Source organism: Streptomyces sp. NPDC104309, from assembly GCF_055584025.1.
Genome location: NZ_JBVJMV010000018.1, coordinates 54,896 through 108,732 on the forward strand (window position 1 = coordinate 54,896; position 53,837 = coordinate 108,732).

The window sequence follows — 53,837 nt, forward strand, 5'->3', positions numbered from 1 at the left end:
AGTTGATGCCGATGATCTCGCCGTTCATATTGATGAGCGCGCCACCGGAGTTACCGGGGTTGAGCGAGGCGTCGGTCTGGATGGCCTTGTACGTGGTGGTGGAGTTGCCGGTGTCGCCGTTGAACTGCTGACCGCCGAACTCGAACGGCCACTGTCCGCCACCGGGCAGTCCGCCCTGGCCCTGGTCCTGGCCGCTGCCGTCCTCCTTGGCGACCGTGACATCGCGGTTCAGGGCGGAGACGATGCCGCTGGTGACGGTGCCGGTGAGGCCCTCCGGTGAGCCGATGGCCACGACCTGGTCGCCGACCGCGACGGCAGAGGAGTCGCCCAGTGTGGCCGTCTTCAGCCCGCTCGCGCCCTGGAGCTTGATGAGCGCGAGGTCCTTGGCGGAGTCGGTGCCGACGACCTTCGCGCGGTACGTCTTGCCCGTGCTGAGCGTCACCTTGACCGACGAGGCGCCGGAGATGACGTGGTTGTTGGTGACGACCTCGCCGTCGGACGTGATGACGACACCGGATCCGGTGGACTCGCCCGCGGTCGAGGTCGCGTTGATCTCGACGATCATCGGCGAGACGGCCTGCGCGACACCGGCGACGGTGCCCTTGCTGCTCTGCGAGACGGTGGTGCCGGGGACGACACCGCTGCCCGTGCCGTTCGCGTCGTTGCCGGTGAGCTGACTGATGACGGTGGCGGTGCCGCCGCCGACGACCGCCGCCGCGATCGCCACGGCCGCCAGGAGCGCGACCGGCCGCTTGGCCCGCCGCCGGGGCGCGGCCGGCTCGGGCGCGGGCTGCGGGAGGGCGGATCCGTAGCCGCCGTCCCCGCCGCCGTGCCCGTCGGCGCCGCCCCAGCCGGGCCACACCGTGGTGCCGGGGCCCGTCGCGATCGGCTGCGCGGGCTGGTGGGACGGCGGCGGTGGGTAGGACGCGTCACCGTTGCCGTACGAGGGGTACATCGGGTACTCGCCGCTCGGGCGCTGGCTCTCTGTCATGTCCAAAAGCGTGTCCGGCGAAGATGAGAGAAGCCTGAGCACGCCCTGAGAAGCCCGGCAGAACCTCGTATGCCCGATATAAGTTATGGCCGCTGCCCATGCCGAGCAGTGCGGTGGGCGTCCGCTGCTCCCCGCGGCGGGTTGCAGTCGCGGCGCCGGAGGATTGCGGTGATCCTGTCAGGGGAGCGTGGCCGGCTTCGCACGGGCCCTGTGCGTCGTTGACCGCGCTGTACAGGAAGGCGACGGCCATGACAGCGATGTCGGACAAGGCACGGCCGGGGTACAGGGGGACCGGCGGTGAAACGGTCAGCGGTGCGTCCAAGTTCGCCGGGGCCGCGCTGATGCTCAGCGGGCCGCTCAGCATTCTCATGGGCGCCTCCGGCATCGCACAGGACACGCTGTTCTCGTCCTCGTCCCATTACGCCTACGGGTTCGGCCTGACCGCTTGGGGCGTGATTCACCTCGTGGTCGGGGTGGCGCTCGTCATCGCCGGCCTGGGCGTCCTGACAAACAAGAGCTGGGGCCGCGGGGCCGGCGCGACAGTGGCAGGGATCAGCCTGATCACCCAGTTCATGTTCGTTCCGTACTACCCGGCGTGGGCCATCCCCATGATGACGCTCGACCTCATCATCGTGTTCGCGCTGACGAGGTTCCATATGGGAACCGGCGACGGTCGGTGAACCCGGGCGCGGCCATTGCCGGTGGTAGTCATGGCCACTTGGGCACGGATCCGTCCGGGCCCCCGCACCACCGGCCTCGTCACTGACCGGCCGCAGGCTCCCCGCAGCCGCACGACCGTCGCACCACCAGCGCCGACGGGAACTGCTTCAGCCGCTCCCGACGCGACCCCGACACCCGCAACGAGTCGTCGAGCACCAGGTCCACGGCCGCCCGTGCCATCGCCGGGCGGTCCGAGAAGACCGTCGTCAGCGGCGGATCGGTCAGCCCGGCTTCCTTCACGTCGTCGAAGCCCGCCACCGCGAGATCCCCGGGCACATCGATCCGCAGCTCGCGCGCGGCCCGCAGCACCCCGATGGCCTGGTCGTCCGTCGAGCAGAAGATCGCCGGCGGCCTGTCCGGACCCGCGAGCAGCTTCAGCGCCACCTGATAGGCGTCGTAACGGTTGTACGGGGCCTGGAAGAGCCGGCCCTCCGTCGAGCGCCCCGACTCGTGCATCGCGCGGCGCCAGCCCTCGACGTGGTCGGCGACCGGGTCACCGACCGCCGGGGTCGACTCCACGCCGCCGAGGCACGCCACGTACGCGTTGCCGTGCTCCAGCAGATGACGGGTGGCGAGCTGGGCGCCGCCGATGTCGTCCGTGACGACCGCGACGTCGTCGATCGCCTCGGGCCGCTCGTGCAGCAGCACGACCCGCGCGTCCCACGCCTCGATCTCGGCCGCCGCCCGCTCGCTGGGGCCCTGGCTGACCAGGATCAGCCCGGAGACCCGCATGCCGAGGAAGGCCCGCAGATAGTGGACCTCGCGCTCGTCGCGGTAGTCGGAGTTGCCGACGAGCACCATCTTTCCGCGCTCGGCGGCGGCCTGTTCGACCGCGTGCGCCATCTCCGCGAAGAACGGCTGCCGGGCGTCCGGCACGATCATCCCTATGAGGTCGGTCCGCCGCGAGGCCATCGCCTGGGCAACCCGGTCCGGCCGGTACCCCAGCTCCTTGATCGCGGCGAGTACCCGCTCGCGCGTGGCCGGGGCGACCGGCCTGGGTCCGTTGTTGATGACGTAGCTGACGACCGCGGTCGACGTACCCGCCAGTCTCGCCACATCGTCCCGCGTCACCTTGGCCACGCGCGGCAGTCTACGCGGATGGACCAAGCGGGTGACAGGTGGATCCGGCCGGGTTCGCGGGGTCCGGTACGCGCGTCCGCGGCCTCGTCGATCACGCCCTCTCCATGGCGTCGAGGGCGTGGGCCCCCGGGCGTTGCCCCGATCCAGGGCGTGGCGGTGGCACGCACCGGACCCCGCTCCGTGATCCGGCCCGGCTCGCCTGTGACCCGCTACCTGCTCGCGGGCCGGACCGGGACTTCTTCCGCGGCCCCGGCCGTCCCGGGCCGCTCCGGGCGGGTCACGGGTCCGGCGGCAGCCTCCGCCGCCGCCCGGTCCTTGGCCTTCTCGGCGGCGCGCTCCACCTTCTCCGGTGCGACGAAGCGGTAGCCGACGTTGCGGACCGTGCCGATCAGCGACTCGTGCTCGGGGCCGAGCTTGGCGCGCAGTCGCCGCACATGGACGTCGACCGTCCGCGTGCCGCCGAAGTAGTCGTAGCCCCAGACCTCCTGGAGCAACTGGGCGCGGGTGAAGACCCGGCCCGGGTGCTGCGCCAGATATTTGAGCAGTTCGAATTCCTTGAAGGTCAGGTCGAGGACCCGGCCCTTCAGCTTCGCGCTGTACGTCGCCTCGTCGACCGAGAGATCGCCGCTGCGGATCTCCATCGGGGAGTCGTCGGAGCCGATCTGCTGCCGGCCGGTGGCCAGTCGCAGCCGGGCCTCGACCTCGGCCGGTCCCGCCGTGTCCAGCAGTACGTCGTCGATGCCCCAGTCGGCGGTGACGGCCGCGAGACCGCCTTCCGTCACGACGAGGATCAGCGGACAGCCCGGTCCGGTGGACCGCAGCAGCTGGCACAGCGACCGCACCTGCGGCAGATCGCGGCGGCCGTCGATCAGGATGACATCGGCACCGGGGGTGTCGACGAGAGCGGGGCCTTCGGCCGGCGCCACCCGCACGCTGTGCAGCAGGAGACCGAGGGCGGGAAGCACCTCCGTCGACGGTTGAAGGGCATTCGTCAGGAGCAGCAGTGAACTCATCGCCGCCCACCTGCCTGGGTCGTCGGTCGATGATCGTGCACGGTTCGCTCGCCCATTACGTCGGTCCTCCTCGTTCCCTGCGAGAGGGGCACTCCCGGGCTCGGGCCCGGGGGAGTATGCGGCACTTCTTCGTACGTTTCGTGCTGGCTTTCGCACGGGTTGCCGCACGACGGCTGTCATACGGTTTCTACGGCTGCGGCCCCGCGCCCCGGGACCGCTGAGCTTGTGGAAACTTCTCCGTAACAACGCCTGGAAAGCGCAAAAGGACCCGGGGGCTGCTTTGCCCGGATCCTCTTCCCAGCAGAATAGCCCACATGAGTTCTGTGTCCGAGGGGCGATTTCGGAGTTCCTCTGTTCCCTTGATCACGCCCGGTCCTCTGCGCACCGCGTTGCGGACCGATGACGGGATCCGTATCGAGGCGGTGTACGAGCCGTGTACGGCAGGTGCCGGGGCCGCTGCGGGAACATCCTTCGACGGTACTGCGATCGTGGTCGCGCACGGGTTCACCGGTTCGGTGGACCGGCCCGCCGTGCGACGGGCCGCCGGGGTGTTCGCCCGGCGTGCGGCCGTGGTCACGTTCTCCTTCCGCGGCCACGGCGGCTCCGGCGGCCGGTCGACGGTGGGCGACCGCGAGGTGCTGGATCTGGCGGCGGCGGTGCGGTGGGCGCGGGCACTCGGACACCGGCGGGTCGTGACCGTCGGGTTCTCGATGGGCGGCTCCGTGGTGCTGCGGCACGGGGCGCTGTACGCGGGACGAGCGACGGAGGACGCGGAAGCCCATGGCGTTGTGGAGCGCGAGGGGCACGTCGGAGCACCCACCCAGGCGCACGCGCACGCGGACGCGGACGCGGTGGTGGCTGTGAGCGCCCCCGCCCGCTGGTACTACCGGGGTACGGCCCCGATGCGCCGGCTGCACTGGATGGTCACCCGGCCCGTCGGCCGGCTCGTCGGCCGCTACGGGTTCCGCACCCGGATCGACCGCGACGACTGGGATCCGGTACCGCTCCCGCCGGTCGAGGCGGCCGGGCTGATCGCCCCGGCCCCGCTGCTGATCGTGCACGGCGACCAGGACCCGTACTTCCCGCTGGACCACCCGCGGATGCTGGCCGAGGCGGCGGGCGACGGCGCCGAGCTGTGGCTGGAACACGGCATGGGCCATGCCGAGAACGCGGCGGACGAGAGCCTGCTCACCCGCATCGGTGACTGGGCGGCGGCACCGTGATTCATGATGGACAGCTGATGCGAGACGAGAGGAGTGCCGCCATGCCCGCGGGAACGATCCGCTACTGGGCCGCCGCCAAGGCCGCCGCCGGGACAGCGGAGGAGCCGTACACAGCCGCGACCCTCGCCGAGGCGCTCGACGCGGTGCGCGAGCGGCACCCCGGTGAGCTCACCCGAGTGCTGCAAAGGTGCTCGTTCCTCATCGACGGTGCCCCCGTCGGGACCCGAGGTCATGAGACCGTACGCCTTGCCGAGGGCGGCACGGTCGAGGTGCTCCCGCCGTTCGCAGGAGGGTGAACCGCAGAACATGAGCAGCAACGATCATCAGTATCCGTACGGAAACGATCACCAGCATCCGTACGGACAGGACCCGGGCCAGGGGTACGGGCCCGGGTACGACCGGCCGAACGGCCAGGATCCGCAGCCCGCGCAGCCCTACGGACAGCAGCATCCCGCGCAGCCCCAGCAGCCCTACGGACAGCAGCAGCCCGCGCAGCCGTACGGGCAGCAGACCTACGACCAGCAGTCGTACGGGCAGCAGTCGTACGGCGACCCGACCCACGGCGCGCAGTCGTACGGCGACCAGTCCTATGGGGACCAGTCCTATGGCGACCCGGCCCACGGACGACAGCCGTACGAGGGCGAGACGTACGGCGCGCAGTCGTACGGGCAGCAGGCCCAGGCCCCGTACGGAGCCCCGCAGCAGGCGCACGGCGCTCACGACCCGCGTCAGGCGCCCGGGACTCCCGGGATGAACCCCGGGCCCGCGTGGCCCGAGGGGCAGACGGGGGAATCCGTCGCGCCCGCGGCCCACGGCACGCACGACCCCGGGGTCGCGCAGACCTGGGAGGGGCAGACCTGGGACACCCAGTACCAGCCGACCATCCAGCCCGCGCAGCCTGTCCAGCAGCCCGTGCCGGCCGGTGCCGAGACCGACGGTCCAACGCGTCCGCAGCAGGCGCAGCAGGCGCAGCACGCGCAGCCGCCCGGCGCCTCCGGCTCCTACCCGCTGCCTCCGGAGGTCCCGCTCGCGACCGGGGCCGCCGAGCCGGTCCGGGCGGCCGTCCCGGCGGACGCGCCCCCGGCCGCCAGCGCCTCCGCGCTCGAAGCCACCGGTTACAGCGCGCCCACCACGCTGGGCAACAGCCGCATCACCGACGCCCAGCGCGCCCGCGCCGAGGGCCGCTCGCCGATCATCGCGCCGGGCATGCAGAGCGCCGCGATCACCGCGGGGCTCGGGCTGCTGCTCGCCCTCGGTGCCGCGATCGGGGCGTACGCCCTGGTCGTGCCGCTGGTGCTGCTCCAGGCCGTGACCGCGGCCGGCTGGTTCCGGCTCAACGGCATGTGGCCGGCCCGGCAGGGCATCGCGCTCGCGTTCGCCGGCGGCCTCGTCGCCGACATCGCGCTGCTCGCCGCGGGCCGGGAGAACGGACCGGCCGCCATCCTCGGCACCCTCGGCGTCTGGGTGCTGCTCACCGTGGTCCTCCAACTGCGCAGCCACGCGAGCGCCGACGAACGGATGCAGGGGCTGATGGCCACCGTCGCGTCGGCCGCCCTCTCGGTCCTGGCCGCCGGACATCTCGCGGCGGTCCCGGACACGGTGACGGTGGGCGGGGTGGCCGTCGCGGTCGCCGTGCTCGTCCGCGCCCTGCCGCTGCCCGGACCGGCCTCGGTCGTGGTGGCGCTGCTCGCTGCCGCGGGTGCCGGTGCCGTGGCGGGGACGTTCACCGATCTCGGCGCGAAGGGCGCGCTGCTCGGCCTCGCGGCCGGTGGTTGCGCGCTGATCGGGCTGCGGGTGGCGAGCTACGACTACCCGTCCCGGTTCGTCCACATGACGGCCGGTGTGGCGCTGCCGCTCACCGCCGCTGCCCCCGCCGTCTATCTGATCGGCCGCGCGATCTCGTAGCGCCGACCGGTACCGCCCCCCTCGGGAACCGGAGGGGGGCGTCTGCTCGTCGATCACCCCGGGCGTGCTGTGCGTCCGTAGCGGACGCACGGGCGCCAGGGGTCCGGCCGGATGCAGGGTGGGGGAAGAGCGGGCATGCGTGCACTGCGGATACTGCTGGTCTTAGTGGTGGTTCTGGGCGGGATCTTCGTCGCCGTCGACCGGGCGGCGGTGTACTTCGCCGAGTCGGAGGTCGAGGGGCGGGTCCAGGTCACCGGCGCCACGATCGGCACGACGGACGTCTCCATCAAGGGATTTCCGTTCCTGACGCAGGTCGCCGGATCACAGCTCGACGAGGTCGACGTCGAGATCACCGGCATCGAGACCGACGCCGACGGCCGCAGGATCCGGATCAGTAGGATGAACGCCGCGCTGCACGAGGTGAAGCTCGCCGACGACTACTCCAGCGCCACCGCCGCCCGCGCCACCGGCACCGCCGTCATCTCGTACGAGGACCTGACCAAGGCCGTCGGCGACGGCGTCGCGGTCGAGTACGGCGGCGACGGCAAGGTGAAGGTCACCGGCACGGTCGACATCCTCGGCCGCCCGCTGTCGCGCAGTGTGCTCTCCACCGTCACCCTGGTCGACGGCCACACCCTCAAGGTGCACGCGGACAAGGTGCCGGGTGAGGGCATCCCCGGGCTGGAGGGCCTGGTGCGCGAGAAGGCCGACTTCGAACGGGAGGTCGGCGGTCTGCCCAGCGGACTGAAGCTGCAGAGGATCCAGCCGACCGCCGACGGCCTGGAGATCTCGGTGACAGGCACGGACGTACGGCTCGCCGGATGAGTCCGGCGCACAGGCCCCGCCGATGAGCCCCACAGGACAGCGGCGGCCGGGGCGGGGCCGGGCTTCAGCGCCCCGGTGCACCACATAGTGAGACGGTCGCGTCCGATCCGCAGATGACCGACGTGCGCCGAGGGTGCGGGAACGGTGCCCCGGACGCCAGGCCCGCGCTCGTGTCTCGCATTACGGACGATCGTGTCTCGCGATACGGTACAGCGGTGACATGCCCGCCCGTACCTCCCTACGATCGGTGCCATGCAGTGCTCAATCGGCGGTCTCCCACAGCGGGGCCGGGCGGATCTCACGAAGCGGCGGGCAGTGGACCTGTGTCGCGTCGCCGCCATGCTCTGTCGCACTGTCTGAGCGGGAGCCTTCGGCACCCCGCGTTCCCCGGCCCTTCGACCGATGTCGGGGCCCCATCCCCCTCGCCTGTGCACGTGTGCCGCACCCTGCGCTCCCGCACATCCGCATCACGCACCGTCTCGCACCATCTCGCCGCAGACCGCCCCGGAGGAGAACAGAATGAGCCGCAGTGACGTCCTGGTAGACGCCGACTGGGTCGAGGCCCACATCGACGACCCGAAGGTCGCTCTCGTCGAGGTCGACGAGGACACCTCGGCGTACGAGAAGAACCACATCAGGAACGCGATCCGGATCGACTGGACCAAGGACCTCCAGGACCCGGTCCGCCGTGACTTCATCGACCAGGCCGGCTTCGAGAAGCTGCTGTCCGGGAAGGGCATCGGCAACGACACCACGGTCGTCCTGTACGGCGGCAACAACAACTGGTTCGCGTCCTACGCGTTCTGGTACTTCAAGCTCTACGGTCACCAGGACGTCCGCCTGCTCGACGGCGGCCGCAAGAAGTGGGAGCTCGACTCCCGCGACCTGGTCGACGGCGACCAGATCCCCTCCCGCCCGGCCACCGCGTACAAGGCCCAGCCGCAGGACGAGTCGATCCGCGCCTACCGCGACGAGGTCGTGAAGGCCATCGGCATCCAGAACCTGGTCGACGTGCGGTCGCCCGACGAGTTCAGCGGCAAGCTGCTCGCCCCGGCGCACCTCCCGCAGGAGCAGTCCCAGCGCCCCGGCCACGTGCCGAGCGCCCGCAACATCCCGTGGTCGAAGAACGCCAACGACGACGGCACCTTCAAGTCGGACGACGAGCTCAAGGCGCTCTACGAGGCCGAGCAGGTCGACCTGGCGAAGGACACCATCGCGTACTGCCGTATCGGCGAGCGCTCCGCGCTCACCTGGTTCGTGCTGCACGAGCTGCTCGGTCAGGAGAACGTCAAGAACTACGACGGTTCGTGGACCGAGTACGGCTCCCTCGTGGGTGTGCCGATCGAGCTCGGCGCCAACAAGTAACTCCGCACGACCCGGACCAGCACGACCCTCGACCCAGAAGGACAGAACACCATGTGTGGAGCAAAGGCCGGCGGCCCCGACGCTTCGGGCATCAAGCCCGGTGAGACCACCATCCAGGGCAGCGTGACCCGCGACGGCGAGCCCGTCACCGGCTACGTGCGCCTGCTGGACTCGACCGGCGAGTTCACCGCGGAGGTCCCGACCTCGGCGACCGGACAGTTCCGCTTCTACGCGGCCGAGGGCACGTGGACGCTGCGCGCCCTCGTCCCGGGCGGCAGCGCCGACCGCACGGTCGTGGCGCAGACCGGTGGCCTCTCCGAGGTCGCCATCGCCGTCTGAGGGCCGTCCCGTACTGCGGGACAGCCGTCAGCACCGAACGCGGGATGCCAGTCCGCCCGGCCAGGGCGGTGCTCCCGTGTCGCCTTACCGGCCGAAGGGCCGTACCCCGGGGGTTGGACGCCTTCTGATGCGGGGTGCGGCCCTTCGTGCCGTTCGCGTGAGCGGCGAACGGGCCTACGCTTGAGGTATGTACGCCCGACGCCGTCGTGGCTATTTCCTGATGATGGGCGGCTGCATCGTCCTCTTCGTGTCGGCCTGGTCCTTTGTCCGCCTGTGGTCGATGCCCGCCGCGATAGCGATGTGTGTCGTCGCCATGATCATCCCGCCGGTCGCGGCGATGGTCGCCAACCGGCGGGGCCCGGAGGACCGCTGGTGGGACGATCCGTCCGGCGACCCGAAGTCCGACGAGTGGTGGGACGAGCTCGACGGCAAGAAGCGGCACTGAACGGCGCCGAAGGCCGCAGGCGCGTCAGTAGACGAGGGCCTGGACGCCGTCGGCCATGATCTCGCTGACGAAGACCTGAGCCCCCGCGATCCGTACGCCCTCCAGGACGTCCTGCTCGGTGATGTCGCGACGGGCCGCGCACTGCGTGCAGAGGGTGATCTGCCCGCCCGCCTGGATCGACTCGATCAGATCCGGCAGCGGGGCGGCGTGCGGCAGTTCGAACTCGGCGGCCCGCCCCGGCAGCGCGAACCACGAGGACTCCCCGGTCAGCCAGAGCGAGACCTCCACACCACTGGCGACGGCGACCGCGGCCACCGTGAACGCCTGGGAGCAGCGCTCGGCTGCGTCCGCACCGGCAGTCACCTTGATCACGAGCTTCTTCGGCATATGCCGAACTGTAATCGTCGGGCGGGCAACCTCATCCCCTCGGTGGCAGTCAGGTGGGTGCGCGGATAACGGAATCCGCGCCTCAGGTCTCGTGGGGGGACCCCTTTTGGAACCGAAAGACACCATTCCTGACGGGCAGGCCGTGCCCGCGCCCGAGCTCGTGCCCATACCCGAGCCCGCGCCCATACCCGAGTCGGCGCCTGCCGCGAGGCGCCCGCGTGGGCGCACGGCCCTGCTGATCGCCACCGCCGCGCTGCTCGGTATCTCCGGGGGCACCGCCGTGGGCTACGGCGTGCAGGCCGGGCGCGCCCCGACCCCGCTGCCCGCCCTGTCGCAGCCCGGTCTGGCGTACCCGGCGAAGGCGCTGCCCGCGGGCGAGGTCCCGGACCCGCTCCCCGCGTCCCGGGACCGTCGGGTCAGGACGGACGGCGACCTGCGCAAACTGCTGGCCGACAGGCCCGCGGGCTGGAGCGAGGACGGGCTGGTGCCGGGCCTCCGCGACGGCTGGCTGGCCGTGGACGCGTACGCGCGCACCTTCGACGAGCCGGGCCCCATGTACCAGTACTTCCTGGAGTCCGATCTGCGCCGGGTCGCGGGCGCCGCCTGGAAGCGCGGGGGGTACCGCACCGCCAAGACATATCTCGTGCAGTTCCGCTCGGGTGCCGATCAGGGGGCCGCCGACTTCGCCGACGGCCAGCGTTCGTACATGCCCGGTACCGAGATCGGCGCGGGCAACGAGGGCGATCCGATCAAGGGCAGCGGCAATGGCCGCTACTACGTCTACGAGCCCGAGCGCAAACCGGGCTACCTGGCGTCCTACCAGGCCAGGGCCGTCGTGTACCGCGGCGACATCATGGCCGACATCTACCTCTTCGACACCGTCCCGATCAGCAAGAAGGACATCCGGACGCTGGCCGAGCGACAGCTGGAGCGCCTGTGAACGACGTGACCACGCCGCAGACCACGCCCGACGAGAACGCCGCCCCGCCTTCCCCGGCCACGCCCGACGAGAACGCCGCCCCGCCTTCCCCGGCCACGCCCGACGAGAACGCCGCCCCGCCTTCCCCGACCACGCCCGACGAGAACGCCGCCCCGCCTTCCCTGACCACACCCGGCCGGGCACGCCGGGCGATCCTCACGGCGCTCCCCGTCGTGCTGGTGATCGCCGCGGTCGGCGGAGCGGCCGCGTACGCCAGGAGCACGGTGGACAACGCGGACCGGAGCGTCGGGACCCGCCTCTGGCAGACACCCGCGCACGAGCCGGGCAAGGACCCGGCCGGTGACGTGGCCCGGGGCCGGGCCTCCACCGGACTCAGCAAGCTGCTGCTGCCGGTCCCGAGCGGCTACCGGCTCGGTCCCGACATGGGGGAGCTGGGCAACGACGGCGAGCAGAGCGGCAAGAAGGCGACCGCCGCGGTGAAGAAGAGCGCCCGCGGTCTCGCGGGCAGGGAGCGCCGGGACTACGAGAGGCGGATCGACAAGCTCCATATCGAGGGCACCGGTGTCCGTTCCTACGTGTCGGACGGCAACGACCTGCTGGTGGACACCCAGATCATGCGGATGAAGGACAAGAAGGCGGTCCGGAACCTCTACGACGTCAGAACGGGTCTCTTCGAGGCCATCGGCATCTTCCGCCACGGGCCGAAGATCCAGGGACACACGAGGAACGCCAAGTGCTTCCTCCCGCGCAAGGACAGCGGGGCCGGCGAGAACTCCCTCGTGTCCATGGAGTGCGTGGCGTACGACGGCGAGCTGAGCATCAGTGTCTCGGCGTCCGGCACCGTGCCCTTCGACCGGGGGGCCGTCGCCGAACTGCTGAAGGACCAGCTCAACCACATCACGTCTCCGGGGGAGTACGTATGACCGAGCAGACGGCGGAGACGCCTGCCGCGCCCACCGGGGAAGCGCCCGCCGAGGCGGTCCCCGCACCGCAGGCGTCCGAGCCGCCGCTGTCGCCGCCGCCGGCACCCGGCCCGCCCCGGCGCGTGCTGCGGACCGTCGCCCGGTGGGCCGCCGCCGTACTGGTCCTCGGGGGTCTCGGCGCCGGTACGGCCTTCGGTATCACCTCGATGGAGCGCACCGACGTACCCGGTCTGGCCACCGAGAGCGACGGCCGCTGGGACTATCCCGAGCTGAGCCTGCCCGCGCTCCCGGCCGGTTCGCCCCGCCCGTACAGCGACGGCAATGTCGCCGAGATCCACCACGCCGACCTGCGGCGTCTGCTGCTGCCCGCCCCGGCCGGAGCAACTGTGGACAAGAAGCTCGACGGCGGCTGGGTGAGCACGGAGCAGTACCTCTCCGAGTATGTGAAGGGCAAGCGCGCCGACATCACACGGACGTTGAAGGACTTCGCGCCGCGACACGTCGCCGCCCGCGGCTGGACCATGCCGGACGGCACGTCGACCCGGATCTATCTCGTCCGGTTCAACTCGACGGCCTTCGCCCAGGGCTTCCTGGACGCGCTTGTCCAGGACACCACCAGCGGGGTGCCGCTGGTCGGCACGTCCGAGGCGTCCGAGCCGGACTTCGATGAAGGCTGGAACGGCGCCGGCAAGGTGCGGGGCACCGGCTCGTACGTGTTCGCCGAGCAGAAGCCGTACGGCGCGGCGCAGGTCCGCCTGGGATACCTGGTCGCCGGCGACACGTTCGCCCTCGTCGTCCAGTCCCGGGGGGGCAGGGAGGGCACGGACAGTGTTCCGTTCCACCAGACGCTGATCCTGCAGAACCAGTTGTTGGGCTGACCTGTCCCTCGGTAAACCCCGAACCGGCGGGCCGGGCCCCAACCCATTAGGCTGGGGCCCGGCCCCGTACTGCTGCCATACCGCTCGTTCCAAGGAGTTCCCGTGCTTGAGGCATTCTTCTCCGCCCTGCTGGTCCTGGTCTGCGTCGGCGTTCTCGCCTTCGCCGGTGTGACCGTGAAGAAGCTGTACCAGGGTCAGCGCTGAACCTCCCCGCCCTCGCCTCTGTCCGCACGGCTGCCCCCGTCAGGACAACGTGACACCGACACTCCGATGTGTCACGTCCGAAGTCGCCCCCACCTCACAGATCGTCTGAGCCGCTCATGATCGAGATTCCGTCCGACCTCCACCCGGACCTCGTCCCGCTGGCCTTCCTCCTCGGCAACTGGGCGGGCGCGGGTGTCTCCGACTTCCCCGGCGCCGAGCAGTGCAACTTCGGCCAGGAAGTCTCCTTCAGCCACGACGGCCGGGACTTCCTGGAGTACGTCTCGCACACCTGGGTGCTCGACTCCGAGGGCAAGAAGGTCAAGCCGCTGGAGTCCGAGTCCGGCTACTGGCGCATCGACAAGGACCGCAAGGTCGAGGTCGTCATGGTCCGCGACCAGGGCGTCATCGAGATCTGGTACGGCGAGCTGGCCGACCAGAAGCCGCAGATCGACCTGGTCACCGACGCGGTGGCCCGGACCGCGGCCTCCGGCCCGTACAACGGTGGCAAGCGTCTCTACGGCTATGTGAAGAGCGATCTGATGTGGGTCGGCGAGAAGGCCACCCCCGAGGTGGAGCTGCGCCCGTACATGTCGGCGCACCTGAAGAAGGTCGTCACCCCGGAAGAGGTCGAGGCGATGGCGAAGAGCCTCGGCGACCTCCCGGACGACGGCATCGCCTTCTTCAAGTAGTCCGCGGTCCGGCCGGGCGCCTTCCGGCCGTCGCCCGCGCCCCGGCCACGCGCGTTGCGGTCGTTCGTTCCGTCGGCCCGCGTCCCCGTGATGCGCGGCGTGCGGTCCACGGATTCCTTTCGCACACAGCTGCGGGCAGGTGCTCACCCCGACCTACACTGAGCGTGTGGTGAGCACCGACTGGAAGACCGACCTCCGACAGCGCGGCTATCGGCTGACGCCGCAGCGGCAGCTTGTCCTGGAAGCCGTCGACACGCTGGAACACGCGACGCCCGACGACATCCTCGCCGAGGTACGCAGGACCGCGTCCGGCGTGAACATCTCCACCGTCTACCGGACGCTCGAACTCCTGGAGGAGCTGGAGCTGGTCAGCCATGCCCATCTGGGGCACGGCGCGCCGACGTACCACCTGGCCGACCGCCACCACCACATCCATCTGGTCTGCCGGGACTGCACGAACGTCATCGAGGCCGATGTCGAAGTCGTCGCCGAGTTCACCGCGAAGCTCCAGGCCGACTTCGGTTTCGAGACGGACATGAAGCACTTCGCGATCTTCGGCCGCTGCGCCGACTGCACGGCGAAGGCGGCGTCGGCGGGCGCGGCCCGGACGGCCGAAGCGGCCCATCCCGAGCCGTAAATCGCGTCGTACGCTGGTCGCATGAAGAGCCCCCTGCTGTCCCTGCCCGGTGCCGTACCCGCCGAAGGCCACGACGAAGGCGTCGCCGCGCACTACGGCGACCTGTTCCGCGAGCAGCGCGCCCTCGCCGACGGCTCCGGCCTCGTCGACCTCTCGCACCGTGCCGTCGTCACCGTCACCGGCAGTGACCGGCTGGCCTGGCTGCATCTCCTGCTCACCCAGCACGTCAGCGAACTCGCCCCGGGACAGGCCACCGAGGCCCTGATCCTCAGCGCGAACGGGCACATCGAACACGCCCTCTACCTCGTCGACGACGGCGAGACCGTGTGGATGCACGCCGAACCGGGCACACAGGGCGACCTCGTCGCCTATCTGGAGTCCATGAAGTTCTTCTACCGGGTCGAAGTCGCCGACCGCAGCGAGGACTTCGCCGTGGTGTATCTGCCGGCCGGCTCCATCGCGGAGGCCCCGGACGGCGTGACGGTACGGGAGACGGCGTACGGCCGGGATCTGTTCCTGCCCCGTGCCGACCTGGAGAAGTACGCGGCCGCACACGGCCCCCTGGCCGGCATCCTCGCGTACGAGGCACTGCGCGTCGAGGCGCACCGCCCGCGCCTGGGCTTCGAGACCGATCACCGCACCATCCCGCACGAGCTGGGCTGGATCGGCACCGCCGTCCACCTCCAGAAGGGCTGCTACCGAGGCCAGGAGACCGTGGCCCGGGTGCAGAACCTGGGCAAGCCGCCGCGACGGCTGGTCTTCCTGCACCTGGACGGCAGCGAGGTCGTCCTGCCCGGACACGGCACACCGGTGCGGCTCGCCGCGGACGGCGCCGAGGGCAGGCAGCTGGGCTTCATCACCACCTCGGCCCGCCATCACGAACTGGGCCCGATCGCGCTGGCCCTGGTCAAGCGGAACGTCGCGGTGGACGCGGAACTGCTCGCGGGGGACACGGCGGCCGCCCAGGAGACGGTCGTGGAGCCGTAGCCCCTCCCGCTCTTCGGCGCAGATTCCCTACGCGCGACCGTCCGCGTCGTCCACGCCGACTGCGCGACCTGTCTGCGTCCGGACCGGGACCCGGCTCAGATCTCGACGACGACGGTGAACGGGCCGTGGTTCGTGAGCGAGACCCGCATGTCCGCCCCGAACCGGCCCGTCTCCACCCGTGCTCCCAGTGCCCGCAGCTGCGCCACCACCTCGTCGACCAGCGGTTCGGCGAGCTCGCCGGGCGCGGCGGCGTTCCAGGTGGGCCTGCGCCCCTTCCGGGCGTCCCCGTAGAGAGTGAACTGCGAAATCACCAGAAGTGGTGCATTCACATCGGAGCAGGACTTCTCGCCCTCCAGGATGCGGACCGACCAGAGCTTGCGGGCGAGCTGGGCCGCCTTCTCCGCGGTGTCCCCGTGGGTGACTCCCACCAGCACACACAGCCCTTCGCCGATGATTTCGCCGACCACCTCGGGTCCGCCCGACGCGCCCGCGCCGTCGGTCACCGTGACGCTCGCACCGTCCACTCTCTGTACCACTGCACGCATACAGACCAACCTATCTTGGGCTGAACGGGTACAGAGCATCCACACAGGCCCCACTGGAGTGGCACCATGCTGGGAAGGCGGTGTGCCGACGCACCGGTCGAGGGGATGGACACAAGCATGAGTACCCATGGAACCGGGCAGTCCCCCGGCGCCGTGCCGGCCACGCGTACCGGCACCAGTACCAGTACCAGCACCATGCGCCCACCTGTACAGCGAACCGGTCACGGTCCCGTGGACGGCCCGTCCACGGGACCGCAGCCGGAGCTGGGCGGCCTGCGACTGCCGGAGCTGCGCACACTGCGCCGCGACTCGCAGCGCGACGAGGCCGACCTCAGCTATGTGCGGCGGCTGGTCCAGGGGCGGATCGACATCCTGCGGGCCGAGCTGGCCCGGCGGCTGGATCCGGAGACACCGGTGGTGGACCGGCTCTCGGAGATCCTCGCCGACACCCCGTCCCAGCACCGCTCCTCCGCCCGGCACGTCACGCTCACCACGCCGCGCAGCGACGAGTACCGCCGGCTGGCGGCCGAGACGCTGGCCGAGGTCGAACTCTCCGACCTCGACGCCCGTACGGACGAGGAGCTGCACGCTGCGATGGGGCGCCTGGTCCGCTACGAGCAGCAGGTCTCCCGGCGCCGTCACCAGCTGCAACGCACCGCGGACGATTGCAGTGCCGAGATCGCCCGCAGGTACCGTGATGGTGAAGCACAAGTAGACGACCTGCTCGCCTGAAGCGACCCTTCCGGGAGCGGGTTCCGCCCGTTCCCGGAAGGCCACCATGACCTTTAGCGCCGTCGCCGCTGCCCCCTCCGCCATATCCCCTGAGTCGCTCCCCGTGCTGGCCGAGGTCGTACGGTCCGGTTTCGTGGAGGGCCGTCACCGGGGTTCCCTGGTCGTGCTGGCAGCCGACGGCAGCGTGGAGCGGGCGCTCGGCGACCCGACGGCGCCGGTCTTCCCGCGTTCCTCCAACAAGCCGATGCAGGCCGCGGCCGTGCTGCGGGCCGGGCTCGATCTGTCCGGGGAGCGGCTGGCGCTGGCCGCCGCGAGCCACTCGGGCGAGGGCTTCCACCTCGAACTCGTGAGCGCGATGCTCGCCGAGCACGGACTGACCCCCGGCGATCTGCAGACCCCGCCCGATCTGCCGCTGGACCCGGCGGAGGCGGAGACGTATCTCGCCGAGGGCCACGTCCGGGAGCGGATCACCATGAACTGCTCCGGCAAGCACGCGGCCATGCTCGCCGCGTGCGCGGTGAACGGCTGGGACCGGGTGTCCTACCTCGACCCGTCGCACCCGCTCCAGCGGCTGGTGCACCAGGTGGTGGAGGAGGCGGCCGGCGAGCCCGTCACGGCGGTCGGTACGGACGGGTGCGGGGCGCCGCTGATGGCGATCAGCCTGGTGGGCCTGGCGCGGGCCTTCCGCTCGTTCGTGACGGCGGATCCCGGGACGGCGGAGCGCCGGGTCGGGGACGCGATGCGGGCCCACCCCGAGTACGTGGCCGGAACGCGCCGCCCCGACACCTGGCTGATGCGGGAGGTGCCGGGCGCGCTCTCCAAGATGGGCGCCGAGGCGGTACAGGCGGTGGCCCTGGCGGACGGCCGGGCGCTGGCCTTCAAGATCGACGACGGTGCGACGCGGGCACTGGGCCCGGTGCTGGCCCGGTCGCTGCGTCTGCTCGGCATCGACGCCCCGGTGGTCTCCCGGATCGGGTACGCGCCGCTGCTGGGCGGCGGTGGCGAGGTCGGCGAGATCCGGGCCGCGTTCTGACCGGAATCCGAGGCGGCGGAAAACCGGGCGACAAGCCGTGGACCGGGTGCCTAGCGTGAGGCACATGTGCCCTGAGGTCCGTACGATCACCGAATCCGAGTTTCCCGGCTGGCTGCGCGCCAAGCACACCGGGTTCCTGCAACCGCCGGTAGTGACGGATCAGGAGGCCGCCGGTCGCCTCCGGCACACCGACCTGACCCGTACGCAGGGCGCGTTCGACGGCGGGCGATGCGTGGCCACGTTCCGTTCGTTCGCGCAGGAACTCACCGTCGTCGGCGGTGCCTCGGTGCCGGCCGACGCGATCTCCAACGTGACGGTGTCGCCCACGCACCGACGCCGGGGGCTGCTCAGCCGGATGATGGCCGCGGACCTGGCGGCGGCGAAGGAACGCGGCGACGTGGTCGCCACCCTGATCGCCGCCGAATACCCCATCTACGGGCGCTACGGCTTCGGCCCGGCGACGTGGACGACCGAGTGGGAGATCGACGTACCGAGGGCGGGCCTCGACCCGCGCTGGTCGGGTCCCTCCGCGTCGGACGGCGGCCGGATCGACCTGGTGACCGGTGCGGACGTACGCAAGCTGGGCCCGTCCCTCCACGACCGGCTGCGCGCCCGGCAGCACGGCGCGATCAACCGCGACACCCGCTGGTGGGAGGTGAACACCGGCGAGGACCTGAGCGGGCCCGGGACCTGGACGGAACCCTTCTACGGGCTCTACAGCAACGCGGACGGAGAGGCCGACGGCCTGATCGTCTACCGCGCCGACGACCACTGGGGCGACGCCAAGCAGCCGCTCAACCGAGCCACGGTGCTCGGGCAGATCGCCGTGACCCCGGCCGCGGAGCGCGCGCTGTGGCACTTCGTCTGCTCGATCGACTGGATCACCACGGTCCGCACCGGCAACCGGGCCCCCGACGACCTGCTGCCCCTCCTCCTCCCGGACCCGCGCGCGGCCCGCATCGTGACCCAGGCGGACTGGCTCTGGGTACGCGTCCTGGACGTCGTACGCGCCCTGGAGGCCCGCACCTACGCGGTACCCGGCGCGCTGACCCTGGACATCCACGACGGCACGGGCCTGACCACCGGCCGTTACCGCCTGGACGCCTCGGGGTCCGGCGCGACGTGCGCCCCCACCACGGCCGGCGCCGATATCGCCCTGGACGTGAGGGAGTTGGGGACGCTCTACCTGGGCGACGAGTCGCCGCTCCGACTGGCGGCCCTGGGCCGCGTCGAGGAACTCAGGCCGGGTGCGGTGGCACTGGCGGAGGGAATGTTCCGGGCGGCGCGGCGGCCCTGGTGCCCGGACGTCTTCTGAGACGTGGGTGCTGGACGGGATCGAGCCCCTGGTGGAGGCGCGGGCCCGAGGCGGGAGGGCGCGCGGCCGCTCTCGGACGTCAAGTCCGGTTGAGGTCAAGGCGTACGCTTCTCGTTCATGAGCGGAGAGAAGCCCGGACCGGAAACGGCGGCGCAGGCGGGCCGTGCGCCGTATGCGCCGATGAGCCTGCGTGAGCGGAAGAAGCGGCTGACGTACCAGGCGGTCTCCGAAGCCGCGATCGCGATGTTCCTGGAGCGGGGCTTCGACAAGGTCTCGGTGGCGGAAGTGGCGGCTGCCGCCGACATCTCCAAGCCGACACTGTTCCGGTACTTCCCGGCCAAGGAGGACCTGGTCCTGCACCGGTTCGCCGACCACGAGGACGAGGCGGCTCGTGTGGTCGCCGCTCGTGGGAAGGACGAGTCCCCGCTTCAGGCCCTGCACCGCCATTTCCTGGACGGCCTGGAGCGGCGCGACCCGGTGACCGGTCTCTGCGACATTCCGCAGGTGCTGGCGTTCCAGCGGCTGCTGTACGGGACGCCGGCCCTGGTGGCCCGCCTGTACGGCTACCAGGGGCGCTCGGAGGCGGCGCTCGCGCGTGCGCTGGGCAACCGGGTGCGGGACAGGCTGGCCGCGGGTCAGATCATCGCGGTGCTGCGCATCCTGGCCCTGGAGAACTGGCGGCGGATGGACGCGGGGGAGAGCGCGGACCGGACGTACGGGAGTGCGGTCGAGACCGCCGAACTCGCCTTCGCGCAGCTGCGGTCGGGACTCGGGGACGACTGGTAGGCAGGAGTCGCGGTCGAAGTGCGGTCCGGAGCCCTGAGGACGGGCGGCAGGCCGTTGCGCCGGCGGGGAGCACGATCGAATCGTTGCGTGCCGGCGAGGCGACAGCACCGGTGAGGGTGCCCCGCCGTACCCGCCACCGCCACCGTCAACGCCACCGCCGGGTGTGTCCGGCGGGGTCGCTCAGGCATGTACGTCCTTGCCGTGCAGCACGGCTTCCGCGATCTCCCGCACCCGGTCACGCGTGATGCCGGTGCGCTGTTCCACGGCGAGCGGATGGTCGGTGGGCTCCAGCTCGATGCGGGGGCGGCGGCCGATCGGGCGGGTGTGGGCGTTCGTCTTGAGGTTGGTCGTGCGCGGTGAGTACAGCCCCAACTCGGTGCTCAGCCAGCCGAAGTAGGGCTGCTCGGACTCGCGGCCGGGGGTCTCCCACACATCGAGGGCGCGGCCGAAGTTCTCCCGGCTGAGCGAGACCCAGACACCCCAGGAGAAGGGCTCCTCGCTGCCGAAGACCGGCAGCTCGATCAGGCCCTTGATGAAGTAGTGCTCATGCCTGACGATGCACTGGTCCGAGGAGAGCATGCTGTCGGGATCGCTCTCCAGGCTCGCGTCCCAGATGTCGGGTGCCATGGTCGAGTACCCCATCGGCAGTTCCGCGTGGTGTTCGCCGCAGCAGGAGCAGGTGTAGCCGGGGTCGATAGCCATGGGCGGGATCCTAGGGCCTCTCGTACCGGCGGTGGCGGGCGTGCGAGGCCCGTTCCGCACGCGTGCACCCGCGGGCCGCGGCGCGCAGCGTGCCCGCGCCGGATCCGGGGTCGTGCCCGCGCCGGATTCGGGAGGCGATCGCAGGCCGGCGCGGTCAGCTCTCGGACGGTATGTCCAGTGCTGTTCCGTACAGCCTGGTGACCCGGAGCCGGATCACCACGCGCCGGTCCGCGACGACCTGCTTCAGGAAGGCCGTTTCCTCCGCCGGGTCCTCGAAACCCGGCGTCAGGGAGAGGAGTTCGAGGCCGGTCGGGTCTCCGGGCACGGTGGTCGGTTCCGAGACCTCCGCCTCGCCCTCGGCGACCGCGAACGACCAGACGTCCGGGCCCGGTACGTGCAGGGCGGCGTGCGGATCGTGGCGCAGCTGACGGGCCTTGAGACGGTCGGCGGTGGTGGAGACGCGGACGATGCGTTCCTCGGGGTTCCAGTCGTACAGGACGGTCGACAGATGCGGGTGACCGGTGCGCCGCACGCTCGCGAGGGTCCCGAACCGCTGCTCCCGGAGAAGTTGCGACAGCTCGTGGTCGGTGAGTGCGCGGGGAGTGGGGCCGGTTCCCGGCTCGTGCTCGGCGGGGTTCGGCCCGGTGGTGTCCGGCTCGGTGGCGTTCCGCTCGACGGTGTTCTGCGCGTTCATGGTTCGGCCTCTCGGAAGGCGTGCCAGGGAGGTTGGGGCGGTGGTTCACGGACGGGGTGGTTCGTGCGCGTGGTGGTTCGTGTGTGTGGTGGTTCGTGCGCACGGCGCGGGTGCCCGGGGCGTGTGGCCGGCCCGTGCGTGCGAGGGGCTCAGGCCGTCGGCGTGTGCTCGGGGCGCCGCAGCACCGTGAACGCGAGGACGAACGCGGCCACCAGGAGCCCCGTGCCGACCGTGAACGCCAGGTGGTAGCCCCCGGTCAGCGCCTCGGCCCGGCCGAGACCGTCCGCGAGCAGCGTGTCGGTACGGGTGGCCGCCAGCGTGGACAGCACCGCGACGCCGAGGGCCATGCCGATCTGCTGCGTGGTGTTGAACAGCCCCGACGCGAGCCCGGCATCGCCGTCCCCCGCCCCCGACATGCCGAGCGCGGTCAGTGCGGGAAGTGCCAGCCCGAAGCCGGCGGCGAGCAGCATCACGGGGAGCAGATCGGTGACGTAACGCGCGTGCACCGGGACGCGGGTGAGCAGGCCGAGGACTCCGATCAGCAGGACGAGCCCGGCCAGCAGTACGTTCCGGTCGCCGAACCGTGCGCTCAGCCGGGCCGAGACGCCCAGTGACACGGCCCCGATGACGACCGCCGCCGGGAGCATGGCGAGACCGGTCGCGGCGGCGCCGTACCCCAGGACGTTCTGGAGGTAGAGGGCGACCAGGACCTGGAACGAGTACAGCGCGGCCACCATGAGGACCTGGACCAGATTGGCCCCCGACACGCTCCGCGAGCGCAGGATCCGCAACGGCAGGAGCGGGGTGCGGGCGGTGGCCTGGCGGACGACGAACGCGGTGAGCAGTACGAGGGCGAGCGAGCCGAGTCCCAGTGTGGGCGCCGACGTCCAGCCGTACTTCTCGACCTCGACGACGGTGTAGATGCCCAGCATCAGCCCGGCGGTCACGAGGAGCGCGCCGATGACATCGGCTCCGGCGGCCCGGCCCTCGCCGCGGTCGGCGGGCAGCACGCGTACGGCGACGAGGAGAGCCGCGAGCCCGATCGGCAGGTTGATGAAGAAGATCCAGTGCCAGCTGAGGCCGTCGGTGAGTACGCCGCCGAGCACCTGGCCGATCGACGCCCCCGCCGCGCCGGTGAAGCTGAACAGGGCGATGGCCCTGGCGCGTTCACCGGGCTCGGTGAAGAGGGTGACGAGAATGCCGAGGCCCACGGCGGAGGCCATGGCACTGCCGACGCCCTGCAGGAAGCGGGCGGCGATCAGGACACCGGGGGAGGTGGCGACCCCGGCGAGGAGCGAGGCCGCGGTGAAGACGGCGGTGCCCGCCACGAACATGTGCGTGCGGCCGATGAGATCGCCGAGCCGTCCGGCGAGCAGCAGCAGGCTGCCGAACGCGATCAGGTAGGCGTTGACGACCCAGCTGAGACCGGCGGGCGAGAAGCCCAGGTCGTCCTGGATGGCGGGCATCGCCACGGTCACGATCGAGCCGTCGAGGACGGTCATCAGCAGACCGGTCGCGATGACGCCCAGGGCGATCCGGCGTGAGGCCGGGGAGACGGGTGCGGAACGAGGAGCGGGACCGGGCGTAGGAGGGGCGGAGGCAGCGGGGGCAGACATCGGGCTCTCCTGTCGGACGGGATCGACAAGAGAGACCGTAGCAGATGGTTTTGTTGCAGACTATTTGTTTCGGGCTTACTCGTTCGCGCCCGGCTGCTTCGGTGCGGTTGCTCGGGTCCGGGCGCTTCGGCCTGCCCGGTTCCGCCCGGCTGCTTCCGCCTGGTTGCCTCCGCCTGGCTAATTCCGCTTGGTTGCCTCCGTCTGGTCGCTTCGGCTCGGTCGCTTCGGTCTGGTTGCCCTTCTCGGACTTGCCGGTTCGGGGTCGGCTGTCGCGGGTTACCTCTTGCTCTGGCGCGCCCGGCGGGCGCTCGCGGGGCTTTCCGTCGGGGTGGCCAGATGGGTACCGGCCAACTGGCCCAGGGCTCGCAGCAGAACGTCCCGGTCGTCGGCAGGGAGGCTCTCCAGCGCGTCGTTGTGCACGCGGTCGACGATCTGCTGACTCCGCTCGGCGAGCCGGGCGCCCTTCTCGGTCACGGCGATGATCCGGGCCCGCCGGTCCCGGCTCGACGGCCGGCGCTCGGCGAGACCCGCGCTCTCCAGGGCGTCCACGGTCACGACCATCGTGGTCTTGTCCATGTCGCCGATCTCGGCGAGCTGGATCTGGGTGCGCTCGTCCTCCAGGGCGTGCACCAGTACGCAGTGCATGCGCGCCGTGAGACCGATCTCGGCGAGCGCTGCCGACATCTGTGTCCGCAGGACGTGGCTCGTGTGGTCCAGGAGGTAGGAGAGGTCCGGTGCGGTGCGGGTGGGGGCCATGGCGGTCATGTGCACCAGCGTAACAATTCGGACTGTGGCGGATAGTCCGCAACTGGACGTTCCGGTGTTCGTCTCCGCGGCGTTCCGGCCTCGGGTTCACGGCATTCCGGCCTCGGGCCGGGAGCTCGGCCCCCGGCCCTTCCCGGTACGGCTACTCGCGACGCCCGAGCAGCGCCATGTCGTCCTCGTCGAGGGCCAGTCGGCCGGCGGCCATGTTCTCTTCGAGGTGGGCGAGCGAAGCGGTACCGGGGATCTGGACGATCGAGGGCGAGCGGGCCAGCCCCCACGCGAGGGCGACCTGGTGCGCCGTCGCGCCGTGCCGTTCCGCGACCTTCCGGAGGTTCTCGCCGGCGAGCTCGGTGTGCCCGCCGCCGAGCGCGAAGAACGGCATGTACGCGATACCGGCGTCCGCGCACTCGTCGACGAGCGCCGCGTCCGCCTGATCGAGCACGCCGAACCGGTTCTGCACGGCGACGACCGGCGCGATCGAGCGGGCCTCCGCGAGCTGCCCGGCCGTCACATTGCTGACGCCGAGCTGCCGGATCAGTCCTTCCTCGCGCAGCGCGGCCAGCACGGCGAACCGCTCGCCGAGCGACTCGGCGATCCCCGAACCCAGCCGCCCCACCCGCAGGTTCACCAGGTCGAGGGTGTCGACCCCGAGGTCCTCCAGATTCCGTTCCACCTCCGCGCGCAGCTGATCGGGGCGGGCCTCGGCGTACATCTCACCCGTCTCGTCCCGCAGCGGGCCGACCTTGGTGGCGATGGTGACGTCCGCCGGGTACGGATGCAGCGCTTCGCGCAGGAGGTCGTTGGCGCGGTGGGTGTCGGAGAAGTAGAAGGCGGCGGTGTCGATGTGCCGCGCCCCCAGCTCGACGGCGCGACGGGCCACGGCCACGGCGTTCGCCGTGTTGCCGGCGGGCCCGCTCCACCGTCCCGGCAGCTGCATCGCCCCGAAACCGAGGCGCGGGACGGTGACGGTGCCGCCCAGTTCGAAGGTGCCGGGGCCGGGGGCCGGGGAAGAGGTCGAGGCCGGATCCGGATCTGAGGTGCTCGATGAGAAGGTCATGCGGGGCAGCATGACCAGAGGAGGGCCGGATCCGCACATTCATTTTGCGAGCCCGCGCGCATTTTGCGAGCCCGCGCGCCGGGGCTCAGGACCTCGCGGCCGAACGGTGCAGGATCTGTGCCAGCTCGCGCGGCTGGGAGAACATCGGCCAGTGGCCGGTGTCCATCTCCACCAGCTCCCAGTGCTCTTCGGTGGCCAGCAGCTTGGTCACGACGTCCTTCGGTTCGTCGCCGTCGAGCAGGCACTTGATGTACGTCGCCGGAAGCTCGCCGAGCGGACGTGCCAGTACGGCGGGCTCGGTCAGCGTGGCGCCCGGGTGCGGAGTCGAGCCGCCCACGAAGCGGGCGGTCTGCTCGTCGGTGAGGCCCTGGCCCTCGCAGTCGGCGGCCGTGAGCGGCGCCCAGAATCCGCCGTTGCCCGCGATCGTGGCCTCCAGCGCCGCCGGGCCGTTCCACCAGCCGGAGGCGAACGACTCGCCGTCGACCGGAACCTCGGAGTCGACGAAGACCACGCGGGCCAGCCGGTCACCGATCCGCTCGGCGGCCTGACCGGCCGGGATGCCCGAGTAGCTGTGGCCGACCAGGACGACATCGTGGAGATCGTGGCGCTCCACCTCGTCGACGATGTCCCGGACGTGGGTCTGCTGCCCTGCCCGCACACCCTGTTTCTCCGCGAGACCGGACAGCGTCACCGGATGGGTGCCGTGCCCGGCCGCGCGCAACTCGGACACCACCTCGTCCCACGCCCACGATCCGAGCCATGCGCCCGCCACCAGTACGAATTCAGCCATGACTGCAACCTAGTGCGGGGGCGCCACCGCTCGCTCCGGTTTCGAACAAGCGCCGACCGGCGTGCGGCCCGAGGTGGCGCACGCCGTACGGCCCGAGGTGGCGCACCGCCTCCGGCGGGCTCGTCAGTGCTTTGACCCGGTCCGCCGGTCCGGACGGGCGAACTCCGTGCGGACGCCCCTGTCGGCAGATAGTGTCATGTTCACGGTGAAACGGTGAAGGGGAGCGGGATCATGGCAGAACGTCAGGTTCCGCCTCGTGTGGTGGCGGCGGAGCGTGTCGCCTCCGAGGCGGGATTCAAGAAGAGTTGCATCCCTGAAGTGGGGAGGTTGCTCAGGCTGGCCGCTGCCGCGAAACCTCACGGAATCATTGCGGAGAGCGGCACCGGCTCGGGCGTGGGCACCGCCTGGCTGCACAGTGGCCTCGGCGCGGGGGCACGGCTGGTCACCGTGGAGCGGGACGAGGAGCTGGCCCGTCGAGCGGCCGGTGTCTTCGCGGACGACGAGCGTGTCAGCGTTCTCACCGGGGACTGGCGGCTGCTTGAGCAGCATGGCCCCTTCGACGTCTTCTTCTGCGACGGCGGTGGCAAGCGCGACGACCCGCAGGGCGTCGTCGAACAGCTTGCTCCCGGTGGCCTTCTCATCCTGGACGACTTCACCCCCTCGCCCGATTGGCCGCCTCGTTTCGGCGGTGTAGTGGATGAGCTCCGCATGTTCTACCTCACTCATCCAGACCTGGACGCCACTGAAGTACTCACCACACCCGCCAGTTCGGCGGTTGTCGCGGCACGCTGCCTGTAGGTCCTGTCCTGTCGATCTTCGTGGATCAGCCCGGGGCGTCTGGTGCGGTGCATCGCAAGGCGGAGGATCGTCCTCGTACTGGACGTACTTGGGCGACTCCGACAACGCGGCGAGGTGCCGTGCCAGGCGTTCCGGGCCCGCGAAGACCGGCAGGACAGGGCCTGGAGCCTCTCGTTCGGATCAGGCCGGGCCCGCGTGCTCGCATCAGCACGTCACCGGTGACCGACTGCGATGCCGGGCGTCCAGCGAGGCGTCAGCGAGGCGCGGTGCCAAGGAAAAGGCGGCGACTCGGGCCCGGCCGTCCTTCTCGGACGGGTACGGGCCCGACGCCGTCCTCGGGAACAGGGGGGCGGAAGCATGGACGAGGGCGGACTCGACGGTCAGCTCGTGTCAGCGGTGCGAGCGGGGGAGGCCGGCACGGTGCGGTCCCTGCTGAGAGAGGGCGCGGATCCGGACGCGGTGGACGTGGACGGGCTGCCGGTGCTGTGTGCGGCCGTGGCCGCGTACGACGGGCCGGTCGCCGAGGCCCTGGTGGAGGGCGGTGCGGACCCCGTCCGGCAGTTGCCGGACGGGACCACGCCGCTGTGGCGCGCCGTCGACGGCGGCTCCCCGGGGGTCGTCTCGGCGGTGCTGGGGAACGAGCCCGGCATGCGGCTTTCGGAGGCCGCCCGCGAACGGCTCCTCGCCCTGGCGCGGGGCTGGTACGAGACGGGCGCGGCGGAGGAACTGCGGCGCAGGACCCGCGTGCCGGGCCCCGCCGCGGTGGTGCGCGTCCAGGACGACTACCTGTACGACCATGTCGATCAGGTCTCGCTCGGCGGACTCGTCGTACGGGCCGGCCACGGTGCCGTCCTGACCTTACTGGAGTGGGACTTCCGCATACTCGCACCCGTCGACGAACTGGTTGCCCGCTGTGTCGAGCAGCCCGACGAGGACCATGTGAACTGGTCGGCGGTCCACCACGTCCTCACTCAGCGGCGAAGCAACGAGACCTGGTCGGCCGTGGTGGCCCTGCGCCGTCACCCCGACCCCGTCCACCGCCGGGTTCTGGCCCGTTACCTGTGGAGCAGGGCGATTCTCTGTTACGGCCCCGACTACTACGCGAAGAAGGAGAGCGAGCTCCTGGCCGCCTGGGCGGTCGAGGAGGCGGACAGCGAGGTCCTCGCACGGGTGCTTGATGCCTTCAATGAGCATGAGCACGCGGACCAGGAGGCCATCGTGCTCCGGTACGCCGACCATCCCGCTCCGCGCGTACGTGGTCAGGTGCCCGACGGTCTCTACGCGCATGACGTCCCCCACACGCCCGCGGCCAGGACCGTGTTGCTGACCCTCGCGCAGGACCCGGTCGCCGACGTGCGGAGGAGCGCATGCGTGGTGCTGGGTACGGGGAACGCGGCCACCCCGGAGATCACCCGGGCCCTGCTCTCCCTGGCCCGGGACCCGGATGCCGGTGTACGGGCGGCGGCCGCGGTGGCGCTGGCCGCGTCCGGTGACCCCGCGCCGGCCGTCGCGGACGCCCTGGTCGCGCTCCTCGACGAGGACGATCAGCTCGTGCGTCTGGACGCCGCCTTCGGCCTCGCCCGGCGCGACGATCCGCGTACCGAGGAGGCGATCGGGCGGGTGGGGCCCCTCGGCCCCGGCTTCGAGCACGACCACCGGGCCTCTGCGCTCTGGACGTGGAGTTCGCGGAAGAGGGACGCGACCGGCGGGTCATGACCCGCCGGGTGCGCACCGGTCGCCTCCGGCGCGCGCATCCGCTGACCGTGGAGATGACGGGGCGTTCGAACTTCGGCCTCACCACCACTGCGGGGAGGCGGCTCAGCGCGCGGCGGCGTCAGCGAGGATCGCCTCAAGTCGCGCTCGGCATTCGGCGACGAACGCGGGAAAGGTGTGCCAGTAGTAGGAGAGTCCGCTGACACCGACCGCGATCGCCCAGCCACGGGCGCGGACCCAGGTCGGCTCGTCGAGGTCCAGGGTGTTCCAGTAGGCCTGCCGTGCTCGGGGCGGCAGGTCCCAGACTGTGGCGTGCTCGGCGTCGGGAAAACCGACCGAGAGTCCCCCGAAGTCGATGACCGCCCGGAGCTCGCCCTCGCGGACCAGGAGGTTGGTGGGCTTGAGGTCGCCGTGGAGCCACACATGAGGTCCGGAGGGCTCGGGCAGTGCGAGCGCGGTTCGCCACAACCGCTCCAGGGTCTCGACGTCGAGATCCAGGCCCGCGATGGCCCGGCAGTCCTCGAAACACCGGCTGACCCACTCGTCGCATGCCCGCAGGCTGCCTCCGCGATACCAGCTGAGGTCATCCGTGCGGGTCGCGCCCATGAGGTCGACGCCGTGGAGCTCCCGCACGACCGTCGCCAGGTCGGCTCCGAAGGCGGACCAGTCGCGGACGGTGTCCGGGCCGGCTTCGTCACCGTCGATCCAGCGGTGCACCGACCAGACGAGTGGGAACGCGCCGCTGGGAGTCCCGGCGTGGACGTGCTCGGGGACAGGACAGGTCAGCAGGGGTGCCAGCCGAGGAAGCCATTCCTGCTCCTTCCGCACGGACCGGCCGTTGTCGACGGTTCGTGGCAGACGCACGAGCAAGTCGTCGCCGAGCCGGTACATGATGTTGTCCGTGCCCGCGCCCGCGGGGGACAACGGCAGGTCGGCCCACTCCGGGCGCTGTGCCTCCAGCAGCGACCTGACCAGCGCCTCGTCGATCGGGATCTCGTTCTCGTGAAGCGTCACGCCGGAAGTCTCTCCCCCAGCACATGCCGCTTCACACCCTCTGTCCCAGCCAGCGCAGCGAGGCAAGGCCCAGGGCGGTCGTCATGGCCACGAAGTTGCGATCGGCGGCCGGTCCAGCCACGGCGGCCATTCTCAGGAGGAATCCCGCCTGCAGGGCCAGCACTTCGTTGACGTGGACGGGATCAAGGTCGCGGATCAGAGGTTGGCGGTCTGCGATCGGCTGCGGATCCACGCCGCTGAGCCACGCGCTCGACAACAGTGTGACCACATCGCAGTGCCGGGGTCCGATCCAAGCATGCGGCCAGTCGACGACGAAGACGCGGTCCGCGGTCAGCATGATGTTGAACGGGTACAGATCTCCGTGCAGGAGGGTGCTGCCGACGAGGGAGGCGTTCTGTTCCAGGGCGACGAGGTCGTCGAAATGGTGGGCCGCCCACGCCGACAGCTCCACCACTTTGGCCCTGACGGCGGCATCCGCCGCTATGTCCAGCCACCCTCCGAGGCGCGGCTTGCCCAAGATTGCGTTGTCCACGGGCGACGGCGTCAGGACCTCGGTCATGTCGGTGATTGCCGCGAGCGCCCTGTCGAGTTCGTCAGGCTGCCACGGCTGGGCGGGCAGATGTCCAGGGATGTCCTCGAAGGCCAGCATCACCCAGGTGCCGTCGTCATACGCATCAAGCAACCGCGATGTCGACGCTGCCGCGGGGAGTCGCTGTGAGATTGCGGTCTCCCGGCGGTGGAAGTCCGCTACGGCCGGTGCCACCAGCGAGCTTGCTGCCTTGATGAATGCACGCTTGCCGTTCGCCAACTGCACTCGCGCGGCCAAGCCTTCGGAAAAGCCGCCTGGCTGGCTGGACGCGCTGGCAACCGGGCTGCCCAACATCTGCTCGATCCGAACCGTCACCTTCCGAGGCAGCGCCGCCCAGGCCATCCTTCGGCCACCTGTGGCCTCGGGCATGATCAAGCCTGGCGCGACGTGATGTCGGTCGCGATTGCCTGTCATCGTGATCTTCCCCCGTCTTCAGCGGATGACGACCATTCTGCGAGAGAGCGCTACCCGGGCGAGGCGTCAACGGCTCAAGCGATTTGAGGCAGCCCTGGTCGACGGCGCCTTCTTCCCTCCTCGACAGATCGCCCCGAAGGACGGCGAGTGACGTCCAGGACGCGCCGCTGCGGCCCAGCCGCTGTCTGCGCACATCACACAGCCATTTTTGACGGGGAGGTCAGTCTCAGCAGGTCGCAGGGCCGCTGTCGACCAACTTCCCTGTCCAAGGACACCCTCGTCTCAACCAATCCAGTCCGCCCAGGTCATCGGCTTCCAACCGACTGACTTCGCTGAGACAGGTCACATACGGCACGACAAACGACCGCAGGTCCCTGATGACCCGTCTCTGTCGATCTGGCCCCTGTCTCACGTGATCCGGCCTGGTTCGCTCGCCATCTCAGATGATCTGGCCCGGTGCCAGCGGTGGCGTCCCTCCTCGGTGGGTGGTACCGACCCGCCGGGTGGCGGTGTCGGCTACAGCGGGTCTTGTTGTTCGGCCTGTTCGGCCTGTTCGGCCTGTTCGGCGGGGAACAGGATGGGGCTGAGGAGGTAGCGGGTGCGTTCCGGCGAGGGTTCGTTGGCGAGGAGGGGCGCGATGGCGGCTCGCATCGCGCCGATCAGCGCTACGAGTTCGTCCTTGTTGAGCCAGATCGCGTGCTGCCGATAGCCGACGAGGTCGTCCACGGGATCGCTGCCTTGGTGCTCCAGGTAAGCGCCGAACTCCGCGACCAGGGCGGCCATGGCGGCAGCGAATGCCCGCTCGTGGTGCTGAGGGGTGAGCGCACGCGCGGTTTCCGCATCGATGTCCGCGCGTTCCTGCCGGAGCCGGTAGCGGCGCTCGACGGCGCCCCGCACCCGCCGTTCGTCGGCGATGTCGAGGATGCCGCCCACGGCGAGAAGGTCGACGTGCCGGTAGACGGTTGCTTTGGACGTGTCCGGGATCAGAGCGCACAGCTGCCCGGTGGTCAAGGCCCGCCCGCCGCGCAGTGCGTGGACCACGCGGAGGCGGACAGGATGCGCCAGGAGTTCCAAAGTGTCCATGACCCAACTTTCTCATGCATGCTACCTTTCTCAAATCTAAGAAGGGTGGAGGTATGCAGACTGCTGAGGAGACCGCCGTGTTGGTGGTCGGGTGGGCACGCGAGGGCCGTTTCAGGGAGATCGCTGCGTTGTTCAGCCCGCCCTTGCGTGCTGCGCTGACCGCCGAGACGCTCCAGGCGGCCTGGCTCACCGAGACCGCGGGAATCGGTCCGGTCACGGACCTCGGCGAACCGTCGAGCGAGCCCCTGTGGCAGGACCTGATCCGTGTCAGCGTTCCCGTGGCCTGCGAGCGGGGACAGTTCACCGCCGTCATGTCGGTCGACTCCGCCGGCCTGCTGAACGGGCTACGCCTCGCGGCCCCTGCCTGCGAACCATGGGCGGCGCCTTCCTACGCGGATCCGGATGCCTTCGAGGAGCACGACGTCACGGTCGGAGCCGGTGCTCTCGCAGTGGCTGGCACCGTCACCGTTCCGCGCGGTGACGGCCCGTGGCCCGGGGTCGTGCTTCTGAGCGGCGGAGGCCCCTTCGACCGGGACGCGACCAGCGGGCCCAACAAGCCTTTGAAGGACCTTGCCTGGGGTCTGGCGAGCCGCGGCGTGGCGGTGCTGCGCCACGACAAGGTGACCTTCACACACGCGGCGCAGGTGGCTGCCGCGGACGACTTCACGATGACACGTGAGTACGTCCCCTATGCCGTCGCCGCCGTGCGTGTGCTCCAGGAGGAGCCGTGCGTCGATTCCAGCCGGGTGTTCGTCGCCGGGCACAGTATGGGGGGCAAGGTCGCCCCGCGGGTCGCCGAGACCGAGCCGTCCGTCGCGGGCGTCGTGATCCTGGCGGGTGACGCTGAACCAATGCACCGGGCGGCCGTCCGGGTCGTGGGCCACCTCGCCGCCCTCGACCCCGGCCTGCACTCCGAGGCGGCCCTTTCGGAGATCACCCGTCAGGCCGCGACCGTCGAAACCGCCCTGTCGCCCCGTACGCCCCGAGAGGACCTGCCCTTCGGCCTTCCGGCCTCGTACTGGTTGGACCTGCGCTCCTATGACCCAGTTGCCACCGCCGCCCGCCTGGACAAGCCGCTGCTGATCCTCCAGGGCGGCCGCGACTACCAGGTCACTGTCGAGCACGACTTGTCCCTCTGGCGAGAGGGACTGGCCGGGCGTCCGGACGTCACCGTCCACATCCACGAAACCGACGACCACCTCTTCTTCCCAGGGACAGGACCGTCGACGCCCGCTGGGTACATGGCACCCCAGCACGTCGATGCGGCGGTCATCACGGACGTCGCCGTATGGCTGGACTGCCAGCTTCAGCGCGAATCCTGCAAGCAGGCGTCTCACCATTGACGTGGGCTGTCCCGTCGGGGTGATGCCTTCCACGTTCCGGGCCGTGGGGCTCCGCGTGGTGGTCCACCCTCGCAGTGCAGGGCCGAGGGCGACGGGGAGGTGCTCGTGGGCGAGCCTGCGGAGGCGGCACCCGCCTGCGGATCTGTGCGTTCCGGCGTACGCCGGTGCCGGACTCCTCGGCGTACGTGGCGATGGTGCCGCGGGACGTCGTGCCGCCACGGCGGGTGCGGAGACCGTGGGACGAGTCGGAACAGCTGGGAGAACTCGTCCCACGGTCTCCGCGAGGGCCTCGGTCAGCCGCCGACGTAGGCCGCGAGGTGCTCGCCGGTGAGGGTGGAGCGGGCGGCGACGAGGTCGGCGGGGCTGCCCTCGAAGACGATCTTGCCGCCGTCGTGGCCGGCGCCTGGGCCGAGGTCGATGATCCAGTCGGCATGTGCCATGACCGCCGGGTGGTGCTCGACGACGATGACCGACTTGCCGGAGTCGACGAGCCGGTCGAGCAGGCCGAGGAGCTGCTCGACATCGGCGAGGTGGAGGCCGGTGGTCGGCTCGTCGAGGACGTAGACGCCGCCCTTCTCGGCCATGTGCGTGGCCAGCTTGAGCCGCTGCCGCTCGCCGCCGGACAGCGTGGTGAGCGGCTGGCCGAGGCTGAGGTAGCCGAGCCCGACGTCGGCGAGCCGCTGCAGGATCCGGTGCGCGGCCGGCGTGCGCGCCTCGCCCTCGCCGAAGAACTCCTCGGCCTCGGACACCGACATCGCGAGCACCTCGCTGATGTCACGGCCGCCGAGGTGGTATTCGAGGACCGATGCCTGGAACCGCTTCCCCTCGCACTCCTCGCAGGGGATGGCGACGCCCGCCATCATCGCCAGGTCGGTGTAGACGACGCCGACGCCGTTGCACGTGGGGCAGGCGCCCTCGGAGTTGGAGCTGAACAGCGCCGGCTTCACGCCGTTGACCTTCGCGAACGCCTTGCGGATCGGGTCGAGCAGTCCGGTGTACGTCGCCGGGTTGCTGCGTCGCGATCCCTTGATGGCTCCCTGGTCGACCGAGACCACGCCCTCGCCGGAGGGGATCGACCCGTGCACGAGCGAGCTCTTGCCGGAGCCCGCGACGCCGGTGACCACGCAGAGCACCCCGAGCGGGATGTCGACGTCGATGTTCTGCAGGTTGTGGGAGATGGCGCCGCGGATCTCCAGCGCCCCGGAGGGCTTCCGCACCGTCTCCTTGACGGCGGCCCGGTCGTCGAAGTGGCGGCCGGTGACGGTGTCGCCGGCCCGCAGCCCCTCGACCGTGCCCTCGAAGCAGACGGTGCCGCCCGCCGAACCGGCGCCGGGGCCGAGGTCGACGACGTGGTCGGCGATCGCGATCGTCTGCGGCTTGTGCTCCACGACGAGCACCGTGTTGCCCTTGTCCCGCAGGCGCAGGAGCAGGTCGTTCATCCGGCTGATGTCATGGGGGTGCAGGCCCGTGGTGGGCTCGTCGAAGACATACGTCGTATCGGTGAGCGACGAGCCGAGGTGGCGGATCATCTTGACGCGCTGCGCCTCGCCGCCCGACAGCGTGCCCGACGGCCGGTCGAGCGCGAGGTAGCCGAGGCCGATCTCCACGAACGAGTCGAGGGTCTGCTGCAGCGCCGTGAGCAGCGGCGCCACCGAAGGCTCCTCGATGCCGCGCACCCATGCGGCCAGGTCGCGGATCTCCATCGCGCAGGCGTCGGCGATGCTGATCCGCTCGATCCTCGACGACCGGGCCCCCTCGCTGAGCCGGGTGCCGTCGCACTCGGGGCAGGTGGTGAAGGTGACCGCCCGCTCCACGAACGCGCGGATGTGCGGCTGCAGCGCCTCCTTGTCCTTGGAGAGCATCGACTTCTGGATCTTGGGGATCAGACCCTCGTAGGTGAGGTTCACACCCTCGACCTTCACCTTGGTCGGCTCCCGGTGGAGGAAGTCCCGCATCTCCTTCTCGGTGAACTCGCGGATCGGCTTGTCCGGGTCGAGGAAGCCCGATTCGGCGTAGACCCGCACGGTCCAGAAGCTGTCCGACTTCCAGCCGGGGATGGTGAACGCGCCCTCGGCGAGCGACTTGGAGTCGTCGTAGAGCTGGGTGAGGTCGATGTCGGAGACCGTGCCGCGGCCCTCGCAGTGCGTGCACATGCCGCCGGTGCGGTTGAAGGTCGCCTTCACCGCCTTCTTGTTGCCGCGCTCGACGGTGATCGCACCGCTCGCCCGGACCGAGGCGGTGTTGAAGGAGTACGCGCTGGGCGGGCCGATGTGCGGCTTCCCGAGCCGGCTGAAGAGGATGCGCAGCATCGCGTTGGCGTCGGTGGCGGTGCCGACCGTGGAGCGCGGGTCGGCGCCCATGCGCTGCTGGTCGACGATGATCGCCGTCGTCAGCCCTTCGAGTACGTCGACCTCGGGCCGCGCCGGCGTCGGCATGAATCCCTGCACGAAGGCGCTGTAGGTCTCGTTGATCAGCCGCTGCGACTCCGCGGCGATCGTGTTGAACACCAGAGAGCTCTTGCCCGAGCCGGAGACACCGGTGAACACCGTCAGCCTGCGCTTCGGTATCTCGACGCTGACGTCCTTGAGGTTGTTCACGCGCGCTCCGTGCACGCGGATCAGTTCGTGGCTGTCGGCAACGTTCAGCGCAGGCGACTGCGTGTCCGTACTCGTGGCCGTGCTCATCGTGTCTCCATCTGTTGCGCGGGGCCGCCTTCGCGGTTTCCGTCGGTGTCGCCCGGCTCGATCCGACCGGCTTCGAGCAGTACGTCCGGTGCGCACCGGCACGGCTGCCGACCGCGGACCGGCGCCGGCCGGTGCGGTCTGCGGAGTCCGGCCGGTGCCGGGCTCACCGGCTGCGGCGCTGGGCGAAGCGCAGCATGTTGCCCGCGGGATCGCGGAAGGCGCAGTCGCGGACCCCGTACGGCTGGTCGATCGGCTCCTGGAGCACCTCGGCGCCCGAGGTCCGGATGCGCTCGAAGGCGGCGTCGCAGTCGTCGGTCGAGAAGATCACGCCGCGCAGCATGCCCTTGGCCAGCAGTTCCTCCATGGCCTGCTTGTCGGCCGGCGAGGCGTTGGGGTTGGCGGCCGGCGGTTCCAGCACGATCTCCACATCGGGCTGCGACGGCGAGCCGACCGTCACCCAGCGCATCCCCTCGAACCCGACGTCGTTGCGCACCTCGAATCCGAGCACGTCCCGGTAGAAGGCGAGCGCCTTGTCGTGGTCGTCGACGGCGATGAAGCACTGCGAAAGCTTGATTTCCATGGACTTCACGCTACGGGCGAGCCGTGCGCAACGCTTCTCCGTTCCTGACCGGTTCCGCCTCCTCGACCGGTTCTGTGTTCTTGACCGGCTCCGCCTTCCGCGACCGGTCGCGTTCCGTGTTCCTGACCGGGCGCGTGAGGATCTTGGCGACGCAGGCCGGGATGCCCGCGCCCTGCTCGTGCGCGCGCGCCCGGTACGCGCTCGGGCTCTCGCCCACCAGTTCGGTGAACCGCGAGCTGAACGACCCCAGCGACGTGCACCCGACGGCGAAGCAGACCTCCGTCACCGACAGGTCGCCGCGCCGCAGCAGGGCCTTGGCCCGCTCGATCCTGCGCGTCATCAGGTAGCTGTACGGCGTCTCCCCGAAGGCGGCGCGGAAGCTGCGGGAGAAGTGGCCGGGCGACATGTGGGCCGCGCGTGCCAGCGCGGGGACATCGAGCGGTTCCGCGTACGCGCGGTCCATCAGGTCGCGGGCCCGGCGGAGCCGAACCAGGTCCGATAGCGTCACCGGTCCAGCATCGCACGGACGCCACGGGGTGCGACACCGTCGTGGTGCGGCAGGTGTCCTGTCCCAGATATCTGTGGGCAGGGTGGGGCTCTGACCTGCGGTGCCTACGGTCGAGTGAGACAGGTTGGCCGCTGGTGTCCCGCTTAACCGTAGGCAGCCGCCTCCAAGGTGTTGGTTGCGGAAGTCCACCGATCGGCTCGGAGATGCCATGCCCCTGCAGATGAAGTTGGTCGCGATAACGCTCGATTGCCCTGATCCGCTGGCTTTGGCGGCGTTCTATCAGCAGGCCACCGGCCTTGAACCGCACCCGAAGTCGGACGCTGACTTCGCGGGTCTCAACGGTGAGGACGGACTCCTCATCGGCTTTCAACGGGTCGACGACTACCGGGCTCCGAACTGGCCCGAGCAGATCGTCCCTCAGCAGCTTCACATCTGCTTCAAGGTCGAGGAGAGCTTGGGCGAAGCCGAAGCCCGGCTGCTGGAGCTGGGTGCGGGCAAGCCGGATCACCAGCCGCATGGGGATAAGGCGCGGGTCCTCACCGATCCGGCTGGGCATCCCTTCTGTATCAGCCTGCACTGATTGCCGGATGCACGAGGGCCTCGACCTGTCTCGCAGTGGCCTCGATGGTGGTGCTGAGCCATGTGCGGCTGGTGCCGCGCAGGGGCGCCTGCAGCGGGAAGCGGCGGTGGAATTCGGCGATGGCCTATGTGACGACGAGGAGGTCGTCACTGAGGATGGACCGTCTCCAGTGGGCTGATGCGAACAGGCTGATCAGCGTGATGTGTTCTGGGTATCCAGCTGCGATCCGCCAGGGGGCCGTCTTGTCCGGCTCGACTGTCGGTCCCTTGACCCGGACCAAGTCGTGCAGGAGTTCGACTCGGCGGGTGAGTCGGTAGTGGCGGTGGGCCAGGCCGCTCCAGAGCTTGCTGGTGGCGTCCTGACAGATATCGGTGACGGACGGGGCCGTAGCGTCGTCGGAGCCGCCAGTAGCGGCGCTGAGCATGGATGACGTCAGGGGTCCGGGACAGGGCGAGCTGATGCTCGGGGGCGAAAACGTCCTTCCCGATCCAGAGGTTGTGGCGAAGACAGACACCGTCGTGGACGGAAGCCCAGACCTGGGCAGGGAGAGTCCAGCCGGTGTGTGCGACGACGCAGCGGCGGCAGGCCCAGCGGAGAACGTGATCGTCCGGAACGGCGGGCGGGGCCGGGGGAGCCCTTCTGTGTAGAGGTCGGAGACCGTGCGGGCCAAGTGCTTTCGGGATTGGCCGCTGAGGATGCAGAGGGCATCGGCACTGGTCAGACGAGACTCCAGCCAGCGTGACGGGGCCCGCAGCCGGGCCAGGGGGACATGGTTGGCTTGAGACAGCCGAGCCCAGTAGGACGATTCGCACTCGCCGGGGAACGGCGGCAGCGGGATGGGCAGAGGACGGATCAGGGCCGGGCGGAACACGTTCACCCCGTGCGGGGCAGGGACGAGATGCGGCCGTGGCCGGAGGTCTCGCTGCTGTGGTCGGTACGGATGCTCTTGATCGTGGCCCGCGTGGCATCCGAGAGGGGGCGCGACAGATCCGCTGTCAGCCGTCCCAGCCAGAGCAGGTGGAACACCGTCGGCAACACCGCGATCGGATCACCGAGCAGCGCAGCCTGTGCCACCAGCGGCGACGATATCGAGAACAGGGCCAGCGACCGGGCCGCGAGCCCCTCATCGGCCACATGCCGTGGATGCCGGTATCCCGCCAGCCAGCGGACGTTCACCATCCGCACCGGATCCACCTCGCCGACGACGCGGTATCCCCACCCCACCGCCTCACAAGCCGCCCGCGCCGCTGCGAACTTGGCCGCCGATCGTGCGTCGATCCGGTCCAGCGGCCGGCAGTCCACCACCAGCCCCCGCCCGTCCTCGAACCGAGCGAAGTAGTCCGGAGCGTGCGAGACCCGCTTGCCCCGCTCGTCCTCCCAGAACAGCCACAACGGCTGCGACAGCAGGCCCGTCACCTGCGGCGTGAAGTCGAGCAGCATCGCGTGATCCCGCTCCAGCCAGGATTCGAACCCCACGTGCCCGCCGGTCGTCGACGACCAATACAACCCAGGGAAATGCCGCTGCCCGCGATATGACGGGAAGCTGCGGACCGGCCGCCCGGCCTCGAACGGCACCGAGACCGCATCCGCCAACGGCAGCCGGTGTTCACCCTGGTCGTCCCACCAGCCGACCTCGAAGCCGTCTACTTGTGACGACTTCGTCCCCTCCAGCACACTCAGCCCCATGTATGCCACTTTGCAGACCTGTAGGGACTGGGCAGCTTAAACGGGACCAAACCCCTCGTCCGGGTGATTACGCAGTCCGGCGCGATCCCCCACCGCCGGGCCGCGTCTCTTGACTGCTGAGGCAGGTGACGGGCTTTTGGTAAGGCTCGTAAGGTGTAGGCATGTGGACCCAGCACATCCAGGCTCTGTAATCACGAGGCGTTGAGGGCGATGCCGTAGGGCGTCGCCCTCCTTGGCGTGCCTGTTTACGTGATCCATCTCCCTTGTGCCGCCCACACCGAGGCGGCGAGATGCCGGGCCTCGTCCTTCTTGAGACGGCGGCTTTCGAGAGCGCGTGCAGGCACGGTCCCTTCCCTTCGCCATCGCCTGGAGTGCCTCGTGCCTGCGTTGCTTCCCCCTGCCCTCGAACCATTTCTCGACTTGCTGCGCTGCCCGGTGTGCCGCGCCTGTCTCCGACCCGACCGTGGCTCACTGCGCTGCCCGGAGGGCCACACCTTCGACATCGCCCGTCAGGGCTACGTCAGCCTGCTGACGGGCATCCGCGCCACCAGCGGTGACGACGCGGCCATGGTTCAGGCCCGAAACCGGTTTCTGTCCACCGGCAGGTATGCCCCTATCCACCAGGCCCTGACTCGTATGACAGTCGACGCCCTGCCTGGTCAAGGCACGGTCGTAGACGTCGGATGCGGCACCGGCTACTACCTGGCCGGCGTACTCGATCAACTGCCCGGCACCCGCGGCCTGGGGCTGGACACGTCAGCACGCGCCCTGCGCTCAGCAGCCCGAGCCCATCCGCGAGCTGCTGCGGCGAGCTGGGACGTCTTCCGCCCCTTCCCCTTGGTTGACCAGGGGGTCGACGTCATGCTGGACGTGTTCGCCCCGCGCAACCCGTCCGAGTTCCACCGAGTGCTCCGTCCGACCGGCCGGTTGATCGTAGTGCGCCCCATCGAGCGGCACCTGGCCGAGCTACGGGGCCAGATCCCCGCGATGGTGACGATCGACCCGGACAAGGAACAGCGCCTGCAACAGGCGTTGGACCCCTACTTCCAGGCCGCCGGTACCCAGCACGTCGAATACACCACGCCCCTGACCAGGCAAGAAGCCATCGACCTGGTGGGGATGACACCGAGCGCACGCCACCTGACCCACGCGGACCTGAGCGGCCACGGCTCCCTGCCCAGTCAGGTGACCGTCTCCGTGCTGGCCACCTCCTACCAGCCTCGGTAACCACGAGCGGGCGGATACGCCTGCTGAACCGACGAACCGATGGGCGCGCCTGGCGCCCCACCTTCCCGGCAGCTCGGGCAAGGTGGGGCGTCCGTCCGCTGGCCGTCGTGATCTCCCAAGCCATCCGACAGCCGGAGCGTTGGGCACTGCCCTCGCGGGCAGGTGGCTCTGGTGGGCTGGTCGCTGCGCAGGTCATCCGGGACCCGTTCACTTCACACTGCAGACCCGGCGGGAAATCGCAGATAGACCGGGAACGGACAGCAGAGACAGGACAGCGGGCCCCCTCCGTGCGAGTGGTGTGGCGCACTTTTGCAAGCGGGTGCTTGCAAAAGTTAGCAAGGGTGGCGCACCATCGACGTATGGCATCCCTCAACGTCGGCAATCTCGGTGAGTACCTGCGCGAGCAGCGGCGCAACGCGCAGCTGTCGCTGCGGCAGCTCGCCGATGCCGCCGGGGTGTCCAATCCCTACCTCAGCCAGATCGAGCGCGGGCTGCGCAAGCCGAGTGCCGAGGTGCTGCAGCAGGTCGCCAAGGCGCTGCGGATCTCCGCCGAGACCCTGTATGTGCGGGCCGGGATTCTGGATGAGCGGGAGCGGGGGCGGGAGGAGCTGGAGACGCGGGCGGTGATTCTGGCCGACCCGTCCATAAACGAGCGGCAGAAGAGTGTTCTGCTGCAGATCTACGACTCCTTCCGCAAGGAGAACGGGTTCGAGCCCGGACCGGAATCCGGCGTCGAAGCCGGATCGGAGACCGGCGGCGAGTCCGGATCGGGTGCCGGTGCGGACGCCCGCCCCGGTGCCGACGGCCACCGCACGGCCGACGGCAGCGACGCCGACTCGGCTTCAAAGCCTTCAAAACCCTCACACTGAGTCTGATGATCCGGGAGGACCACAGTCATGGCCATCACCGATGACCTGCGCAAGACCCTCACCGACCCGACCCCCCTCTACTTCGCCGCTGGTACGGCCGACCTCGCCGTCGAGCAGGCGCGCAAGGTCCCGGCGCTGATCGAGCAGCTGCGTGCCGAGGCGCCGGAGCGTATCGAGGCGGTGCGCAACGCCGACCCCAAGGCCGTGCAGGAGAAGGTGACCTCGCAGGCCAAGGAGGCGCAGGCCACCGTGCAGGCCAAGGTCACCGAGGTGATCGGGTCGTTCGACAGCGATCTGCGGAAGCTGGGCGAGAGTGCCCAGGACCTGGCGCTGCGGAGTCTGGGCGTGGCCGCGGAGTACGCGGTCCGGGCCCGGGAGACGTACGAGAAGGTCGCCGAGCGCGGTGAGCAGACCGTGAAGAACTGGCGTGGCGAGACGGCCGACGAGATCGTCGAGATCGCCGTCGTCGTCGAGCCGCGCAAGGAGTCCAGGCCCACGGGCACCGCGAAGACGGAGCCGGCCGCCAGGCCGGGGCAGAGCACCAAGCCGGGGCCGGCCACCGCCAAGCCGGGGCCGGCCAAGGCTTCGCCCGCTCCGAAGGCCGTCAAGCCGGAGAGCAAGGCCCCGGCCGCGTCCGCCAAGAAGGCGCCCGCGCACAAGCCCGCCGCGAAGAAGACCACTCCGCCGACCGCGAAGTAGGCCCCCGGCGTCGCCGCCGGGGTGTGTACGGGACAACGAGCCGGGCACCTTTCGGGGTACCCGGCTCGTTGTCCCGGTACCTTGGCCGCGAGGCGCTCATCCATTTATTAGGCGGTGCACACCATGTTGCTCACAGGATTCAGCACACTCGTCTGGCTGCTTTACATGGTCATGCTCGTCCTGGCCGTGGTCGCACTGTTCCTGGCCGCGACGGCCCGTGAGGACGCCTACCGGGCCGCGGACAAGCAGAAGAAGTCCTTCTGGCTGATCATCCTCGGCATCACCGTTGCCGTGAATCTCTTCGTGCCGATGCTGTTCCTGCAGCTCGCGGGCGCGGTCGCGTCCATCGTCTTCCTGGTGGACGTACGGCCCGCGCTGAAGGCGGTCTCGGGCGGCGGCCGGCGCGGTGGCTCCAGCAGTGACGGGCCGTACGGGCCCTACAACGGCGGGCGTTGAGCGTTCGCGGCATACGCGGGAGCCGTGGGTGGGGCCGATTCGGGGCGCGGGCGCGGGATGCTCGCGCCCCGGTCGCCGTCCGCGCCCCCGCGCCGGATGAGTTCCTGGTCGCGGTCGAGCAGCAGGACCGCGACGTCATCGGTCAGCTCGCCGCCGTTCAGCTCCCGGACCCGGGCGACCGCGGCCTCCAGGAGATCCTCGCCGGCGAGGCCCTCCGCCAGCTGTTGGTTGATCATCGTGACCATTCCGTCCTGACCGAGCCGCTGGGTGCTGTCCGGCCCCACACGCCCCTCGATCAGCCCGTCCGTGTACATCATCAGGCTCCAGGAACCGCCGAGCTCCACCTGTCGGCGCGGCCATGCGGTGTCCCCTGTCCGAAGCGCCCGGGGAAGGGCGTCGCGGGGCAGCAGACCCAGGGCAGGGCCGCCGTCCTCGTACGGAAGAAGGCGCGCGGTCCGGCCGTGCCGGGCGAGCAGCGGGGCCGGATGGCCCGCCAGGCAGAGGCCGGCGTGCCTGCCGTCGGGCGCGATGTCGACGGTGCACAGCGTCGCGAAGATCTCCTCGCTCTCCCGCTCGTGCTCCAGGACCTGCTGGAGCGTGGAGAGCAGTTCGTCGCCGCAGAGCCCGGCCAGGGTCAACGCCCGCCACGCTATGCGCAGTTCCACGCCGAGCGCCGCCTCGTCCGGGCCGTGCCCGCAGACGTCGCCGATCATCGCGTGGACGGTGCCGTCGGGTGTGCGGACCGTGTCGTAGAAGTCTCCGCCGAGCAGCGCACGGCTGCGGCCGGGGCGGTATCGGGCCGCGAAGCGCAGATCGGAGCCTTCGAGCAGCGGGGTGGGCAGCAGGCCGCGTTCGAGGCGGGCGTTCTCCTGGGCGCGCAGCCGGGACTCGGTGAGCTGGTGCTGTGCCACGTCGGCGCGCTTGCGTTCGACGGCGTAGCGGATGGCGCGGCTGAGGAGGCGCCCGTCGAGTTCGCCGCGGAAGAGGTAGTCCTGCGCCCCGACCCGTACCGCCTCGGCGGCCAGCTCGACGTCGTCCTCCGCCGTGAGGGCGAGAACGGCATGGCACGGGGCGATCCGCAGGACGTGCTTGAGGGCGGCCAGCCGGTCGGCCTCCTCGGCCGCGGTGGAACGCGTCTCGCCGCCGGTCGACAGGGCCAGGTCCAGCAGGACGCAGTCCACGCCGTCCGTGAGGAGCCGGCCCGCCTCGGTCAGGTTGCGGGCGGTGCGGAGACGGACCCGGGCACCGGCCGCGGCCGGAAGCTCGGGGACGGTGAAGGCGCCCGCCGGGTCGTCCCCGATCACCAGAAGGGTGAGGTCGGCGCCATGGGGGGTCTCTGTAGTGGGAACGGCGCGCTGCTGCGGTACGGGTACGGGCATCGGTTCGAGTTTCCTTCCCTCCCCCCGAGGGCGCGGCGGAGCGACGATCGACGACCCGCCAGACGGGGACCATAGCGGTCCGCGGCCGGGGAACGGAATGGCGTACGGCACGCGACCGCTGGCATATGCACCGGCATAAGCCGCGTCAGGTCACGGATCCGGCGAGATGAGCGGGCGCGGGCGCGGATGCCGGGGCATGACAAAGGTCACGCGGGGCGGTGGAGGGTGCGTGGCGCGGGTCACTGCCGTGAGGGCCGGCTCAGCCGTCCGGAGGGTTTCTCCGCCGTCCGGAGGGTTCCTCCGCCGGGCCGGGCGGCGTTCCCCTGTCCGTCCCGGCGTTGTTCTCCGCCCGTCCGGCCGGCTGTCCCCTGTTCGTACGGGCGGCTGTCCGCTGTTCGTACGGGCGGCTGTCCCTTCTTCGTACGGGCCGCGTTCCCCTGTTCGTCCGGGCGGTGGCCGCGTGTGTGGCGGCTGTCCGCTGCCCGTCCCGGCGGTGGCGGCGGGCCCGGCGGTGTCCGCTACTTGTCCGGGCGGACCACTCCGAGGATCTGCATCGAACCCGCGCCCGCCAGCGTGACGTTTCGGCCGGGGCGGGGGGCGTGGACGATGGCGCCGTCGCCGATGTACATGCCCACGTGGCTGGCGTCGCTGAAGTAAATGATCAGATCGCCGGGGCGCATGTCCTTGATGGCGATGTGCCGGAGCAGCCGCCACTGCTCCTGCGAGGTGCGCGGGATGGGACGGCCCGCCGACGCCCAGGCCTGTGACGTCAGCCCCGAGCAGTCGTACGACTTGGGGCCCACGGCCCCCCAGACGTACGGCTTGCCGATCTGGGCCGTCGCGAAGGCCACCGCTTCTTTTCCGCTCGCGCTCGCCTCGCGGTTGATGTCCTTCAGTGCGCCGGAGCTGAGCCAGGCCGTCTGGAGCTTGTACTCGGCCTCCTGCTCCAGCTTCAGCAGACGGGCCCGCTCCTCCTTCTTCAGCCGGGATTCCAGCTTCTTCGCCGCGGCGATCTGCGCGTTGATCTTCTTCTTGGCCTCGGCCTGTTTGAGGCGGCCGGCTTCGAGTTTCTCCCAGTTGGTGCTCGCGTCCTGGGTGTACGTCTCCAAGTCCTGCTGGGTCCTGGTCAGTTCGCCGAGGACGCCCTGGACGGCCTGCTGGCCCTCCCTGACGCGGTTCACCCCGTCGAGGAACAGCTGCGGGTCGTCGCTGAGCATGAACTGTGCGCCGGGCGGGAGCCCGCCGGTGCGGTACTGCTCGCGGGCCTGGGCGCCCGCCTGGTCCTTGAGCTCGGCGATCTTCGCCTGCCCCTGGACGATGGCGCGGGCCAGTCTGACGATCTCGCCGGACTGCTTCTTGGCCTTCTCCTCGGCGAGGTTGTACGCATCGGTGGCCGCCCCGGCCTTGCGGTAGAGGGCGTCGATCTCCTCGCGCACCTCTTCGAGGCTCTTCTTCGGCGCCTTCGGCCCGGACTGGTGCTGTGTCACGGGCGGGGAGGGGGGTGCGGGCGCGGCGAACGCCTGGACCGGTGCGGTGAGTGCGGTCAGCGCGCAGACCAGAGTGATCGCGGCTGCGGCACAGTGACGTCGGTTCACGAGATCCCCCTCCGAATGAATCCAATGAATCTGATTTACCGTCAGTAACTTTTCGTTGTCGACGAGATCGTGCCATGCCGTACCGAAAAGCAACAGAGGCGCACAGTCGCTGTCCTGACGGTCACAGGGGTCGGCCCATGCCCCGGAGCGCTCCCCATGTCCCGGGGACCGCTCCCCACCCTCAGGACGAACAATGCCCCGCCCGCGTTCCCGACCACCTCCCCGTTCGCGGGCCCGCCGGGTCTGTTCAGCGCGTGTTGGGCTGCGGGTCGGGCCGGAGGGCGGCCCACTTCACCGTGACTTCGCCCTGGCGCCACCGACGTACCCCGTCGGTCAGCGGCCAGTCGCCCGACAGCGCCCGCACCGCCGTGATCCAGCGCTGCCGGGCGCCCAGCGAGGCGTACGGGGCAGCCGCGGCCCAGGCCCGGTCGAAATCCCGGAGGAACGCGTGGACCGGTTCGCCCGGCACATTGCGGTGGATCAGCGCCTTGGGCAGGCGTTCCGCGAGGTCGGAGGGGCGGTCCAGGGAGCCGAGCCGGGTCGCGAAGGTCACCGTGCGCGGGCCCTCCGGACCGAGCGCCACCCATACGTGCCGTCGCCCGATCTCGTCGCAGGTGCCCTCCACCAGCAGCCCGCCCGGCGCGAGGCGTGCGCACAGCCGCTCCCAGACCGCGGCGACCTCGCCCTCGTCGTACTGGCGCAGCACATTCGCCGCCCTGATGAGGTCGGGGCGCTCGGGGAGCGGGATCTCGAAGCCGCCGTGCAGGAAGGTGAGGCCCTCGCGTTCGTACGGTTTCGCCGCCGCGACCCGCTCCGGGTCGATCTCGATGCCGACCACGGCCGTGCGCGGCTCGGCGGTGCGCAGGCGCTGCAGCAGCTCGACGGCGGTCCAGGGGGCGGCGCCGTACCCGAGGTCGACGGCCACGGGGGCGGCGGCGCGGCGCAGGGCCGGGCCGTGGGTGGCGGCGATCCAGCGGTCCATGCGGCGGAGCCGGTTCGGGTTGGTGGTCCCGCGGGTCGGGGTGCCGATGGGGCGCATGCAAGCGAGCGTAACGATCTCGCGGGGTGCCGGGACGGCGCGGGTGCCCGGCCGGGGCCCCGGCCCGGCGTGCGGCCCGTTTCCTGTAATGATTTGGTAAAGCGGAAATGAAAGGAGAGGTTCCGCTGTTGCAGCCCCCGAAAGGGGCTCAAGTCCCTTCGCTGTCATGCCCTGAGTGAGGAGGACCGGACGACGTGAGTCAGTACGTCTCCCGGCTCGGCAGCAGCCGTGTAGCGCCGCGCCTCAGGTTCCCCGCCGCCTTTCCCGGCGGCCACCGCAGACCCCGTCGCATCGCGATGCTCTCCGTGCACACCTCTCCGTTGCACCAGCCGGGCACGGGTGACGCGGGCGGCATGAACGTCTACATCGTGGAGCTGGCCAAGCGCCTCGCCGCGATCAACATCGAGGTCGAGATCTTCACCCGGTCCACCACCGGCGGGCTGCCCCCGGCGGTCGACCTGGCGCCCGGCGTCCTGGTCCGGCACGTCGACGCGGGGCCGTACGAAGGCCTGGCCAAGGAGGAGCTGCCCGCCCAGCTCTGCGCCTTCACGCACGGCGTCATGCAGGCGTGGGCCGGCCAGCGCCCCGGCTACTACGACCTGGTCCACTCCCACTACTGGCTCTCCGGCCACGTCGGCTGGCTCGCCGCCCAGCGCTGGGGCGTCCCGCTCGTCCACGCCATGCACACCATGGCGAAGGTGAAGAACGCGGCGCTCGCGGAGGGCGACACCCCCGAGCCCGCCGCCCGCGTCATCGGCGAGACCCAGATCGTCAGCGCGGCGGACCGGCTGATCGCGAACACCGCCGAGGAGGCGGACGAGCTCGTCCGCTTCTACGACGCCGACCCCGGGTCCGTCGCCGTCGTCCACCCCGGGGTCAACCTCGATCGCTTCCGCCCCGCCGACGGGCGCGCCGCGGCCCGAGCGCGTCTCGGGCTGCCGCAGGACGCCCTGATTCCGCTCTTCGCGGGCCGCATCCAGCCGCTGAAGGCCCCGGACGTGCTGCTGCGCGCGGTCGCCGCCCTGCTGGACCGTGATCCCTCGCTGCGCACCCGGATGGTCGTACCGGTCGTCGGCGGGCCGAGCGGCAGCGGGCTCGCCAAGCCGGAGGGGCTGCAGAAGCTGGCGGCACGGCTGGGCATCGCCGATGTCGTACGGTTCCACCCGCCGGTCGGGCAGGACCGGCTCGCGGACTGGTTCCGGGCCGCGTCCGTGCTGGTCATGCCCTCGTACAGCGAGTCCTTCGGCCTGGTCGCCATCGAGGCCCAGGCGGCGGGCACCCCCGTCGTCGCGGCGGCCGTGGGCGGCCTTCCGGTGGCGGTGCGGGACGAGGTCAGCGGCTTTCTGATACCCGGGCACGACCCACAGGCGTACGCGCGGGCGCTGGCCCGGTTCGCCGAAGCGCCGGAACTGGTCGCCCGGATGGGGGCCGCCGCCGCCGCGCACGCCCAGGGCTTCGGCTGGGACACCGCCGCGGCCGCGACCGCCGACGTGTACACGGCAGCGATGCAGGAACATCGCCGTCGCGTACGCTCGCACCATGGCTGACGTACCCGATCGAGCGGTGACGACGCAGGTCGCGCAGGTCGCGCAGATCATCGAGGCGACCCTGGAGGACGCCGGGCTCGAATGGGAGAGCCCCGAGTCCGGCGGCTACGTCGTCAAGCTGCCCGGCACGCGGAAGCTGTCCACCACCTGCTCGCTGCGGGTCGGCAAGCACTCGCTCTCCCTCAACGCCTTCGTCGTCCGCCATCCGGACGAGAACGACGCGGCGGTCCATCGCTGGCTTCTGGAGCGCAACCTCCGCCTCTTCGGTGTGAGTTACGCGATCGACCAGCTGGGAGACATCTATCTGGTCGGCAAGCTGCCGCTCTCCGTGGTCACCCCGCAGGAGCTGGACCGGCTGCTCGGTACGGTCCTGGAGGCGGCCGACGGCTCGTTCAACACCCTGCTGGAGCTGGGCTTCGCGAGCGCGATCCGCAAGGAGTACGCGTGGCGGGTGTCGCGCGGCGAGTCCACTCGGAACCTGGACGCGTTCACACATCTGACCCAGCGCTCAGATCGCTGACCTTCGGGTGCGGCTCGGCCGACTCGGCCGGACGGCTGGACCGACGGCCTGATCGACCCGGCTGGACGGCTCGACCGACGGCCCGATCGGCCGGCTGAGCCGACGGGCTGGGCTGACCGACCGGTTGGACCGACCGGCTCGGCTGACATCCTCGGCCACCGCCCTCTGTCGACATCCTGCGCCTGCGTCGCCTGCGTCGTCCGCCGACCCTCCTCCGGGCGTCCTCGGTTCGGCTCCCCTGCTGAAGATTTCCCCGGCGCACGACCCTTTCGCCGCGCCGGAGCGCCGTGGCATGCTCACCGCCGACGCAGATATGAACGTCGTTCACATGTATGCATGAAAGGCGGCCCGGATTCATGGCGACCACGGGGAACATCAGCAGACGTGGACTGCTCGGCAGCGCTGTGGCCGTCGCGGCGGCGGTCACCGGCGTCATCGGCGGCGGCACGGCGTCCGCCGCGACGCGCGGCACCGCGTCCGGTACGGGGCGGGCGACCGCCGTGAGCCGGGGGACCACCGCGGCCGGCCAGCGCGCCACCCCGCTCTGGCGGGAGTTCGCCGCCGCCCCCTTCACCCATCCCCAGGTCCCGTTCATCGGCCGGGCCGGCTACCGCGGCGGCTCCGACCTGCCCCGCCGCAAGGGCCGCGGCTTCGTCGCCGATGTCCTGGACTACGGTGCGAAGCCGGACAACTCCGCCGACGCCGCCCCCGCGATCAACCGTGCCATCGCCGCTGCCGGAGAGCGCGGCGGTGGCACGGTGCTCATCCCCGCGGGCACGTACCGCATCGACGACATCATCCGGATCGGCCACAGCGATGTGGTGGTGCGCGGTGCGGGAAGCGGACGTACCACGCTGTACGCGACCAAGAACCTCACCGAACTGGTCGGTGTGTACGGCAGCCGCTACGGCGGCGACAAGTCCAGCTGGTCCTGGGCGGGCGGCCTCATCTGGCTCTGCCCGAAGGGCCGTTGGGCCTCCCTCACCGAAGCGATCAGGGCGAAGGCCTGGCCCTTCGAGGGCTGGACCGGCAACCGGCGCGACGAGTGGCGGACCCTGACCACCGTCGCCGCCGCCCGCCGGGGCGACCGCTCGATCACCGTCCGGGACACGTCGAAGCTGAAGCGCGGCGGACTCGTCCTGCTCCGCCTCGCCGACGACGCCGGCCACACGCTCCTGGAGCACATGGCGGGCGACGGCCCCGGCCCCGCGGCGTACTACTGGGACGACAAGACCAAGCTGACGTCGTACGTCCCCTACGAGTGGCCGGTCCGCGTCACCTCCGTGCACGGACACCGGGTCACGCTGGAGCGCCCGCTTCCGCTCGACCTCCGCCCCGAGTGGGATCCGCGCCTGACCACGCTCGTCGCCCCGCTCACCGGCTCCGGCGTCGAGGGGCTCACGCTCGAAGCGGTCGAGACCCCGCAGTCGCAGCATCTGCTCGACAAGGGGTACAACGGGGTCGCGTTCCAGTGCGCGTACGACTGCTGGGCCGACGACGTCACCGTCCGCCATGTCGACAACGGCTTCGGGCTGATCGGCGCGTCCGCCTGCACCCTGCGCCGCACACGGGTCGCGGGGCGCGGCTCGCACCACCCGTACTACTGCCGCGAGGGCTCGCACGACAACCTCATCGAGGACTTCACGATCGAGCAGCGCACCGTACCGGCGCCCGCCGGAACCCAGCTGCACGGCATCAACGTCGAGGGCCTGTCCAGCTACAACGTCTGGTCGCGCGGGGTGATGGAGATGGGGACGTTCGACTCCCACCGGGGCATGCCGTTCGCCAACGTCCGTACCGACATCACCGTCGACAACAACGGACGCCACGGCGGCGACGCGAGTGCGGGACCGCTCTTCGGCGCCCGGTTCACGCACTGGAACATCCGGGTCACCAACGGCCGGGCCGGCCTGATGCGGATCGACGGGCTCGCCCCGTACAGCGCGACGGTCGGCGTCAGCGAGGTGACGGAGTTCGACCAGATCGACGTCCCGGACTTCACCGGAGACCTGCACACCCGGCTGGAGGCGTACGGCACACCGGAAGCGGTCTGGCCGCCGAATCTCCACGACGCCCAGCGCGCCGTCCGTCTCTGAGCCGGTGCGGGCGCTGCGGGCCGGTGGGTCAGTCCCCCGTCCGCAGCGCCGCCTCCACATCCTCCAGCGCCGAGACGAGCTGTGGACCGACGTCCGTCCACGTCCGGTCCAGCTGCTCCTGGGGAACGCGGCGCGGGACGGTCTCCACCAGCATGATCAGGTAGAGGTAGCAGCGGTAGAGCGCGAGCCGCAGCCGCACGGACGCGTCGAACGCGATTCCGCGCCCGTCGCCCGCCGCGTACCCGGCGAGGAAGTCCGCGTCCTGTGCCACGTTCCCGAACAGCGCGAGCGATACGAAGTCGGCGACCGGGTCGCCCCAGAACATCCGCTCCCCGTCGATGATCCCGCCGATGGTGCGCGCGCCGGGTTCCCCGTCGACGAGAAGGTTGCCCTGCCACAGGTCGAAGTGGACCAGGGCGGGCCGGGTGACGTCGTCGAGTACGGGCGACGCGGCGGCGAGCAGCGCGCGGATGCCGGCCGTGGGGCGCGGCAGCCGGGCGCGGTAGGTGTCCGCGTCGGCGAGGACGGCGTCGGTCATGGCGGTGAACGCCTGCCGCCAGGTCGGGGCGAGCGGGCCCACGGCCCCTCCCGGACAGCCGAAGCCGCCGGTCCCCGTGACGGAGTGCAGCCGGGCGACGATCCGTCCCAGGTCGTTGCGGAGCCTGCGCCCTTCCGCGGCGGGCAGGGAGGCGGGGGCGAACTCGTTCCAGGGCCGGCCCGGACAGGCCGACATGATCACGAACGGGCCGGTCGGCGCGTCCGGGGCGAGCTCGCTGTGCAGGATGCGGGGGACCGCCGCCGACCCGGCCGCCCGGGTGCAGAACTCGACCTCGTTGACCAGGAGATCGCGCTCGTAACTCATCAGAGTTCCGGCCGTCGCGGGCGGCGGTATCTTCACCACCCAGTCGTCGCCGTCGGTGAGGGTCACGCGAGTGACGGTGTTGAACGTGCCCCCGGTGAGGGGTGCCCAGGTGGCGATCCGGTCCGCGGTGAGGCCAACGGAGCGCAGGACGACCGAGGTTGTGTCATCTGTCAGCATGTGCGGGATTGCCCCTCTGCGTGGTGATCCGATAGAGGTCGCGGCGGCGCGGGGTGCCTTCACAGGATGATCACGGCGCCGTCACGATCGCATCCCGCGCCCTCTTTGATTGATCATCAAACCAACTCCCGCTCATAGAGTGAGCAAAACCCGAAGAATCAGCTCAGAGAGACGGATCCCCGGACCATGCGACCCACCGTCATACGCCGTACCGCCGTTGCCGCCAGCACGGTGTGCCTGGCTCTGCTCGCCACCGCCTGCGGCGGCTCGGACTCCGCTTCCGGGTCCGGCGACAAGGGGGCGGACGCCAAGGGCAAGGACTCCGCCGCGAAGCCGGCCGCCAAGGCGCTGACCGCCGCCGAGCTGGAGAAGGCCGCGCTGGCCCAGGGCGACGTCAAGGGCCACAAGATCTCCAAGGCCGCGGCCAAGGACGTGATCTCCGTCGACGACATCAAGGTCGAGAAGGAGGTCTGCGCTCCGCTCGCCGACGCGCTGATGGGCGCGCAGGTGGGTGAGCCCGGCGCGTTCACCAAGCGGACGGTGGTCAGCGAGCCCAAGAAGGGCAGCATGGACAAGCAGGGCGCGGACGCCGCGGGCGCGTTCAAGGCGGCGTTCGACATCACGACGACGCAGCTCGCCCTCGGTTCGTACGACGGCAAGGGCGCGGAGGAGTCGGTCGCCGCGCTGCGCACCGCCGCCACCGAGTGCGCGGGCGGGTTCGCCTTCACGGCGGCCGGCGAGAAGCAGAAGGTCAGCAAGATCACCGAGGAGAAGGTCAAGGGCGGCGAGGACGCGGCCGCCTGGACGGTCCAGCTGGAACAGGACGGGGAGAAGGTCCAGCTGAAGCTCGTGGCCCTGCGCCAGGGCCCGTCGTTCGCCTCGTTCTCCTCGATGAACCTGGCCGCGATGGGCGGTGGCGAGGACTTCGAGCTGCCGACCGCGGTGGTCGAGGCCCAGGCCGCGAAGCTGGCGTAAGGGCGCGGACGGGGGTGCCGCGCACGCGGGACGGGTACGGCACCCCGGCCACGGTGAGTACTCGTACTCATGAGCGATGCCTCGGCCTCCGGGCAGGCTGGTCGTACCAGTCGTTCCGAGGGAGTCGAACATGCGCAGGACCAGTCGACGTGACCACGCCGCGCGTGCGAGCCGCGGACGCCGAACGGGCCGGATCGCGGTGGGCCTGGCGCTGGTCCCCGTGACCCTGGCCGTGCTGACCACGGGCTGCTCGCTCCAGGACGCCATCTGCGGCGGCGGTGAGTACCCGGTCCTGGCGGTCGGGAGCGCCGGGAGCGCGTGCGTGCCCAAGGGCGAGGCGCCGCCGAAGGGATACGCCCGCTATCCGAAGGGCAAGGTTCCCGAGCACGTGGACGACAAGTGGGACAAGTACTGGGAAACCCACAGCGTGGACGAGAACGGCAGGATCATCGACCTCCCCGCCGACCCCGGAGAGTGAGAACGGGCGAGCACGCACCCCGGGCCCCGAGGGGCGGGCGGAGGCCCGTTGACGGGCGAGTGCCGTGCCCGTCCCCTGGTGAGTGCCGTGCGGGTCCGCCGGAGGTCCGTTCATGGGTGAGTGCTGTGCCCGTCCCCCCCCCGGCGGTCCGTTCGTGGGCGAGAATCGCGCGGGTCCGCCCGGCGAGAGCCGTTCGTCGGGTCCTCGGTCCTTGTCCTTCCCGTGCTCGTCAGGGCAGCGGGACGAGCCGGACCACGGTGACGATCAGGACGGACCCGGAGACGTAATAGAGCACGATGGCCCCGGCGACCGTCGCTTCGCGGCGGTCGCGCTCGCTCTTGACGGCCGACGACCCGTGCCCGTACGGGGCCAGGCCCAGGGTGCGTGCCATCTCGTTCCGGAAGACCTCGCCGTCACGCATCTTGGCCAGGGTGTCGTCGGCGGGCGGGGCGTAGGAGATACGGAAGCTCAAGCGACCGTCCGCCTCTCGGCCTCGTCCTGCGCCAGCCGGTCCAGGATCTTCTCGGCCTCCGGATCGGGCACGGCCTCCAGCATCCAGTGCCGCATGACGGCCTGGATCTCCCCCACCCCGGCGTCGTTGATGGCGCGGTCGAACTCCTCGCGTCTCTCTTCGGGCAGAGTGGCCCGGATGTCCGGAATGCTGTTGGGCACGTCGACTTCGGCGCCGCCGACGTAGGTCTTCAGGGGCTCGCCCATGGTTGCTCTCCCCGCTCTCCTTGCTCTCCGCACGGCCCGTCAGATCGGCTCCGTCCGGGTACGGGCCGGTACTTGGGTCACGTTAGCGCCAGGGCCCGCGGCGGACGCGGAACCTGCGCGATACGTTCGCCCCGTGACAGGTACATCGTGGGACATATTGCTGATCGGTGGGGCATCCGGCGTCGGCAAGAGCCGGCTCGCTGCTCAACTAGCGGCTGAGGTGACAGGGGTCGTGGTCGAGTTCGACGACGTGGTAGGCGCCGTCGAAGCCATGACGACGGCCGAACACCACCCCGCCGTCCACCACTTCGACGACATCCCCGACACCGAGCGGCTCACCGTGGAGCAGGTGTTGAACCTTCAGATCGCCACTGCTCGCGCCCTGGAGCCCGCGGTGCTCGGCGTCGTACGCAACCGCCTGACCGTCGACGTGCCCGCCCTGGTCGAGGGCGACTACCTCACCCCGGCGGCGGCCGTGGAAGCGATCCGTGAGGGGAGGACGGCCGGTCGCCGCGTGCGCGCGGTGTTCCTGCACGAGGAGGACCCGGACCGGATCACCGCCAACTACGCCTCCCGGATGCCGGGGGCGTGAGGGCGAGCGGGGGCGCTGTCGTCGTGGTCCT

At 70.7% G+C, this 53,837-nt stretch carries 58 protein-coding genes (1 of these 58 cut by a window edge); 33 read left to right on the forward strand and 25 right to left on the reverse strand.

All coding sequences use genetic code 11. The annotated features are described in order from the left end of the window. Positions 1 to 991, reverse strand: partial view of a S1C family serine protease gene (locus ACZ68L_RS25340; RefSeq protein ID WP_469580555.1) — the 5' portion only. It extends 134 nt beyond the left edge of the window; the window shows 991 of its 1,125 coding nt (coding positions 1-991); its start codon is at positions 989 to 991; its stop codon lies beyond the left edge, outside the window. A gap of 218 nt (positions 992 to 1,209) precedes the next feature. Between ACZ68L_RS25340 and ACZ68L_RS25345 the strand changes: the two genes are divergently transcribed. Further along, the gene (locus ACZ68L_RS25345; protein ID WP_469580557.1) at positions 1,210 to 1,671 is read left to right on the forward strand and encodes a DUF7144 family membrane protein; all 462 of its coding nucleotides are present in this window, start codon (positions 1,210 to 1,212) and stop codon (positions 1,669 to 1,671) included. 79 nt (positions 1,672 to 1,750) lie between these two features. Here the strand turns inward: ACZ68L_RS25345 and ACZ68L_RS25350 are convergent, their stop codons facing one another. Next, positions 1,751 to 2,791 (reverse strand): LacI family DNA-binding transcriptional regulator, encoded by a 1,041-nt coding sequence (locus ACZ68L_RS25350; protein WP_361446569.1) that lies wholly within the window; start codon positions 2,789 to 2,791, stop codon positions 1,751 to 1,753. 209 nt (positions 2,792 to 3,000) lie between these two features. Beyond that, the gene (locus ACZ68L_RS25355) at positions 3,001 to 3,804 is read right to left on the reverse strand and encodes a response regulator transcription factor (protein ID WP_469580561.1); all 804 of its coding nucleotides are present in this window, start codon (positions 3,802 to 3,804) and stop codon (positions 3,001 to 3,003) included. Between the two features lie 314 nt (positions 3,805 to 4,118). Between ACZ68L_RS25355 and ACZ68L_RS25360 the strand changes: the two genes are divergently transcribed. The 8 genes from ACZ68L_RS25360 to ACZ68L_RS25395 all read left to right on the forward strand — a co-directional run bounded on the left by ACZ68L_RS25360 (position 4,119) and on the right by ACZ68L_RS25395 (position 9,906). Next, positions 4,119 to 5,027 (forward strand): alpha/beta fold hydrolase, encoded by a 909-nt coding sequence (locus ACZ68L_RS25360; protein WP_469580564.1) that lies wholly within the window; start codon positions 4,119 to 4,121, stop codon positions 5,025 to 5,027. Between the two features lie 41 nt (positions 5,028 to 5,068). After that, the gene (locus tag ACZ68L_RS25365) at positions 5,069 to 5,323 is read left to right on the forward strand and encodes a MoaD/ThiS family protein (protein WP_361446563.1); all 255 of its coding nucleotides are present in this window, start codon (positions 5,069 to 5,071) and stop codon (positions 5,321 to 5,323) included. A gap of 454 nt (positions 5,324 to 5,777) precedes the next feature. Continuing rightward, positions 5,778 to 6,932, forward strand: coding sequence for a hypothetical protein (locus ACZ68L_RS25370; protein WP_469580863.1), 1,155 nt, complete (start codon positions 5,778 to 5,780; stop codon positions 6,930 to 6,932). 135 nt (positions 6,933 to 7,067) lie between these two features. Next, complete coding sequence (locus tag ACZ68L_RS25375; protein WP_469580568.1) at positions 7,068 to 7,757, forward strand: LmeA family phospholipid-binding protein; 690 nt, start codon at positions 7,068 to 7,070, stop codon at positions 7,755 to 7,757. A gap of 252 nt (positions 7,758 to 8,009) precedes the next feature. Continuing rightward, positions 8,010 to 8,117 carry a putative leader peptide gene (locus ACZ68L_RS25380; protein WP_350983699.1) on the forward strand — a complete coding sequence of 36 codons (108 nt, stop codon included), beginning with the start codon at positions 8,010 to 8,012 and terminating at the stop codon, positions 8,115 to 8,117. 159 nt (positions 8,118 to 8,276) lie between these two features. Next, positions 8,277 to 9,122 (forward strand): sulfurtransferase, encoded by an 846-nt coding sequence (locus tag ACZ68L_RS25385; RefSeq protein ID WP_469580571.1) that lies wholly within the window; start codon positions 8,277 to 8,279, stop codon positions 9,120 to 9,122. A gap of 51 nt (positions 9,123 to 9,173) precedes the next feature. Then, positions 9,174 to 9,461, forward strand: coding sequence for a DUF1416 domain-containing protein (locus tag ACZ68L_RS25390; RefSeq protein WP_351075365.1), 288 nt, complete (start codon positions 9,174 to 9,176; stop codon positions 9,459 to 9,461). Between the two features lie 187 nt (positions 9,462 to 9,648). Beyond that, positions 9,649 to 9,906 carry a DUF3099 domain-containing protein gene (locus ACZ68L_RS25395; RefSeq protein ID WP_469580576.1) on the forward strand — a complete coding sequence of 86 codons (258 nt, stop codon included), beginning with the start codon at positions 9,649 to 9,651 and terminating at the stop codon, positions 9,904 to 9,906. Between the two features lie 24 nt (positions 9,907 to 9,930). On the opposite strand, the gene ACZ68L_RS25400 is transcribed toward ACZ68L_RS25395, so the two are convergent. Continuing rightward, on the reverse strand, positions 9,931 to 10,293 hold the full coding sequence (locus tag ACZ68L_RS25400; protein ID WP_469580579.1) for a DsrE family protein: 363 nt from the start codon (positions 10,291 to 10,293) through the stop codon (positions 9,931 to 9,933). Between the two features lie 106 nt (positions 10,294 to 10,399). On the opposite strand from ACZ68L_RS25400, the gene ACZ68L_RS25405 reads away from it, so the two are divergent. The 6 genes from ACZ68L_RS25405 (at position 10,400) to ygfZ (ending at position 15,551) form a co-directional block, all read left to right on the forward strand. Further along, positions 10,400 to 11,233, forward strand: a complete 834-nt coding sequence (locus ACZ68L_RS25405) for a hypothetical protein (protein WP_469580582.1) — start codon at positions 10,400 to 10,402, stop codon at positions 11,231 to 11,233. Continuing rightward, complete coding sequence (locus tag ACZ68L_RS25410; RefSeq protein WP_469580585.1) at positions 11,230 to 12,156, forward strand: hypothetical protein; 927 nt, start codon at positions 11,230 to 11,232, stop codon at positions 12,154 to 12,156. The genes ACZ68L_RS25405 and ACZ68L_RS25410 overlap by 4 nt, the downstream gene beginning before the upstream one ends. Next, positions 12,153 to 13,034, forward strand: a complete 882-nt coding sequence (locus tag ACZ68L_RS25415; RefSeq protein ID WP_469580588.1) for a hypothetical protein — start codon at positions 12,153 to 12,155, stop codon at positions 13,032 to 13,034. The genes ACZ68L_RS25410 and ACZ68L_RS25415 overlap by 4 nt, the downstream gene beginning before the upstream one ends. Positions 13,035 to 13,354: 320 nt before the next feature. Beyond that, positions 13,355 to 13,927, forward strand: a complete 573-nt coding sequence (locus tag ACZ68L_RS25420) for a heme-binding beta-barrel domain-containing protein (protein ID WP_469580590.1) — start codon at positions 13,355 to 13,357, stop codon at positions 13,925 to 13,927. Positions 13,928 to 14,093: 166 nt separating this feature from the next. Continuing rightward, entirely contained in the window at positions 14,094 to 14,564 is a 471-nt protein-coding gene (locus tag ACZ68L_RS25425; protein WP_469580595.1) for a Fur family transcriptional regulator, read from the forward strand. A 21-nt stretch (positions 14,565 to 14,585) separates the two neighbouring features. Beyond that, positions 14,586 to 15,551 carry a CAF17-like 4Fe-4S cluster assembly/insertion protein YgfZ gene (gene ygfZ / locus ACZ68L_RS25430; protein WP_469580598.1) on the forward strand — a complete coding sequence of 322 codons (966 nt, stop codon included), beginning with the start codon at positions 14,586 to 14,588 and terminating at the stop codon, positions 15,549 to 15,551. A gap of 95 nt (positions 15,552 to 15,646) precedes the next feature. On the opposite strand, the gene dtd is transcribed toward ygfZ, so the two are convergent. Then, positions 15,647 to 16,096: a D-aminoacyl-tRNA deacylase gene (gene dtd, locus ACZ68L_RS25435; protein ID WP_469580603.1), complete on the reverse strand. Its 450-nt coding sequence runs from the start codon at positions 16,094 to 16,096 to the stop codon at positions 15,647 to 15,649. 117 nt (positions 16,097 to 16,213) lie between these two features. On the opposite strand from dtd, the gene ACZ68L_RS25440 reads away from it, so the two are divergent. From ACZ68L_RS25440 to ACZ68L_RS25455, 4 genes are all read left to right on the forward strand, one after another. Continuing rightward, positions 16,214 to 16,828, forward strand: coding sequence for an RsiG family protein (locus ACZ68L_RS25440; protein WP_469580607.1), 615 nt, complete (start codon positions 16,214 to 16,216; stop codon positions 16,826 to 16,828). Positions 16,829 to 16,874: 46 nt separating this feature from the next. Then, entirely contained in the window at positions 16,875 to 17,861 is a 987-nt protein-coding gene (locus ACZ68L_RS25445; protein ID WP_469580609.1) for an asparaginase, read from the forward strand. A gap of 64 nt (positions 17,862 to 17,925) precedes the next feature. Further along, positions 17,926 to 19,176, forward strand: a complete 1,251-nt coding sequence (locus tag ACZ68L_RS25450) for a GNAT family N-acetyltransferase (protein WP_469580612.1) — start codon at positions 17,926 to 17,928, stop codon at positions 19,174 to 19,176. Positions 19,177 to 19,293: 117 nt separating this feature from the next. Further along, positions 19,294 to 19,962, forward strand: coding sequence for a TetR/AcrR family transcriptional regulator (locus ACZ68L_RS25455; RefSeq protein ID WP_469580614.1), 669 nt, complete (start codon positions 19,294 to 19,296; stop codon positions 19,960 to 19,962). Between the two features lie 180 nt (positions 19,963 to 20,142). Here the strand turns inward: ACZ68L_RS25455 and ACZ68L_RS25460 are convergent, their stop codons facing one another. The 6 genes from ACZ68L_RS25460 to ACZ68L_RS25485 form a co-directional block, all read right to left on the reverse strand. Further along, positions 20,143 to 20,664, reverse strand: coding sequence for a DUF2199 domain-containing protein (locus tag ACZ68L_RS25460; protein WP_469580616.1), 522 nt, complete (start codon positions 20,662 to 20,664; stop codon positions 20,143 to 20,145). Positions 20,665 to 20,818: 154 nt separating this feature from the next. After that, positions 20,819 to 21,358: a TIGR03618 family F420-dependent PPOX class oxidoreductase gene (locus ACZ68L_RS25465; protein WP_469580618.1), complete on the reverse strand. Its 540-nt coding sequence runs from the start codon at positions 21,356 to 21,358 to the stop codon at positions 20,819 to 20,821. A gap of 149 nt (positions 21,359 to 21,507) precedes the next feature. Further along, complete coding sequence (locus ACZ68L_RS25470) at positions 21,508 to 22,974, reverse strand: MFS transporter (protein ID WP_469580620.1); 1,467 nt, start codon at positions 22,972 to 22,974, stop codon at positions 21,508 to 21,510. A gap of 276 nt (positions 22,975 to 23,250) precedes the next feature. Then, positions 23,251 to 23,739: a MarR family winged helix-turn-helix transcriptional regulator gene (locus ACZ68L_RS25475; RefSeq protein ID WP_469580622.1), complete on the reverse strand. Its 489-nt coding sequence runs from the start codon at positions 23,737 to 23,739 to the stop codon at positions 23,251 to 23,253. Positions 23,740 to 23,881: 142 nt separating this feature from the next. Next, complete coding sequence (locus tag ACZ68L_RS25480; RefSeq protein ID WP_469580624.1) at positions 23,882 to 24,796, reverse strand: oxidoreductase; 915 nt, start codon at positions 24,794 to 24,796, stop codon at positions 23,882 to 23,884. An 85-nt stretch (positions 24,797 to 24,881) separates the two neighbouring features. Then, positions 24,882 to 25,586 carry an alpha/beta fold hydrolase gene (locus ACZ68L_RS25485; protein WP_469580627.1) on the reverse strand — a complete coding sequence of 235 codons (705 nt, stop codon included), beginning with the start codon at positions 25,584 to 25,586 and terminating at the stop codon, positions 24,882 to 24,884. 231 nt (positions 25,587 to 25,817) lie between these two features. On the opposite strand from ACZ68L_RS25485, the gene ACZ68L_RS25490 reads away from it, so the two are divergent. Next, positions 25,818 to 26,384: an O-methyltransferase gene (locus ACZ68L_RS25490; RefSeq protein ID WP_469580629.1), complete on the forward strand. Its 567-nt coding sequence runs from the start codon at positions 25,818 to 25,820 to the stop codon at positions 26,382 to 26,384. Positions 26,385 to 26,741: 357 nt separating this feature from the next. Further along, entirely contained in the window at positions 26,742 to 28,100 is a 1,359-nt protein-coding gene (locus ACZ68L_RS25495; RefSeq protein WP_469580631.1) for a HEAT repeat domain-containing protein, read from the forward strand. A 102-nt stretch (positions 28,101 to 28,202) separates the two neighbouring features. Here ACZ68L_RS25495 and ACZ68L_RS25500 read toward each other — a convergent pair whose 3' ends face one another. The 3 genes from ACZ68L_RS25500 to ACZ68L_RS25510 form a co-directional block, all read right to left on the reverse strand. Continuing rightward, positions 28,203 to 29,111 (reverse strand): aminoglycoside phosphotransferase family protein, encoded by a 909-nt coding sequence (locus tag ACZ68L_RS25500; RefSeq protein ID WP_469580633.1) that lies wholly within the window; start codon positions 29,109 to 29,111, stop codon positions 28,203 to 28,205. 31 nt (positions 29,112 to 29,142) lie between these two features. Further along, positions 29,143 to 30,042 (reverse strand): phosphotransferase, encoded by a 900-nt coding sequence (locus ACZ68L_RS25505; RefSeq protein ID WP_469580636.1) that lies wholly within the window; start codon positions 30,040 to 30,042, stop codon positions 29,143 to 29,145. 588 nt (positions 30,043 to 30,630) lie between these two features. Further along, positions 30,631 to 31,197, reverse strand: a complete 567-nt coding sequence (locus tag ACZ68L_RS25510) for a helix-turn-helix domain-containing protein (RefSeq protein ID WP_469580639.1) — start codon at positions 31,195 to 31,197, stop codon at positions 30,631 to 30,633. A gap of 53 nt (positions 31,198 to 31,250) precedes the next feature. On the opposite strand from ACZ68L_RS25510, the gene ACZ68L_RS25515 reads away from it, so the two are divergent. Then, positions 31,251 to 32,540, forward strand: coding sequence for an alpha/beta hydrolase (locus ACZ68L_RS25515; RefSeq protein WP_469580641.1), 1,290 nt, complete (start codon positions 31,251 to 31,253; stop codon positions 32,538 to 32,540). Between the two features lie 293 nt (positions 32,541 to 32,833). Here the strand turns inward: ACZ68L_RS25515 and ACZ68L_RS25520 are convergent, their stop codons facing one another. From ACZ68L_RS25520 to ACZ68L_RS25530, 3 genes are all read right to left on the reverse strand, one after another. Beyond that, complete coding sequence (locus ACZ68L_RS25520) at positions 32,834 to 35,224, reverse strand: ATP-binding cassette domain-containing protein (protein WP_469580644.1); 2,391 nt, start codon at positions 35,222 to 35,224, stop codon at positions 32,834 to 32,836. 163 nt (positions 35,225 to 35,387) lie between these two features. Next, on the reverse strand, positions 35,388 to 35,804 hold the full coding sequence (locus ACZ68L_RS25525; RefSeq protein WP_469580648.1) for a VOC family protein: 417 nt from the start codon (positions 35,802 to 35,804) through the stop codon (positions 35,388 to 35,390). 10 nt (positions 35,805 to 35,814) lie between these two features. Then, positions 35,815 to 36,267, reverse strand: coding sequence for a helix-turn-helix transcriptional regulator (locus tag ACZ68L_RS25530; RefSeq protein ID WP_469580865.1), 453 nt, complete (start codon positions 36,265 to 36,267; stop codon positions 35,815 to 35,817). A 253-nt stretch (positions 36,268 to 36,520) separates the two neighbouring features. On the opposite strand from ACZ68L_RS25530, the gene ACZ68L_RS25535 reads away from it, so the two are divergent. Beyond that, positions 36,521 to 36,892, forward strand: coding sequence for a VOC family protein (locus ACZ68L_RS25535; protein ID WP_469580650.1), 372 nt, complete (start codon positions 36,521 to 36,523; stop codon positions 36,890 to 36,892). Positions 36,893 to 37,016: 124 nt separating this feature from the next. Here ACZ68L_RS25535 and ACZ68L_RS25540 read toward each other — a convergent pair whose 3' ends face one another. Continuing rightward, positions 37,017 to 37,316 carry a hypothetical protein gene (locus ACZ68L_RS25540; protein WP_469580652.1) on the reverse strand — a complete coding sequence of 100 codons (300 nt, stop codon included), beginning with the start codon at positions 37,314 to 37,316 and terminating at the stop codon, positions 37,017 to 37,019. A gap of 449 nt (positions 37,317 to 37,765) precedes the next feature. Beyond that, entirely contained in the window at positions 37,766 to 38,578 is an 813-nt protein-coding gene (locus ACZ68L_RS25545; RefSeq protein WP_469580655.1) for a TnsA-like heteromeric transposase endonuclease subunit, read from the reverse strand. 378 nt (positions 38,579 to 38,956) lie between these two features. On the opposite strand from ACZ68L_RS25545, the gene ACZ68L_RS25550 reads away from it, so the two are divergent. The 4 genes from ACZ68L_RS25550 (at position 38,957) to ACZ68L_RS25565 (ending at position 41,829) form a co-directional block, all read left to right on the forward strand. Next, positions 38,957 to 39,805, forward strand: a complete 849-nt coding sequence (locus tag ACZ68L_RS25550) for a putative RNA methyltransferase (RefSeq protein ID WP_469580658.1) — start codon at positions 38,957 to 38,959, stop codon at positions 39,803 to 39,805. Between the two features lie 359 nt (positions 39,806 to 40,164). Then, positions 40,165 to 40,674, forward strand: coding sequence for a helix-turn-helix domain-containing protein (locus ACZ68L_RS25555; RefSeq protein WP_469580660.1), 510 nt, complete (start codon positions 40,165 to 40,167; stop codon positions 40,672 to 40,674). A gap of 27 nt (positions 40,675 to 40,701) precedes the next feature. Then, positions 40,702 to 41,373: a hypothetical protein gene (locus ACZ68L_RS25560; protein ID WP_469580662.1), complete on the forward strand. Its 672-nt coding sequence runs from the start codon at positions 40,702 to 40,704 to the stop codon at positions 41,371 to 41,373. 123 nt (positions 41,374 to 41,496) lie between these two features. Continuing rightward, entirely contained in the window at positions 41,497 to 41,829 is a 333-nt protein-coding gene (locus tag ACZ68L_RS25565; protein WP_469580664.1) for a DUF2516 family protein, read from the forward strand. Here ACZ68L_RS25565 and ACZ68L_RS25570 read toward each other — a convergent pair. From ACZ68L_RS25570 to ACZ68L_RS25580, 3 genes are all read right to left on the reverse strand, one after another. Then, positions 41,811 to 43,208 (reverse strand): PP2C family protein-serine/threonine phosphatase, encoded by a 1,398-nt coding sequence (locus tag ACZ68L_RS25570; protein ID WP_469580666.1) that lies wholly within the window; start codon positions 43,206 to 43,208, stop codon positions 41,811 to 41,813. The genes ACZ68L_RS25565 and ACZ68L_RS25570 overlap by 19 nt on opposite strands. A 518-nt stretch (positions 43,209 to 43,726) precedes the next feature. After that, positions 43,727 to 44,803 (reverse strand): C40 family peptidase, encoded by a 1,077-nt coding sequence (locus tag ACZ68L_RS25575; protein WP_469580668.1) that lies wholly within the window; start codon positions 44,801 to 44,803, stop codon positions 43,727 to 43,729. A gap of 247 nt (positions 44,804 to 45,050) precedes the next feature. Then, positions 45,051 to 45,842 (reverse strand): class I SAM-dependent methyltransferase, encoded by a 792-nt coding sequence (locus ACZ68L_RS25580; RefSeq protein ID WP_469580671.1) that lies wholly within the window; start codon positions 45,840 to 45,842, stop codon positions 45,051 to 45,053. 194 nt (positions 45,843 to 46,036) lie between these two features. On the opposite strand from ACZ68L_RS25580, the gene mshA reads away from it, so the two are divergent. From mshA to ACZ68L_RS25595, 3 genes are all read left to right on the forward strand, one after another. Continuing rightward, positions 46,037 to 47,389, forward strand: a complete 1,353-nt coding sequence (gene mshA / locus ACZ68L_RS25585; protein ID WP_469580674.1) for a D-inositol-3-phosphate glycosyltransferase — start codon at positions 46,037 to 46,039, stop codon at positions 47,387 to 47,389. Continuing rightward, a complete protein-coding gene (locus ACZ68L_RS25590) occupies positions 47,382 to 47,909 on the forward strand; it encodes a type III secretion system chaperone family protein (protein ID WP_469580676.1) in 528 nt (175 codons plus the stop codon). The genes mshA and ACZ68L_RS25590 overlap by 8 nt, the downstream gene beginning before the upstream one ends. A gap of 356 nt (positions 47,910 to 48,265) precedes the next feature. Next, a complete protein-coding gene (locus ACZ68L_RS25595) occupies positions 48,266 to 50,005 on the forward strand; it encodes a glycosyl hydrolase family 28-related protein (protein ID WP_469580680.1) in 1,740 nt (579 codons plus the stop codon). Positions 50,006 to 50,033: 28 nt separating this feature from the next. Here the strand turns inward: ACZ68L_RS25595 and ACZ68L_RS25600 are convergent, their stop codons facing one another. Next, on the reverse strand, positions 50,034 to 51,044 hold the full coding sequence (locus tag ACZ68L_RS25600; RefSeq protein ID WP_469580683.1) for a phosphotransferase family protein: 1,011 nt from the start codon (positions 51,042 to 51,044) through the stop codon (positions 50,034 to 50,036). 186 nt (positions 51,045 to 51,230) lie between these two features. Between ACZ68L_RS25600 and ACZ68L_RS25605 the strand changes: the two genes are divergently transcribed. Both ACZ68L_RS25605 and ACZ68L_RS25610 read left to right on the forward strand, forming a co-directional pair. Then, a complete protein-coding gene (locus ACZ68L_RS25605; protein ID WP_469580686.1) occupies positions 51,231 to 52,019 on the forward strand; it encodes a hypothetical protein in 789 nt (262 codons plus the stop codon). A gap of 130 nt (positions 52,020 to 52,149) precedes the next feature. Continuing rightward, positions 52,150 to 52,497, forward strand: coding sequence for an SCO0607 family lipoprotein (locus tag ACZ68L_RS25610; RefSeq protein ID WP_469580690.1), 348 nt, complete (start codon positions 52,150 to 52,152; stop codon positions 52,495 to 52,497). A gap of 229 nt (positions 52,498 to 52,726) precedes the next feature. Here ACZ68L_RS25610 and ACZ68L_RS25615 read toward each other — a convergent pair whose 3' ends face one another. Together ACZ68L_RS25615 and ACZ68L_RS25620 are read right to left on the reverse strand one after the other, a co-directional pair. After that, complete coding sequence (locus tag ACZ68L_RS25615) at positions 52,727 to 52,969, reverse strand: hypothetical protein (protein ID WP_469580692.1); 243 nt, start codon at positions 52,967 to 52,969, stop codon at positions 52,727 to 52,729. Continuing rightward, positions 52,966 to 53,214, reverse strand: a complete 249-nt coding sequence (locus ACZ68L_RS25620) for a hypothetical protein (RefSeq protein WP_361446475.1) — start codon at positions 53,212 to 53,214, stop codon at positions 52,966 to 52,968. The genes ACZ68L_RS25615 and ACZ68L_RS25620 overlap by 4 nt, the downstream gene beginning before the upstream one ends. A gap of 133 nt (positions 53,215 to 53,347) precedes the next feature. On the opposite strand from ACZ68L_RS25620, the gene ACZ68L_RS25625 reads away from it, so the two are divergent. Continuing rightward, positions 53,348 to 53,806 carry a hypothetical protein gene (locus ACZ68L_RS25625; protein WP_469580695.1) on the forward strand — a complete coding sequence of 153 codons (459 nt, stop codon included), beginning with the start codon at positions 53,348 to 53,350 and terminating at the stop codon, positions 53,804 to 53,806. The last annotated feature ends 31 nt before the right edge of the window (positions 53,807 to 53,837 follow it).

Coding starts and splice junctions, on each gene's coding strand:
- ACZ68L_RS25395 (WP_469580576.1), top strand. CDS start 9,649: ATGTACGCCCGACGCCGTCGTGGCTATTTCCTGATGATGGGCGGCTGC.
- ACZ68L_RS25565 (WP_469580664.1), top strand. CDS start 41,497: ATGTTGCTCACAGGATTCAGCACACTCGTCTGGCTGCTTTACATGGTC.
- ACZ68L_RS25540 (WP_469580652.1), bottom strand. CDS start 37,316: ATGCTCAGCGCCGCTACTGGCGGCTCCGACGACGCTACGGCCCCGTCC.
- ACZ68L_RS25375 (WP_469580568.1), top strand. CDS start 7,068: ATGCGTGCACTGCGGATACTGCTGGTCTTAGTGGTGGTTCTGGGCGGG.
- ACZ68L_RS25515 (WP_469580641.1), top strand. CDS start 31,251: ATGCAGACTGCTGAGGAGACCGCCGTGTTGGTGGTCGGGTGGGCACGC.
- ACZ68L_RS25620 (WP_361446475.1), bottom strand. CDS start 53,214: ATGGGCGAGCCCCTGAAGACCTACGTCGGCGGCGCCGAAGTCGACGTG.
- ACZ68L_RS25440 (WP_469580607.1), top strand. CDS start 16,214: ATGAGTACCCATGGAACCGGGCAGTCCCCCGGCGCCGTGCCGGCCACG.
- ACZ68L_RS25420 (WP_469580590.1), top strand. CDS start 13,355: ATGATCGAGATTCCGTCCGACCTCCACCCGGACCTCGTCCCGCTGGCC.
- ACZ68L_RS25560 (WP_469580662.1), top strand. CDS start 40,702: ATGGCCATCACCGATGACCTGCGCAAGACCCTCACCGACCCGACCCCC.
- ACZ68L_RS25455 (WP_469580614.1), top strand. CDS start 19,294: ATGAGCGGAGAGAAGCCCGGACCGGAAACGGCGGCGCAGGCGGGCCGT.
- ACZ68L_RS25380 (WP_350983699.1), top strand. CDS start 8,010: ATGCAGTGCTCAATCGGCGGTCTCCCACAGCGGGGCCGGGCGGATCTC.
- ACZ68L_RS25590 (WP_469580676.1), top strand. CDS start 47,382: ATGGCTGACGTACCCGATCGAGCGGTGACGACGCAGGTCGCGCAGGTC.
- ACZ68L_RS25510 (WP_469580639.1), bottom strand. CDS start 31,197: ATGGACACTTTGGAACTCCTGGCGCATCCTGTCCGCCTCCGCGTGGTC.
- ACZ68L_RS25525 (WP_469580648.1), bottom strand. CDS start 35,804: ATGGAAATCAAGCTTTCGCAGTGCTTCATCGCCGTCGACGACCACGAC.
- ACZ68L_RS25485 (WP_469580627.1), bottom strand. CDS start 25,586: ATGGCTGAATTCGTACTGGTGGCGGGCGCATGGCTCGGATCGTGGGCG.
- ACZ68L_RS25390 (WP_351075365.1), top strand. CDS start 9,174: ATGTGTGGAGCAAAGGCCGGCGGCCCCGACGCTTCGGGCATCAAGCCC.
- dtd (WP_469580603.1), bottom strand. CDS start 16,096: ATGCGTGCAGTGGTACAGAGAGTGGACGGTGCGAGCGTCACGGTGACC.
- ACZ68L_RS25610 (WP_469580690.1), top strand. CDS start 52,150: ATGCGCAGGACCAGTCGACGTGACCACGCCGCGCGTGCGAGCCGCGGA.
- ACZ68L_RS25480 (WP_469580624.1), bottom strand. CDS start 24,796: ATGACCTTCTCATCGAGCACCTCAGATCCGGATCCGGCCTCGACCTCT.
- ACZ68L_RS25355 (WP_469580561.1), bottom strand. CDS start 3,804: ATGAGTTCACTGCTGCTCCTGACGAATGCCCTTCAACCGTCGACGGAG.
- ACZ68L_RS25415 (WP_469580588.1), top strand. CDS start 12,153: ATGACCGAGCAGACGGCGGAGACGCCTGCCGCGCCCACCGGGGAAGCG.
- ACZ68L_RS25545 (WP_469580655.1), bottom strand. CDS start 38,578: ATGGGGCTGAGTGTGCTGGAGGGGACGAAGTCGTCACAAGTAGACGGC.
- ACZ68L_RS25600 (WP_469580683.1), bottom strand. CDS start 51,044: ATGCTGACAGATGACACAACCTCGGTCGTCCTGCGCTCCGTTGGCCTC.
- ACZ68L_RS25460 (WP_469580616.1), bottom strand. CDS start 20,664: ATGGCTATCGACCCCGGCTACACCTGCTCCTGCTGCGGCGAACACCAC.
- ACZ68L_RS25580 (WP_469580671.1), bottom strand. CDS start 45,842: ATGCGCCCCATCGGCACCCCGACCCGCGGGACCACCAACCCGAACCGG.
- ygfZ (WP_469580598.1), top strand. CDS start 14,586: ATGAAGAGCCCCCTGCTGTCCCTGCCCGGTGCCGTACCCGCCGAAGGC.
- ACZ68L_RS25495 (WP_469580631.1), top strand. CDS start 26,742: ATGGACGAGGGCGGACTCGACGGTCAGCTCGTGTCAGCGGTGCGAGCG.
- ACZ68L_RS25450 (WP_469580612.1), top strand. CDS start 17,926: ATGTGCCCTGAGGTCCGTACGATCACCGAATCCGAGTTTCCCGGCTGG.
- ACZ68L_RS25400 (WP_469580579.1), bottom strand. CDS start 10,293: ATGCCGAAGAAGCTCGTGATCAAGGTGACTGCCGGTGCGGACGCAGCC.
- ACZ68L_RS25365 (WP_361446563.1), top strand. CDS start 5,069: ATGCCCGCGGGAACGATCCGCTACTGGGCCGCCGCCAAGGCCGCCGCC.
- ACZ68L_RS25465 (WP_469580618.1), bottom strand. CDS start 21,358: ATGAACGCGCAGAACACCGTCGAGCGGAACGCCACCGAGCCGGACACC.
- ACZ68L_RS25490 (WP_469580629.1), top strand. CDS start 25,818: ATGGCAGAACGTCAGGTTCCGCCTCGTGTGGTGGCGGCGGAGCGTGTC.
- ACZ68L_RS25520 (WP_469580644.1), bottom strand. CDS start 35,224: ATGAGCACGGCCACGAGTACGGACACGCAGTCGCCTGCGCTGAACGTT.
- ACZ68L_RS25505 (WP_469580636.1), bottom strand. CDS start 30,042: ATGGCCTGGGCGGCGCTGCCTCGGAAGGTGACGGTTCGGATCGAGCAG.
- ACZ68L_RS25370 (WP_469580863.1), top strand. CDS start 5,778: ATGAACCCCGGGCCCGCGTGGCCCGAGGGGCAGACGGGGGAATCCGTC.
- ACZ68L_RS25570 (WP_469580666.1), bottom strand. CDS start 43,208: ATGCCCGTACCCGTACCGCAGCAGCGCGCCGTTCCCACTACAGAGACC.
- ACZ68L_RS25530 (WP_469580865.1), bottom strand. CDS start 36,267: ATGGACCGCGCGTACGCGGAACCGCTCGATGTCCCCGCGCTGGCACGC.
- ACZ68L_RS25470 (WP_469580620.1), bottom strand. CDS start 22,974: ATGTCTGCCCCCGCTGCCTCCGCCCCTCCTACGCCCGGTCCCGCTCCT.
- ACZ68L_RS25360 (WP_469580564.1), top strand. CDS start 4,119: ATGAGTTCTGTGTCCGAGGGGCGATTTCGGAGTTCCTCTGTTCCCTTG.
- ACZ68L_RS25535 (WP_469580650.1), top strand. CDS start 36,521: ATGCCCCTGCAGATGAAGTTGGTCGCGATAACGCTCGATTGCCCTGAT.
- ACZ68L_RS25555 (WP_469580660.1), top strand. CDS start 40,165: ATGGCATCCCTCAACGTCGGCAATCTCGGTGAGTACCTGCGCGAGCAG.
- ACZ68L_RS25385 (WP_469580571.1), top strand. CDS start 8,277: ATGAGCCGCAGTGACGTCCTGGTAGACGCCGACTGGGTCGAGGCCCAC.
- ACZ68L_RS25445 (WP_469580609.1), top strand. CDS start 16,875: ATGACCTTTAGCGCCGTCGCCGCTGCCCCCTCCGCCATATCCCCTGAG.
- ACZ68L_RS25605 (WP_469580686.1), top strand. CDS start 51,231: ATGCGACCCACCGTCATACGCCGTACCGCCGTTGCCGCCAGCACGGTG.
- ACZ68L_RS25475 (WP_469580622.1), bottom strand. CDS start 23,739: ATGACCGCCATGGCCCCCACCCGCACCGCACCGGACCTCTCCTACCTC.
- ACZ68L_RS25595 (WP_469580680.1), top strand. CDS start 48,266: ATGGCGACCACGGGGAACATCAGCAGACGTGGACTGCTCGGCAGCGCT.